This window comes from Massilia sp. TWR1-2-2 (genome assembly GCF_049897565.1).
Lineage (GTDB): Bacteria > Pseudomonadota > Gammaproteobacteria > Burkholderiales > Burkholderiaceae_D > JAFCUW01.
Map to the genome: position 1 here is coordinate 1 of NZ_JAFCWM010000019.1, position 56,849 is coordinate 56,849.

General features: G+C 61.6%; 54 protein-coding genes and 4 pseudogenes (1 of these 58 running past the window's edge). 22 read left to right on the forward strand and 36 right to left on the reverse strand.

Annotated elements, in window-relative coordinates:
* Positions 1–97 precede the first annotated feature (97 nt).
* Positions 98–556 (forward strand): response regulator, encoded by a 459-nt coding sequence (locus ACP7DD_RS17870; protein WP_426176147.1) that lies wholly within the window; start codon positions 98–100, stop codon positions 554–556.
* Between the two features lie 3 nt (positions 557–559).
* On the opposite strand, the gene ACP7DD_RS17875 is transcribed toward ACP7DD_RS17870, so the two are convergent.
* Positions 560–2,446, reverse strand: coding sequence for an MFS transporter (locus ACP7DD_RS17875; RefSeq protein WP_426176148.1), 1,887 nt, complete (start codon positions 2,444–2,446; stop codon positions 560–562).
* Positions 2,447–2,647: 201 nt separating this feature from the next.
* Here ACP7DD_RS17875 and ACP7DD_RS17880 point away from each other — a divergent pair, with 201 nt between their 5' ends.
* Positions 2,648–3,067 (forward strand): hypothetical protein, encoded by a 420-nt coding sequence (locus tag ACP7DD_RS17880; protein ID WP_426176149.1) that lies wholly within the window; start codon positions 2,648–2,650, stop codon positions 3,065–3,067.
* Between the two features lie 2 nt (positions 3,068–3,069).
* Positions 3,070–3,861: a DUF2145 domain-containing protein gene (locus ACP7DD_RS17885; protein ID WP_426176151.1), complete on the forward strand. Its 792-nt coding sequence runs from the start codon at positions 3,070–3,072 to the stop codon at positions 3,859–3,861.
* 344 nt (positions 3,862–4,205) lie between these two features.
* Here ACP7DD_RS17885 and ACP7DD_RS17890 read toward each other — a convergent pair whose 3' ends face one another.
* From ACP7DD_RS17890 to ACP7DD_RS17920, 7 genes are all read right to left on the reverse strand, one after another.
* The gene (locus tag ACP7DD_RS17890; protein WP_426176152.1) at positions 4,206–5,051 is read right to left on the reverse strand and encodes an REP-associated tyrosine transposase; all 846 of its coding nucleotides are present in this window, start codon (positions 5,049–5,051) and stop codon (positions 4,206–4,208) included.
* A 237-nt stretch (positions 5,052–5,288) separates the two neighbouring features.
* Positions 5,289–6,350, reverse strand: coding sequence for an AbrB family transcriptional regulator (locus ACP7DD_RS17895; protein WP_426176153.1), 1,062 nt, complete (start codon positions 6,348–6,350; stop codon positions 5,289–5,291).
* Positions 6,347–7,411, reverse strand: a complete 1,065-nt coding sequence (locus ACP7DD_RS17900) for an ABC transporter ATP-binding protein (RefSeq protein ID WP_426176154.1) — start codon at positions 7,409–7,411, stop codon at positions 6,347–6,349. The genes ACP7DD_RS17895 and ACP7DD_RS17900 overlap by 4 nt, the downstream gene beginning before the upstream one ends.
* Before the next feature lie 19 nt (positions 7,412–7,430).
* Positions 7,431–9,200 (reverse strand): ABC transporter permease, encoded by a 1,770-nt coding sequence (locus ACP7DD_RS17905; protein ID WP_426176155.1) that lies wholly within the window; start codon positions 9,198–9,200, stop codon positions 7,431–7,433.
* Positions 9,201–9,278: 78 nt separating this feature from the next.
* On the reverse strand, positions 9,279–10,358 hold the full coding sequence (locus ACP7DD_RS17910) for an ABC transporter substrate-binding protein (RefSeq protein ID WP_426176227.1): 1,080 nt from the start codon (positions 10,356–10,358) through the stop codon (positions 9,279–9,281).
* 69 nt (positions 10,359–10,427) lie between these two features.
* Complete coding sequence (locus ACP7DD_RS17915; RefSeq protein WP_426176156.1) at positions 10,428–11,393, reverse strand: tripartite tricarboxylate transporter substrate binding protein; 966 nt, start codon at positions 11,391–11,393, stop codon at positions 10,428–10,430.
* A 37-nt stretch (positions 11,394–11,430) separates the two neighbouring features.
* Positions 11,431–12,495 (reverse strand): porin, encoded by a 1,065-nt coding sequence (locus ACP7DD_RS17920; RefSeq protein WP_426176157.1) that lies wholly within the window; start codon positions 12,493–12,495, stop codon positions 11,431–11,433.
* 143 nt (positions 12,496–12,638) lie between these two features.
* Between ACP7DD_RS17920 and ACP7DD_RS17925 the strand changes: the two genes are divergently transcribed.
* From ACP7DD_RS17925 to ACP7DD_RS17935, 3 genes are all read left to right on the forward strand, one after another.
* A complete protein-coding gene (locus tag ACP7DD_RS17925; protein WP_426176158.1) occupies positions 12,639–13,331 on the forward strand; it encodes a response regulator in 693 nt (230 codons plus the stop codon).
* 1 nt (position 13,332) lies between these two features.
* Positions 13,333–14,796: a sensor histidine kinase gene (locus ACP7DD_RS17930; RefSeq protein WP_426176159.1), complete on the forward strand. Its 1,464-nt coding sequence runs from the start codon at positions 13,333–13,335 to the stop codon at positions 14,794–14,796.
* Positions 14,797–14,889: 93 nt separating this feature from the next.
* Positions 14,890–15,078, forward strand: a complete 189-nt coding sequence (locus tag ACP7DD_RS17935) for a hypothetical protein (protein WP_426176160.1) — start codon at positions 14,890–14,892, stop codon at positions 15,076–15,078.
* 84 nt (positions 15,079–15,162) lie between these two features.
* Here ACP7DD_RS17935 and ACP7DD_RS17940 read toward each other — a convergent pair whose 3' ends face one another.
* Together ACP7DD_RS17940 and ACP7DD_RS17945 are read right to left on the reverse strand one after the other, a co-directional pair.
* On the reverse strand, positions 15,163–16,485 hold the full coding sequence (locus ACP7DD_RS17940; protein WP_426176161.1) for a homoserine dehydrogenase: 1,323 nt from the start codon (positions 16,483–16,485) through the stop codon (positions 15,163–15,165).
* Positions 16,486–16,507: 22 nt separating this feature from the next.
* The gene (locus ACP7DD_RS17945) at positions 16,508–17,737 is read right to left on the reverse strand and encodes a pyridoxal phosphate-dependent aminotransferase (RefSeq protein ID WP_426176162.1); all 1,230 of its coding nucleotides are present in this window, start codon (positions 17,735–17,737) and stop codon (positions 16,508–16,510) included.
* A gap of 252 nt (positions 17,738–17,989) precedes the next feature.
* Between ACP7DD_RS17945 and ACP7DD_RS17950 the strand changes: the two genes are divergently transcribed.
* From ACP7DD_RS17950 to ACP7DD_RS17995, 10 genes are all read left to right on the forward strand, one after another.
* Positions 17,990–18,373, forward strand: coding sequence for an Mth938-like domain-containing protein (locus ACP7DD_RS17950; protein ID WP_426176164.1), 384 nt, complete (start codon positions 17,990–17,992; stop codon positions 18,371–18,373).
* Positions 18,373–20,034 carry a glycosyltransferase family 39 protein gene (locus ACP7DD_RS17955; protein ID WP_426176165.1) on the forward strand — a complete coding sequence of 554 codons (1,662 nt, stop codon included), beginning with the start codon at positions 18,373–18,375 and terminating at the stop codon, positions 20,032–20,034. Before ACP7DD_RS17950 ends, ACP7DD_RS17955 begins: the two co-directional genes overlap by 1 nt.
* On the forward strand, positions 20,031–20,405 hold the full coding sequence (locus ACP7DD_RS17960) for an EamA family transporter (RefSeq protein ID WP_426176166.1): 375 nt from the start codon (positions 20,031–20,033) through the stop codon (positions 20,403–20,405). Before ACP7DD_RS17955 ends, ACP7DD_RS17960 begins: the two co-directional genes overlap by 4 nt.
* An 88-nt stretch (positions 20,406–20,493) precedes the next feature.
* On the forward strand, positions 20,494–21,636 hold the full coding sequence (locus ACP7DD_RS17965) for a DegT/DnrJ/EryC1/StrS family aminotransferase (protein WP_426176167.1): 1,143 nt from the start codon (positions 20,494–20,496) through the stop codon (positions 21,634–21,636).
* 17 nt (positions 21,637–21,653) lie between these two features.
* Complete coding sequence (locus ACP7DD_RS17970; RefSeq protein ID WP_426176228.1) at positions 21,654–22,640, forward strand: glycosyltransferase; 987 nt, start codon at positions 21,654–21,656, stop codon at positions 22,638–22,640.
* On the forward strand, positions 22,640–23,572 hold the full coding sequence (locus ACP7DD_RS17975; RefSeq protein WP_426176168.1) for a formyltransferase: 933 nt from the start codon (positions 22,640–22,642) through the stop codon (positions 23,570–23,572). The genes ACP7DD_RS17970 and ACP7DD_RS17975 overlap by 1 nt, the downstream gene beginning before the upstream one ends.
* Positions 23,573–23,584: 12 nt before the next feature.
* Complete coding sequence (locus ACP7DD_RS17980) at positions 23,585–24,571, forward strand: polysaccharide deacetylase family protein (RefSeq protein ID WP_426176170.1); 987 nt, start codon at positions 23,585–23,587, stop codon at positions 24,569–24,571.
* The gene (locus ACP7DD_RS17985) at positions 24,564–25,034 is read left to right on the forward strand and encodes a peroxiredoxin (RefSeq protein WP_426176171.1); all 471 of its coding nucleotides are present in this window, start codon (positions 24,564–24,566) and stop codon (positions 25,032–25,034) included. The genes ACP7DD_RS17980 and ACP7DD_RS17985 overlap by 8 nt, the downstream gene beginning before the upstream one ends.
* Before the next feature lie 237 nt (positions 25,035–25,271).
* Positions 25,272–27,044, forward strand: a complete 1,773-nt coding sequence (locus ACP7DD_RS17990; RefSeq protein WP_426176172.1) for a PhoH family protein — start codon at positions 25,272–25,274, stop codon at positions 27,042–27,044.
* Between the two features lie 160 nt (positions 27,045–27,204).
* Positions 27,205–28,092 carry an MBL fold metallo-hydrolase gene (locus ACP7DD_RS17995; protein WP_426176174.1) on the forward strand — a complete coding sequence of 296 codons (888 nt, stop codon included), beginning with the start codon at positions 27,205–27,207 and terminating at the stop codon, positions 28,090–28,092.
* A 123-nt stretch (positions 28,093–28,215) separates the two neighbouring features.
* Here ACP7DD_RS17995 and ACP7DD_RS18000 read toward each other — a convergent pair whose 3' ends face one another.
* Together ACP7DD_RS18000 and ACP7DD_RS18005 are read right to left on the reverse strand one after the other, a co-directional pair.
* Complete coding sequence (locus ACP7DD_RS18000) at positions 28,216–28,641, reverse strand: hypothetical protein (protein WP_426176176.1); 426 nt, start codon at positions 28,639–28,641, stop codon at positions 28,216–28,218.
* Between the two features lie 8 nt (positions 28,642–28,649).
* The gene (locus tag ACP7DD_RS18005) at positions 28,650–30,284 is read right to left on the reverse strand and encodes a hypothetical protein (RefSeq protein WP_426176177.1); all 1,635 of its coding nucleotides are present in this window, start codon (positions 30,282–30,284) and stop codon (positions 28,650–28,652) included.
* A 42-nt stretch (positions 30,285–30,326) separates the two neighbouring features.
* Here ACP7DD_RS18005 and tnpA point away from each other — a divergent pair, with 42 nt between their 5' ends.
* The 3 genes and pseudogenes from tnpA (at position 30,327) to tnpC (ending at position 32,634) form a co-directional block, all read left to right on the forward strand.
* Positions 30,327–30,626, forward strand: a complete 300-nt coding sequence (gene tnpA / locus ACP7DD_RS18010; RefSeq protein ID WP_426176178.1) for an IS66 family insertion sequence element accessory protein TnpA — start codon at positions 30,327–30,329, stop codon at positions 30,624–30,626.
* A complete protein-coding gene (gene tnpB, locus ACP7DD_RS18015; protein WP_426176180.1) occupies positions 30,626–30,982 on the forward strand; it encodes an IS66 family insertion sequence element accessory protein TnpB in 357 nt (118 codons plus the stop codon). The genes tnpA and tnpB overlap by 1 nt, the downstream gene beginning before the upstream one ends.
* 69 nt (positions 30,983–31,051) lie before the next feature.
* A pseudogene (gene tnpC, locus ACP7DD_RS18020) lies at positions 31,052–32,634 on the forward strand (IS66 family transposase).
* A 52-nt stretch (positions 32,635–32,686) separates the two neighbouring features.
* Here tnpC and ACP7DD_RS18025 read toward each other — a convergent pair.
* Positions 32,687–32,935: pseudogene (locus ACP7DD_RS18025) on the reverse strand (transposase); the annotation flags it as partial.
* A gap of 138 nt (positions 32,936–33,073) precedes the next feature.
* Here ACP7DD_RS18025 and ACP7DD_RS18030 point away from each other — a divergent pair.
* Positions 33,074–33,286 (forward strand): annotated as a pseudogene (locus ACP7DD_RS18030) (IS3 family transposase); the annotation flags it as partial.
* A gap of 14 nt (positions 33,287–33,300) precedes the next feature.
* Here ACP7DD_RS18030 and ACP7DD_RS18035 read toward each other — a convergent pair.
* From ACP7DD_RS18035 to ACP7DD_RS18060, 6 genes are all read right to left on the reverse strand, one after another.
* On the reverse strand, positions 33,301–33,726 hold the full coding sequence (locus ACP7DD_RS18035; RefSeq protein WP_426176182.1) for a hypothetical protein: 426 nt from the start codon (positions 33,724–33,726) through the stop codon (positions 33,301–33,303).
* 276 nt (positions 33,727–34,002) lie between these two features.
* A complete protein-coding gene (locus ACP7DD_RS18040; RefSeq protein ID WP_426176229.1) occupies positions 34,003–35,388 on the reverse strand; it encodes an IS4 family transposase in 1,386 nt (461 codons plus the stop codon).
* Between the two features lie 242 nt (positions 35,389–35,630).
* A complete protein-coding gene (locus ACP7DD_RS18045) occupies positions 35,631–36,056 on the reverse strand; it encodes a hypothetical protein (protein ID WP_426176184.1) in 426 nt (141 codons plus the stop codon).
* 8 nt (positions 36,057–36,064) lie between these two features.
* On the reverse strand, positions 36,065–37,927 hold the full coding sequence (locus ACP7DD_RS18050) for a hypothetical protein (RefSeq protein WP_426176185.1): 1,863 nt from the start codon (positions 37,925–37,927) through the stop codon (positions 36,065–36,067).
* The gene (locus ACP7DD_RS18055; protein ID WP_426176186.1) at positions 37,924–39,072 is read right to left on the reverse strand and encodes a DUF2169 family type VI secretion system accessory protein; all 1,149 of its coding nucleotides are present in this window, start codon (positions 39,070–39,072) and stop codon (positions 37,924–37,926) included. Before ACP7DD_RS18055 ends, ACP7DD_RS18050 begins: the two co-directional genes overlap by 4 nt.
* Before the next feature lie 48 nt (positions 39,073–39,120).
* The gene (locus ACP7DD_RS18060; RefSeq protein WP_426176187.1) at positions 39,121–41,382 is read right to left on the reverse strand and encodes a type VI secretion system Vgr family protein; all 2,262 of its coding nucleotides are present in this window, start codon (positions 41,380–41,382) and stop codon (positions 39,121–39,123) included.
* Between the two features lie 165 nt (positions 41,383–41,547).
* On the opposite strand from ACP7DD_RS18060, the gene ACP7DD_RS18065 reads away from it, so the two are divergent.
* Positions 41,548–42,339, forward strand: a complete 792-nt coding sequence (locus tag ACP7DD_RS18065) for a glutaminyl-peptide cyclotransferase (protein ID WP_426176188.1) — start codon at positions 41,548–41,550, stop codon at positions 42,337–42,339.
* 175 nt (positions 42,340–42,514) lie between these two features.
* On the opposite strand, the gene ACP7DD_RS18070 is transcribed toward ACP7DD_RS18065, so the two are convergent.
* From ACP7DD_RS18070 to ACP7DD_RS18105, 8 genes are all read right to left on the reverse strand, one after another.
* Entirely contained in the window at positions 42,515–43,525 is a 1,011-nt protein-coding gene (locus ACP7DD_RS18070; protein ID WP_426176189.1) for an anion permease, read from the reverse strand.
* Between the two features lie 14 nt (positions 43,526–43,539).
* Positions 43,540–44,166, reverse strand: coding sequence for a DUF47 domain-containing protein (locus ACP7DD_RS18075; protein WP_426176190.1), 627 nt, complete (start codon positions 44,164–44,166; stop codon positions 43,540–43,542).
* A 67-nt stretch (positions 44,167–44,233) separates the two neighbouring features.
* A complete protein-coding gene (locus ACP7DD_RS18080) occupies positions 44,234–45,619 on the reverse strand; it encodes a replicative DNA helicase (protein WP_426176191.1) in 1,386 nt (461 codons plus the stop codon).
* 163 nt (positions 45,620–45,782) lie between these two features.
* On the reverse strand, positions 45,783–46,235 hold the full coding sequence (gene rplI, locus ACP7DD_RS18085; RefSeq protein ID WP_426176192.1) for a 50S ribosomal protein L9: 453 nt from the start codon (positions 46,233–46,235) through the stop codon (positions 45,783–45,785).
* Between the two features lie 26 nt (positions 46,236–46,261).
* Positions 46,262–46,552 (reverse strand): 30S ribosomal protein S18, encoded by a 291-nt coding sequence (rpsR, locus tag ACP7DD_RS18090; RefSeq protein ID WP_008450941.1) that lies wholly within the window; start codon positions 46,550–46,552, stop codon positions 46,262–46,264.
* Between the two features lie 32 nt (positions 46,553–46,584).
* Entirely contained in the window at positions 46,585–46,878 is a 294-nt protein-coding gene (gene priB, locus ACP7DD_RS18095; protein WP_426176193.1) for a primosomal replication protein N, read from the reverse strand.
* A 42-nt stretch (positions 46,879–46,920) separates the two neighbouring features.
* A complete protein-coding gene (gene rpsF / locus ACP7DD_RS18100) occupies positions 46,921–47,325 on the reverse strand; it encodes a 30S ribosomal protein S6 (protein WP_426176194.1) in 405 nt (134 codons plus the stop codon).
* A 148-nt stretch (positions 47,326–47,473) separates the two neighbouring features.
* A complete protein-coding gene (locus ACP7DD_RS18105; protein WP_426176195.1) occupies positions 47,474–47,929 on the reverse strand; it encodes a DUF29 domain-containing protein in 456 nt (151 codons plus the stop codon).
* 189 nt (positions 47,930–48,118) lie between these two features.
* On the opposite strand from ACP7DD_RS18105, the gene lexA reads away from it, so the two are divergent.
* Complete coding sequence (gene lexA / locus ACP7DD_RS18110; RefSeq protein ID WP_426176196.1) at positions 48,119–48,754, forward strand: transcriptional repressor LexA; 636 nt, start codon at positions 48,119–48,121, stop codon at positions 48,752–48,754.
* Positions 48,755–48,775: 21 nt separating this feature from the next.
* Here lexA and ACP7DD_RS18115 read toward each other — a convergent pair whose 3' ends face one another.
* From ACP7DD_RS18115 to trpA, 9 genes and pseudogenes are all read right to left on the reverse strand, one after another.
* The gene (locus ACP7DD_RS18115; RefSeq protein ID WP_426176197.1) at positions 48,776–49,417 is read right to left on the reverse strand and encodes a tetratricopeptide repeat protein; all 642 of its coding nucleotides are present in this window, start codon (positions 49,415–49,417) and stop codon (positions 48,776–48,778) included.
* Positions 49,418–49,525: 108 nt separating this feature from the next.
* Positions 49,526–50,770: a cystathionine gamma-synthase family protein gene (locus ACP7DD_RS18120; protein WP_426176198.1), complete on the reverse strand. Its 1,245-nt coding sequence runs from the start codon at positions 50,768–50,770 to the stop codon at positions 49,526–49,528.
* A gap of 9 nt (positions 50,771–50,779) precedes the next feature.
* A complete protein-coding gene (gene purF / locus ACP7DD_RS18125) occupies positions 50,780–52,300 on the reverse strand; it encodes an amidophosphoribosyltransferase (protein ID WP_426176199.1) in 1,521 nt (506 codons plus the stop codon).
* A 41-nt stretch (positions 52,301–52,341) separates the two neighbouring features.
* On the reverse strand, positions 52,342–52,830 hold the full coding sequence (locus ACP7DD_RS18130; protein ID WP_426176200.1) for a CvpA family protein: 489 nt from the start codon (positions 52,828–52,830) through the stop codon (positions 52,342–52,344).
* Positions 52,831–52,851: 21 nt separating this feature from the next.
* Positions 52,852–53,787, reverse strand: coding sequence for an SPOR domain-containing protein (locus ACP7DD_RS18135; RefSeq protein ID WP_426176201.1), 936 nt, complete (start codon positions 53,785–53,787; stop codon positions 52,852–52,854).
* 11 nt (positions 53,788–53,798) lie between these two features.
* Entirely contained in the window at positions 53,799–55,097 is a 1,299-nt protein-coding gene (gene folC, locus ACP7DD_RS18140) for a bifunctional tetrahydrofolate synthase/dihydrofolate synthase (RefSeq protein ID WP_426176202.1), read from the reverse strand.
* Between the two features lie 77 nt (positions 55,098–55,174).
* Entirely contained in the window at positions 55,175–56,047 is an 873-nt protein-coding gene (accD, locus tag ACP7DD_RS18145) for an acetyl-CoA carboxylase, carboxyltransferase subunit beta (protein ID WP_426176203.1), read from the reverse strand.
* 170 nt (positions 56,048–56,217) lie between these two features.
* A pseudogene (locus ACP7DD_RS18150) lies at positions 56,218–56,388 on the reverse strand (hypothetical protein); the annotation flags it as partial.
* Positions 56,389–56,634: 246 nt separating this feature from the next.
* Positions 56,635–56,849 carry the end of a tryptophan synthase subunit alpha gene (gene trpA, locus ACP7DD_RS18155; RefSeq protein ID WP_426176204.1) on the reverse strand. It continues 592 nt past the right edge of the window, so 215 of the gene's 807 nt are visible here — the last part of the coding sequence; its start codon lies off the right edge, out of view; its stop codon occupies positions 56,635–56,637.

Consider the following 56,849-nt stretch of genomic DNA (forward strand, 5'->3'; position numbering starts at 1 on the left):
AGTAGAATCAAAAATTCACACTGCAGGCCGCGCTTCTAAATTGATGTCAAGTGTTTTTGTGTCTACGTTGAAAATAAACCATCTAACTGCACATTAAATGATAACTTGGGTGGATTGGGCCGCCGCCGCCCGCACCAACGGCGCCGAGATCCACATCGATTCGTCACGCCAGAAAGTGCTGGTGGTTGACGACAATCGCGACGCCTGCGAATCGCTGCAGGTGTTGTTCGAAATGGAGAACTGCCAGGTATCGACCGCTTACGATGGACAGGAAGCGGTGATCGCTGCACAGCAGGCGATGCCGGACTTGATCGTCATGGACCTGGGCATGCCGCACATGGATGGCTACGAGGCGGCGCGCCGCATCCGCTGCCAGCCCGGTTCGAAGGAAGTGTTGATGATCGCCGTGACCGGCTGGGGCCAGAGCGACGCGCGCCAGCGCACGATGGAAGCGGGCTTCGATCACCACCTGATCAAGCCGGTCGACTTCACCGAAATCAAGCAGCTCGCCAACGCCCAGCTGCTCAAGCGCCAGCAGTTGCGGAGCGCCTCGTAGGATTCACTTCCACTCGCCGCGCAGATCCTTGACCTGCTGGTGCAAGTACTCCGGCGTCGCTTGCTGTGGCGCCACCGGCGCGCCGACGGCCAGCGCCAGCCTCGAACGGGGGCCGCGCGTGAAGGAACGCTCGAACGGGTTGCCCGGATCACGCGTCAGCAGGCTGCCCCACAAGCCGCGCAGCGCCATCGGGATTACCGGCACCTTGCTGCGCTCGATGATCTTGACGATCCCGCCGCGAAACTCGTTCATCTCGCCGTCGCGGGTCAGCTTCCCCTCCGGAAAAATGCACACCAGGTCGCCCTCGTGCAGCGCCTGCGCGATATCGATGTACGCCTTCTCCATCAGCCACGGGTCTTCCTTGGCCGGCGCAATCGGGATCGCCTTCGCGGTGCGGAATATCCAGCCGAGCACGGGCATCTTGAAGATCTTATGGTCCATCACGAAGCGGATCGGCCGCGGACTGGCCGCGCCGATGACGATCGCATCGACATAGCTGACGTGGTTGCATACCAGGACGGCCGCGCCCTCGTCCGGGATGCGGTCGACGTCGACGATCTTCACGCGGTGAATCGTGTGGATCAGCAGCCAGGCCAGGAAGCGCATCAAGAATTCCGGCACCAGCGAGAAGATGTAGACCGCGACCAGCGCGTTGAGGATGGCGGTGGCGAGGAACATCTGCGGGATCGTCGCGCCCATCTTCAGCAGCACCATCGCCATCAGGGCCGACGCGACCATGAACAGCGCGTTCATGATGTTCATGCCGGCGATGGTGCGCGATACGTGGGCCGGGTCGCAGCGCGTCTGGATCAGCGCGAACAGCGGCACGATGAAAAAGCCGCCGAATACGCCGATCATGACGATGTCGGCGAGGATGCGCCAGACGCCAGGCTGCGCCAGCAGGCCGGCGACGTCGACGGCGGCGGTGTTGGTGTAACCGAGGCTGGCCAGGTAAAGGTCGATGCCGAACACCGACAGGCCGATCGAGCCGAACGGCACCAGGCCGATTTCGACCTTGCGGCCGGACAGGCGCTCGCACAGCAGCGAGCCGGTGCCGATCCCCAGCGAGAACACCGTCAGCAGCAGGACGAACACGCCATGGTCGCCGTGCAGGTAATCCTTGGCATACACCGGAAACTGCGACAGCATCAGCGCGCCGTAAAACCAGAACCACGAATTACCCAGCATCGACAGGAACACGGTGCGGTTCTGGCGCGAGAAAGACAGGTTGCGCAGCGATTCGGCAAACGGGTTGCGGCTGATCTCGAGCGAGGGCGCCGGCGCCGGCGACAGCGGAATGCGGTAGCTGGCGACGAGGCCAATCACCGCCACCAGCAGCGTGCTGGCGGCGACAAGCTGGATGCCGTAAGGCTTTTGCGAGACGAGCAGCGCGCCGACCACTTCACCAAGCAGGATGCCGACAAAGGTGCCCATCTCGATGACGCCATTGCCGCCGACGAGTTCTTCAGGCTTCAGGTTTTGCGGCAGGTAGGCGTACTTGACAGGGCCGAACAGTGTCGAATGGACGCCCATGCCGACCAGCGCGACGACCAGTACCCAAAGCGAGTGGCTCATCCAGCCGATGCCGGCCACCAGCATGATCGCCACTTCGAACCATTTGACGGCGCGCGCCAGGCGCGACTTTTCGACCTTGTCGGCGATCTGGCCGGCGGTGGCCGAAAACACCACGAACGGCAGGATGAACAGCGCCGGCAGCACGATGTTGAGGGTGGCCGGGCTGACCGAGGTCCAGCTGATCGCCTCGAACGTGAGCATCACCAGCAGCGCCGTCTTGAACAGGTTGTCGTTGAAGGCGCCAAAAAACTGGGTCCAGAAAAACGGCGCGAAGCGGCGCTGCGACAACAGGGAAAACTGGCTCGGCTGGCTCATGCTGGGGCGCTCTTGGAAGGTAAGACCGTAAAGTAACTCACATCGCCGGCATAGACAAATAAAGTTTCCCAAGGTTATGCGGGTGCGCAAGCCGATACGTCTGGTAGCGCACTTCGATACTTGGCGCTTAGCGCTTGAACAAGGAAGCGAAAGCGCGAATGATGCTTTTGCCAACCCGGCATGACTGAAGAAAGCGCGACGATGAAACAGATCCTCCTGATGCTGCTGCTGTGCCTTTCCGGCCACGCCGGCGCCGCCGGCCAGCAAGGCAGCACCGACCTGTCGAACGCCTCCGAACTGGCGGCCGAGGGGTCGGCGCTGATCGTCTACGGGTCGCTGTCGGCGGTGGCCGCTTCCGGCACGGCAGTCGTCGCAAGCGTCGAAGCGGCCGGCGACGCCAGCGTCGTGGTGCTGGTCGGCGCGTCCGACGCCTCGCAGGCGGCGCTGCGCCTGAGCGGGCAAGTCGCGCGCGGCGCGGCGCTGGCGGTGGGCGCCTCGGTGAGCGTGGTGGCCACGTCGACCGGCTACTTGCTGGTCGCCGCCGGCAAGGTAATCGCCTTTATTCCGAATGAACTGGGCAAGGCGCTGCTGCACCACTCGCGCGTCGCGACCAGGCTCTGAGCATGACGCGCCTGCTGATATTGTGGCTGCTGGCTGCCGTGCTGGCCGCCGGCGAGGCGAACGCCGGCACGCCGTGCGAACCGAAGAAGGCCGACGCCACCAACTTCATCAAGGCGATGAAGCTGGCCGAGCGCACCATGACGGCGCTCGACAAATCGGGCGCCCAAGTCGCGCTGATTGCACGCGCCGGCCAGGACCTGTCGAAGTACGGCCTGCGTTATTCGCACATGGGCTATGTGTGGCGCGACCATCCGCAAGGACGCTGGCTGGTGGTGCATGAATTGAACCAGTGCGGCAGCGCGCGCTCGGCGCTGTTCGACGAAGGCCTCGGCAATTTCTTCCTCGACGATATGCACGCCTACGAAACGCGCATCGTCGTGCCTGGTTCCGCCGCGCAGGCACGCATCGTCGCGATGCTGGCGTCGACCACGCCGCTGCGGCTGCACGATGGCCGCTACAACATGGTCGCCTTCGCGTATTCGACCGACTACCAGAACTCGAACCAGTGGCTGCTCGAGACCTACGCGGCGAGCGTGTCGGACATGCCGATCGACGGGCGCGCGCAGGCGCAGGCCTGGCTCAAGCTGGCGGCGTACGAGCCGATCACGCTCGACATCCCCGCCATGACGCGCCTGGGCGCGCGCATGTTTCGCGCCAGCGTCTCGTTCGATGACCATCCGTTCGAGCGGCGCATGGCCGGCAAGATCGATACCGTGACGGTCGACTCGGTGCTGCGCTTCGTGCACCAGCGCGACCCGCATGCCTGGGAGATTGTGGTCATGCTACCGCGCTAGGTTTGCGTCGCGCTACGCTTCTTCAACCGGGGTCAGTGCCGACATTCGGACCCGGCCTCGACCATATTGCAGCGCGATTGGTTGACGAATCGCTACTGAAACGGAAGCGCAGACTCCTCTACCGGGGTCAGTGCCGACATTCGGACACGGGCTCTTGCATGAACGGTAATTTCCGTTCATCGGAACAGGCGGGGACAGTACCGGACATCGATACGGAACGGTCGAGAGCCGCCGCCGACTTGGCGCCGGCGAGAGGGGACGATCTGCTCGCTAGAACGCAACGCGCGCAATAACGTGTCACTATGCGCGACTGAGATGCGACGAATCGATCCCGACGGGAGTGCTTACTCTCGTAGTGCGCCTTCAAATAGGCGAACAGCGCGGCTGACGGTTTTTGCGGAAACCCCGAAGTGGACACTGATCTCGGCCATCGTAAATGCTGTAGATCGGTATGCACGGGCCATTGCCGCTTCGCGGGGCGGAAACTTGGCCTCGTATTGCGCCAGCGTCAGCGCAGTGATTCTGCGCTGCGGCTTCGACACTGCTACGAGTGCAGCACGGGAGCGAGGCTCGCGATAGCGGGCAGAAAAATCATCGTCACCAAGCAACAGCTGGAACCGCGTGCGCCGCAAAGGACTCTCAATGCCCACGCCTGCAAAGACAAATTGCGCAAATGCATCCGCAGCCTCCTTGCCTTGACCAAACTGTCCGAGCAGCCATGCGGTCTCAAGCCAGATTGGTGCACAACTGCTATCAAGCATCGAATGGTAGCTGCTCCATCGCCACTCGTCGGGCCGTCCGACAATTCCTGCGCGCACGGGATTCAGCGCGATATAGCGCGCCAGTTCGAGCAGATGCGATTCCTTTTGGACCAGCACAGCGTGGTAGCGCCCCTGGAAGACATGCCCGACCTGCACGTGGCGGCGGTTAAATCGCTGGGCATATGCGCCGTTCAATTGGCGCATGCCCTGTGCGAGGTTGCCCTCTACCGTCTCGATCATCACGTGATAGTGATTCGTCATCTGGCAATATGCATGCACCACAAAATGAAATCTATCGCAAACGAGAGCAAGAACCTCGAGCCAAATTTGGCGATCGGTATCGTCACGATAGATGGGATTGAGTCGGTTGCCGCGCGCCGTAATATGGTAGAGCGCGCCGGGGATTTCGATTCTGAGCGGTCGGGTCATCAAAAGACTCTATCACCGGCGCGCGCGTACAAACATGAGCCAGCGCATGCCGGAAGATCGAACGTCGAGCAGCTGCGAGCCCCGTGTAGCTGACCCCGGTGTAGCTGACCCCGGAGTACTTAGGGATGCACCACGAATGCTCAGCTCGTGTCCGATTGTCGGCACTGACCCCGGTGGAGTTGCTCAGCTCGTGTCCGATTGTCGGCACTGACCCCGGTGGAGTTGACCCCGGTGGAGTTAAACGTGTTTTCGGGCTAGTTTTTTGTTCGACAGCCGGTACAGCGGGCCAATCAGCAGAACCACCGCGACCATGCGCGAGACGTGAAACGCGGTGACGATCGGCACGCCCAAGTGCAGCACGCGCGCCGTCAGCGACATCTCGGCGATGCCGCCAGGGGACGTGGCGAGGATCGCGGTGCCCGGGTTGATGCCGCCCAGCGCGGCCAGCGTGGCGCCGAAGCCCGCGCCCAGCGCCATCATCACCAGCGTGCAGGCGGCGCAGGCGGCCAGGAAGCGCGGCGCCGTGTGCGCGAAGCCAGGCGTGAAACGGGTGCCGAGCGAAATGCCGATGCATAGCTGGCCGCCGGCCACCATCCACTCCGGCAGGCGGCTCAGGTGCACGCCGCCGGCCGTGAGCCCGATGGCGACGAACAGCGGTCCGATCACCCAGGCATTCGGGACGTCGAGGCGCAAGCACGCCAGCCCACCCAGGCCGGTCAGGCAAATGAGCACCAGCAGCGCGCCGTAACTTACCGCCGTCGCGCCAGGGACGAACAGGTCGAGGCCCGGACCGAGCCCGTGCCCGGTCCACCAGCGCACCAGAAAGGGAATCGTCCCCACCACCATCATCAAGCGCAGGCTGTGCGAGGCGGCGACCCGGTCGACCGCGGCGCCGTGACGCTCGCCCTGGGTCGCCATTTCGGCGGCGCCGCCAACGGCCATCGCGAAGAACGCGGTGCAGCGGTCGGTGCCGGACAGGCAGTGCAGCAGCACGCCGGCGCCATATCCCAGCACGAGGGCAAATACGATCCCCAATACGATCCAGCCGGAGTACGACACCAGCGCGGCCACCACCGGGGCGGTAAAATACAGGCCGAGCGTGGTGCCGATGACCCACTGGCCGGCGGCGCGTATGCCGAGCGGCGCGCGCAGCGGCGCGCCAAACATGCAGGCGATCGCGGTGGCGAACAGCGGCCCGATCATCCACGGCAACGGCGTGTCGAGCCACACGCACAGCTGGGCGCCGGACAGCGCCAGCAGCAGCGCACCGACAAAAGCTACGCGCGGCTGCGGCTTCAAAACACCCAGAGCTTCTCGGCCGGCATCTGCAGCCAGTAGCTGCCGGCGTCAAGGCGGTATTTTGAATAGGCGCGCAAACTGAGCTCGCCGCGCACGAACAGGCACTCCCAGCGATCGCCCAGGTACATGCAGTGCAGCAGCGGCAGCTCGATCGCGTTCTCGACACGGATCGGGCTGATGCGCACCTCTTCGACCCGGATCAGCGGCTGCACGTCGCTGCCGGCGTTGGCGCCGCGCGCGCTGCCGTGCATCGTCACGCCCTCGACGTGCAACTGCACGCTGGCGCCGTTGCGGCTGACGACCTTGCCCGGCAGGCGGTTGTTACTGCCCATGAAATCGGCGGTGAACAGCGTATCGGGTGTCTCGTACATGCTTTGCGGGGTGCCCTGCTGTTCGATCTTGCCGTTATTGAGCAGCAGGATGCGGTCGGAGATGGCCATCGCCTCGGCCTGGTCGTGGGTGACCATCAGCGCCGAAAGCCCGAGCCGCACGATCAGTTCGCGCAGGAAGGCGCGCGCTTCCTCGCGCAGCTTGGCGTCAAGGTTCGACAGCGGCTCGTCGAGCAAAATCACCGGCGGGTTGTATACCAGCGCGCGCGCAATCGCCACGCGCTGCTGCTGGCCGCCGGACAGCTGGTGCGGATAGCGCTCACCGAGGTTCCCGAGGCCCAGCTGGGTCAGCACTTCCTTGACCTTGGCGGCGATGTCGGCCTTGCCCATCTTGCGCAGCTTGAGGCCATAGGCGACGTTGTCGAACACGGTCTTGTGCGGCCACAGCGCATACGACTGGAACACGAGGCCCAGGCTGCGCGCCTCGGCCGGCATTTCGTAGCCCTTGGCGCCGTCGAATACGCGGCGCTCGCCGATGTCGATGGCGCCGGCCTTTGGGGTTTCGAGGCCTGCCACCGCGCGCAGCAGCGTGGTCTTGCCGCTGCCGGAAGGGCCCAGAAGCGCGACCACTTCGCCGCGCTTGAGGTGCATCGAGACGCCCTTCAGGATCGGGTTGGCGTGCGCGCCGGTACCGTAGTCGAGGTGCAGGTCGTTGACGGATAATTCGTTCATGATTGGTCTCTATCTTATATTAGTTGTGCAGCTTGACGCCGAAGCGCAGCGCGATGCCAAGGCCGATCGCCACCAGCGTGATGTTGATGAACGAGAGCGCCGCCACCAGGTCGGTCGAGCCGCCGGCCCACAGCGACACCAGCATGGCGCCGATCACTTCGGTGCCGGGCGATAGCAGGTACACGCCGGTCGAATACTCGCGCTCGAAAATGAGGAACACCATCAGCCAGGCGCCAAGCAGGCCGTATTTGATCAGCGGCAGCGTGACATCGCGCGTGACCTGGCCGCGGCTGGCGCCAACCGCGCGCGCCGCTTCTTCGAGCTCCGGGCCGACCTGCAGCAGCGCCGTCGAAATCAGGCGCATGCCGTAGGCCAGCCACACCACCGAATACGCCAGCCACAAGGCGAAGATGGTGGAACGCACCGCGCGCAGCGCCGGGATCAGGTTTTCGCTGAGCCAGATGGCGATGCCGCTGTCGCTCATCTTGAGGAAGCCGTCGAGCCAGCTCGGCACGAACAGGAACACCCACAGGAACGCCAGGCCGGCCAACAGGCCCGGAACGGCGCGCGGCACCAGCACGCTGTAGTCGAGCAGGCGGGTGATGCCGTCCTGCTTGCGGTGCATCGCCAGCGCGATGGCGCCGTAGCACACCACCGCCAGAGCGCCGCCGATCACGCCGATCAGCACCGTATTGAAAATGCCGCGCATCAGCGATGGTTGTTCGACGATGTCGCGGAAGTGCTGCAAGGTGAGGACATCAGCAAGCTTGACGCCTTCGCCCCAGTACTGCACGAACGAGCGCAGCACGATGCCGCTGATCGGCATGACGATGGTGAAGACCAGCCAGCCGGCCAGCATGGCAAACGCCAGCCACTTCCAGCGCCCCAGCGGCATCACCTTCTGGCGCGCGCCCTTGCCCTTGATCGAGACGTACTTGTTGGCCGACTTGAGCAGCCAGCGCTGCGCCATCACCAGCGGCATCGTCACCATCACCAGGCACACGGCCACCGCCGCCATCAGGTGGTACGACGGCGTACCGAGCTTGTTGGTCAGCTTGTACAGGTAAGTGGCCAGCACCAGGTGGCCTTCCGGGTCGCCCAGCACCAGCACCAGGCCGAACACCTCGAAGCCGAGGAAGAACACCAGCACGCCGGCATACGCCAGCGCCGGCATGATCATCGGCAGCGATACGTTCATCATTACCTGCAGCGGCGAAGCGCCGGCGACGCGCGCCGCTTCCTCGACATCAGAACCGAGGCTCTTGAGCGCCGACGACGCATACAGGTAGACGTGCGGCACGTGGGTCAGGCCGGCGATGATGACGATGCTGGTAAACGAGTAGATATTCCACGGCACGAAGCCGAGCAGCTCCTTTGCCCAGGTCGAGTAGAAGCCGACCGGCCCCATCGAAACGACGTAGCCGAAGCCCATCACCATCGGCGAGACGAAGATCGGCACCAGCAGAAGCGGCGCGATCCAGCTGCGGCCTGGCAGGTCGGTGCGGATCATCAGGAACGCCAGCATGCCGCCCAGCGGCACGGCGATCGCGGCCAGGCCGGCGGCGAGAACCAGCCCGTTTTTGGCGGCCATCCAGAAGTCGGAATCGTCGAAGATGAACTGGTAGGCCTCGAACCCGAGCGTCTTGGCCGGCATGAAGAACGGCGCGGACAGGAAGCTCTGGTAAAAGATGAGGAACAGCGGCAGGAAAACGGCGATGCAGGTGAGCGTCACCACCAGGCCGCGCGGCCAGTTGAGGCGCCGCGCGACGGGCAAGGAAAAGGTAGACATGAGAGTATCCGAACAAGGATGAGTGCTGCGACTGTCAGGCGGCGGGCCGGCATGCGGCCCGCCGGTTTTGCGGACGGCTTACTTCTTGCCGGCGCTTTCTTTCCACTGTTTGAGGAAGGCCATGCGTTTGGCCGGCGCCAGGTACTGCAGCACGATCGGGTGCACCGGCACCGGCTTGACGTTCTTCTCGCCGATCAGCTTGATCAGGTCGGCCGACGTGGTTTCACCCTTGACGTCGGCACGGATCGCATACAGCTTCGATTCGTTCGAGATGATGGTCTGCCCGCGGTGCGACAGCATGTAGTCGACCCACAGCTTGGCCGCGTTGACGTTCTTGGCCGTCTTGTTGATGAACAGGACGCGCGACAGGATCAGCGTGTAGTCCTTCGGCAGCACCACGCCGAGCGACGGATCGGTCTTGGCGCGCACCAGCGCGTACGAGCCGAGCACGTTGTAGCCGATCAGGTTCTCGCCCGACGAGATCCGCTCGAGCATGGTGCCGGTCGAGGACTGTACCCGCACGCGGGCGGTGCCGAAGGCCTGCTCGAGCGCCGGGAACTGGGCGTACTCGCGCGCATCCTGGGTCATGAACATGAAGCCGACGCCTGATTTTTCGATGTCGTAAGTGGTGACCTTGTCCTTGAATTTTTCTGACGTGATCAACTTGGCGAAATCGGCGTGCGTCTGCGGCACTTCAGCGGCAGTCACCAGGCGCTTGTTGTAGACGATCGCCGCCGGCTCGAACGTGGTGCCGTAAGCCATGTCGTTCCACACCGCCCAGCCAGGAATCTTCGACGCCTCGACCGATTTGTAGGCCATCGCGTAGCCGTCCGAGGCCAGCTTGATCTGCAGGTCCATCGCCGACGACCACATGACGTCGGCGGTATTGCCGCCGGCAGCGACTTCGGAAATGAAGCGGTTGTATACTTCGGTCGAATTCATGTCGTTGTATTCGACCGTGATGCCAGGGTACAGCGCGCGGAAGTCGTTGATCAGCGGCTGCGTCGCCTTGCTGTCGGTGGCGCCGTAGATCACCAGCTTGGCTTCCTTCTTGCCGCCGTCGATGAGCTTCTGGTAGTCGGCCGGATAGCCGGCCGGGAGCTGGGCGAACGCGCCCGCTGCGGCGCCGGCCATGGTCGCTGCGACGGCAGCGTGCATCAGTGTCTTGGTAAAGTTCATGTTGTCTCCTGGGGTATCGTTATATGTTGTAGGTACTAAGCTAAATACTCAGCGAACCAGCTTGAATTGCGTCGCTTGCCGGTGGTAGTCGTCGACTGCTTTTTTTACATATGCGGTCAGGGCCGTCCCGGTCATGCTGAACGGGTACAGGCCGTAAGCGGCGCGCATCTGCGCAAATTCCGGCGTCGCTTCCATCTGCTCGAAGGCGTGTACCCAGCGCCGGTAGTCCGCCTCCGGCACTTTCGGTCCCATCCACACGCCGCGGATGATCGGCCACACCAGGTCGATGCCCTGCTCGCGCGCGGTCGGCGCATTCGCCAGCACGCCAGGCAGGCGCTTTTCCGACAGCACCGCCAGCACCCTGACCTTGCCGGCGCCCGAGTACAGCGTCGCTTCCGACGCGTCGCCCGGCACCACCTGTACAAAGTTGGCGTCCATCGCCGTGAAGGCTTCACCGCCGCCTTCGAGGGCGACGAAGCGCAGCACCTTAGGGTCGATGCCTGCCAGCTTTGCCAGCAGCGCCATCTTCAGCCAGTCCTGGCTTCCGATGGTGCCGGACACGCCGATCAGCACTTTCTGTGGATGGTGCTTGAGCGCGTCAAGCAGGTCGGCCAGCGTCTTGTATTGCGAGTCAGAGCGCACCGCGATCATGCCGTAGTCGGCGCCAAGCGCCGCCACCCAGCGCACGTCGCCAGCGGTGGCCTTGCCGAATTTACCTTGCGCCAGATTGAGCAGCGAACCGCCCGAAAACGCCACCAGCGTATTGGCTTCGCCGCTGCGCTGCGACACCAGCGAATGCCAGGCCACCGCGCCGATTCCGCCGGGCAGATACGACAGGCGCATGGTGCCGCCGCCGGGTTGCCCCTGCAGCGCCTTTTGCGCCAGCTTGCAGGTGAGGTCCATCGCGCCGCCCGGTTTGGAAGGCACGATGCACTCGGCCTCCGGGCCAGGCGCCGCGGTGGCAGCGGCGCACAGCGCAAGGCCGGCGATCAGGTGCAGGAGTTTTTTCATCATCCTGTCCATGATAGTCCCGATATGTCCGCTGCGGCTATCAGAAGCGGTGCTGGATGCCGGCGGTGACGCCGGTCTGCGAGGTGCTGAAACCAGGGTCGTCGCGCGACAGGCTGACCAGCTTGCCGTTCTTCGACTTGGCGTAGGCCGCGGCAACGTACAGGTCGGTGCGCTTCGACAGCGCGTACAGGCTGCGCAGCACATACATGGTCGGATCGGCATCCTGGCCGGAAGCGACGTTCTTGACGTTGACGTGGTAGACGGCGCCGGTCAGCGTAATGGCCGGCTTGATGAAGTAGCTCACGCCGCCCCAGTAGGTGTCGCTGCGCACGTCGGCAGTATTGGCGCGGCCGGCTTCGAGCTTGTAGCCGCGCATGCCGGCAGTCAGGCGCCAGTCGCCGGTGTTGTAGTCGGCGGCGACGTGGAAGGCGCTCGTTTCGTCGCGCCTGAAGGTGACCGCCACCGGGTTGCCGTTGATTTGCTCGTAGGCCGCCATCACGCCGAGGCCCGCGTGGGTCCACGATCCGGCCACCGAGTACTTGCGGCTGTCGGCGGCGCTGCCGGCCTGCTCGCCCAGGCCAACGGTGGCGCCGTACTTGAATTCGCCGGTGGTGCCGGAGTATTTGATCAGGTTGTCGAACGCGGTGGTCATGCCGTACTTGGACGGGCCGCTGGCGTTGGCCGACGTCGCCCACGAGTAGTTCGGCGCGTAGCCGAGCGGGTCGAACAGGATGACGAAATCGTACGTGGTGGTGAACGAGCGGCCGACGACGATGCGGCCGAAGCTGCCGTCGAGGCCAACAAAGGCCTGGCGCTTGAACAGCGGGCCGTCGGCGGCGCCGGTGTCGAGGAAGATGCCGCCTTCAAGGCCGAAGACCGCTTTCAGGCCGCCGCCCAGGTCTTCAGTGCCGCGAAAGCCCCAGCGCGACGTGTTCTTCGCGCCCGAGACGACCTTCGTCACGCTGTTCTGGTTGGCGTTGGCGTGGTTCAGGGTCTCGACGCCGGCGTCGATCAGTCCATACACCTGGACGTTGGACTGAGCGTGGGCGGCGCCGCCAAGGGCGAAGGCCGCGCAGAGGGCGAGCGAAAGCACTGATTTGTTCATACATGTCTCCTGGTTTATGATTTTATAGTTTGTCGTACGGTGGTTCGATACGCACTATATGAGACCGATCCTTTCAATTCGCTTTCAGCTCAACCTGAAGATCGCAGTTGGCCGGACAGCGCGCTTGGGCTTACACTCTCGCCATGCGCATACTTTTAGTTGAAGACCATCTCGAACTGTCCCACTGGCTCGCCAAGGCCCTGCGCGACGCCAGCCTGACGGTCGAAACCGCCCGCAACGGCGCCGACGCCGACGCCCTGCTCCACACCCAGGATTACGGACTGGTGATCCTCGACCTGACCTTGCCGAAGATGGATGGCCTCGAGGTGCTCAAGCGCCTGCGCGCCCGCGGCGGGCTGCGCGCCAAGACGCCGGTGATGATCCTGACCGCGCGCGGCGGCCTGGAAGAACGGGTGCAGGGCCTGAACCTGGGCGCCGACGACTACCTGGCAAAGCCGTTCGAGCTGGCCGAACTGGAAGCGCGCGTCAAGGCGCTGCTGCGCCGCAGCCAGGGCAACGAGGCACTGGTGCACCAGTGTGGCTCGCTCAGCTTCGATACCGTCACGCGGATGTTTGCCTACGACGGCGCGCCGCTAGCGCTGACCCCGCGCGAACACGCGGTGCTCGAAGCGCTCATCACCAAGCCGGGACGCGCGGTCTCGAAGGAAAAGCTGTTCGATGAAGTGTTCGCGCTGGCCGACGACGCCAACCTCGACGCGATCGAACTGTACATCCACAGGGTACGCAAAAAACTCGAGCGCGCCGGCAGCAACGGCGCCGCCATCACCACCTTGCGCGGCATCGGCTACCTGCTGCAGCCGCGCGACGCCGCCTGACATGGGGCCGCTGCTCACGCGCTTGCAGCAGCGCTTCGGCGCCGCCGCGCCGCTGGGCAGCCTGCGCAACCAGCTGCTGCGCTGGCTGCTGATCCCGCTGGTGCTGCTGGTGGCGGCCAACTCGGTGTCGGTGTACCGCAACGCGCTCGAGGCGGCCGACCTGGCTTACGACCGCTCGCTGCTGGCGTCGACGCGGGCGCTGGCCGAGCGCGTCTCCATCCGCGAAGGCAAGGTGGTCGCCGACGTGCCCTACGTCGCGCTCGACAGCTTCGAGACCGACACGCTGGGCCGCATCTACTACAAGGTCACCGGTATCCGCGGCGAGACGGTGTCCGGCTTCGACGACCTGCCGCCGGTGCCGGCCAACGTGGCGCGCTCGGAGGCGTATCCGGCGCTGGTGCGCTTCTACCACGCCGACTACAACGGCGACCAGGTGCGCATCGCCGCACTGCTGCAGCCGGTGTACGACGACTCGATGCGCGGCATCGCCCTGATCCAGGTCGGCGAGACGCTCGACGCGCGGCGCGGCCTGACGCGCAAGATTCTGTTCGACACCTGGCTGCGCCAGGCGCTGATGCTGCTGGCGGTCGGCACGCTGGTGTGGTTCGCCGTGCGGCTGGTACTGCGACCGCTGATGCGGCTGAAAAACGAAGTCGAAAACCGCGCGCTGGGCGACCTGTCGGACGTCGACCAGGCGCTGGTGCACAAGGAAGTGCGCCCGCTGGTGGTGGCGATGAACACCAGCATGGCGCGCATGCAGAACCTGATCGCCAGCCAACGCCGTTTCATCGCCGACGCCTCGCACCAGCTGCGCACCCCGCTGACCGTGCTCAAGACGCAGGCCGAACTGGCGCTGCGCGAAAACGACGCCGGCGCCATGCGCGCGATCGTCGAGTCGATCGCCGTCACCACCGACTCGACCGTCCACCTGGCCAACCGCCTGCTGACCTTGGCGCGGATCGAGCATGGCGGCGAGGCGGCCAACCTGGCGCCGGTAGCGCTGCCGGAGGTGGTACGCCAGGTCGGCCTGGCGCTGGCGCTGCCGGCGGTGCAAAAGCGCATCGACCTGTCGCTGGAGGCGGCGCAGGATGCCGTCATCGACGGCCAGGCGCCGCTGCTCCATGAGCTGGTCACGAACCTGGTCGACAATGCGATCCGCTACACGCGGGCCGGCGGTCAGGTCACGCTGCGCGTGCTGGCGCTCGAGACGGCCGTCGTGCTGGAGGTCGAAGACAGCGGGGTCGGCATCGCCGCGGCCGAGCGCGACAAGGTGTTCAAGCCATTTTACCGCTCGACCTCGTCGATGGAGATGAACCAGGGCGGCACCGGACTCGGGCTGGCGATCGTGCACGACATCGCCGTGCTGCACCGGGCGACCGTTGCTCTGTCGGAAAGCGCGGGCGGCGGCTTGAAGGTGAGCATCACGTTTCCCACTGCGCAGCAACAAAATGCCAGGGCGCTATAAACGAGGTGTGCAAATCGGAGCGCGATTGAGCGCTCGCAAACGAGGCGTCGGGCGAAGCGTTTTGCGGCGCGCTGGCGCGCGTAAAATCTACGGATGAAAACGCCAAATACCAAGACAATTGCGCTCGATACGCTCGGGCCGGATGACGAAGACCATGAACTTCGCGCACTCATTACCGTTGATCTCGACGAGGAAGACGCGCCGCCGCGGCAGCGAACAGTGGACGAATTTTCGGATGAGTTTTTGATGCAGGCGCCGAAAGGGCCGAAGCCGGCGGGGTGATGGCGCGGCAACGCCAAAACGCATGCAGCGCCGGCCGAAAAAAAATGCCGCCATCCACGCGCAGCGGGGATGGCGGTCTATCGGTCAGCTCAGGCTCTCAAGGCGGATCCGCGTCACGTTGCCCACCACCGTGTCGAGCGCCTCGATCTTGGCGATCGCCGCGTCGATGTTCTTCTCGCGCGTCTGGTGCGTCAGCATGATGATGTCGAGGCGCGTGGCGCCTTCGGCCGGCTCCTTCTGCAGCACCGCGTCGATCGAGATGCGGGCGTCGGCCAGGATGCGCGTCAGGTCCGCCATCACGCCGAGCCGGTTCTTCACATAGACCCGCAGGTAATAGCTGGTGTTGATCTCGGACATCGGCCAGATCGCCACGTCGGTCATCTGGTTCGGCTGGAACGCCAGGTGCGGCACGCGGTATTCCGGGTCGGCCGTGGCCAGGCGTGTGATGTCGACCAGGTCGGCGATCACCGACGACGCGGTCGGCTCGGCGCCGGCGCCCTTGCCGTAGTAAAGCGTGGCGCCGACCGCGTCGGCCTGCACCAGCACCGCGTTCATCGCCCCTTCCACGTTGGCGATCAGGCGCTTGGTCGGAATCAGCGTCGGGTGCACGCGCAGTTCGATCCCTTCGACGCCGTCGATCACGGTGCGGCGCGTGATGCCGAGCAGCTTGATGCGGTAGCCGAGCTGCTCGGCGTAGCGGATGTCGACCGCCTGCAAGGTGCTGATGCCCTCGACGTGGGCTTTGTCGAACTGCACCGGGATGCCGAACGCGATCGCCGACATGATGGTGAGCTTGTGGGCGGCGTCGACGCCTTCGATGTCGAAGGTCGGATCGGCTTCGGCGTAGCCTAGTCCCTGCGCCTGCGCCAGCGCGGTGGAGAAGTCGAGCCCTTTGTCGCGCATCTCCGAGAGGATGAAGTTGGTGGTGCCGTTGATGATGCCGGCCACCGACTCGATCCGGTTCGCGGTCAAGCCCTCGCGCAGCGCCTTGATGATCGGGATGCCGCCGGCGACCGCCGCCTCGAAGGCGACCATGACGCCCTTCTCCTGGGCGGCGGCGAAAATCTCGTTGCCATGCAGCGCCAGCAGCGCCTTGTTGGCCGTGACGACGTGCTTGCCGTTGGCGATGGCGCGCATCACCAGCTCGCGCGGCAGCTCGTAGCCGCCGATCAGTTCGATGACGATGTCGATGTCGGGATGGTCGACGACGGCGAACGGATCGCTGACGATCTCGCACTCGCCGCCCACCAGGCGCGCGGCGCGCTCGGTATTACGGGCCGCGACCATGGTGATCTCGATGCCGCGGCCGGCGCGGCGGCGGATCTCTTCCTGGTTGCGTTTGAGGACGTTGAACGTCCCTTCACCGACAGTGCCGATGCCTAACAAGCCTACTTTGATGGGTTTCATATTTCTTTTACTGTGAGGGTTTTCAGCCGCGTCCGTGGCGTCGACGGTAGCCGTCGAGGAAGCGGGCGATGCGGCCGCATGCGTCGGTGAGGTCGTCCGAATTGGGCAGAAACACCAGGCGGAAGTGATCCGGCGCGATCCAGTTGAATCCGGTGCCTTGCACGATCAGGACTTTTTCCTCGGACAGCAGGTCATAGGCGAACTGCTGGTCGTCCGCGATGGGGTACATCACGGGGTCGAGGCGGGGGAACATGTACAGCGCCGCTTTTGGCTTGACGCAGGTAACGCCCGGTATATCGGTCAGTAATTGGTGCGCCAGGTCGCGCTGCTTGAGCAATCGCCCGCCGGGACCGACCAGGTCGGCGATGCTCTGGTAGCCGCCCAGCGCGGTCTGGATCGCGAACTGGCCCGGCGCATTGGCGCACAGGCGCATCGAGGCGAGCATGTTGAGGCCATCGATGTAATCCTTGGCGTGGCGCTTCTCGCCCGACACCACCATCCAGCCGGCGCGGTAGCCGCACGAGCGGTAGTTCTTCGACAGGCCGTTGAGCGTGACGAACAAGACGTCGTCGGCCAGCGCGGCGATCGACTCGTGCTCGTTGGCGTCGTACAGCGTCTTGTCGTAGATCTCGTCGGCGTAGATGATCAGCTGGTGCTGGCGCGCCAGCTCGACGATTTCGAGCAGGACGTCGCGCGGATACAGCGCGCCGGTCGGATTGTTCGGGTTGATGACGACGATCGCCTTGGTGTTGGGCGTGATCTTGCGGCGCATGTCGTCGATGTCGGGGAACCAGCCGGCCTGCTCGTCGCAGACGTAATGGACCGGGTTACCACCCGACAGGCTGACCGCCGCAGTCCACAGCGGGTAGTCCGGCGCCGGCACCAGCACTTCGTCGCCGGTGTTGAGCAGGCCGTTCATCGCCATCACGATCAGTTCGGAGGCGCCGTTGCCGAGGTAGATGTCGTCGATCGACACGCCGCTGATTTTTTTGCCCTGGGTGTAGTGCATCACCGCCTTGCGCGGCGCGAACATGCCCTTCGAGTCGGTGTAGCCGGCGGCGCCATGCATGTTCATGATCATGTCGCGCACGATCTCGTCGGGCGGATCGAAACCGAATACGGCCAGGTTGCCGATATTGAGCTTGATGATCTTGTGGCCGTCCTCTTCCATCTGGCGGGCCTTTTCCATCGCCGGGCCGCGGATCTCGTAGCACACGTCATCGAGCTTGTTCGATTTCAGAATCGGTCGCAAAATAATTTCCTGTCCAGGTGGCGCACTATGTTGCAGTGCGAAAAATACCCATTCTGCCGAAAGCGCCCGATTTAATCAACCGCCAACGGCCGTCAATTGATGGCAAAAACACTATGAACGGGCCGAATTGACGGCAGGATCGCGGAAATTCGCGCTTTTATGTAGTTTGTGGCATGCTAACGCCCGCACGCGGCGAACAGCCGCCCGACAATGCCGCGAAATCCACGCGCCTGCACACGAGACGCCAACGCCATGAAGCTCCATTCCAGCTCAACCCAGCAATACCAGACGGTCACCGGCTACTTCGACGGCGGTGTCGAAATCAACGCCACGCCCTACCAGCACAGCTTGACGGTGATGCCGGAAACGCCGCCGCAGCCTTGGCCGGTGGCCGCCTTCGAAGAGCTCACCGAGGCCCATTTCGAGGCCATCGCCGCCACCTCGCCCGACGTCGTCATCCTCGGCACGGGCGAGCGCCAGCGCTTCATCCATCCGCGCCTGATCGCCACCCTGTCGGGCCGGCGCATCGGCGTCGAATGCATGGACAACCAGGCCGCCTGCCGCACCTACAACATCCTGATGGGCGAGGGCCGCAAGGTCACCCTGGCGCTGATTCTGCAAGCGCCGGCTGCCTGATGAACGAACTGCACAAGTCGCGCACCGTCATCTGGACCCTGTTTGCCGTGTTCGCCGTCGCCACGCTGTACCTGCTGGGCGTGCGCACCCTGGTGCCGCCCGACGAAGGGCGCTACGCCGAAATGGCGCGCGAGATGTTCGTCAGCGGCGACTGGGTCACCACCCGCTTAAACGGCATCAAGTACTTCGAAAAGCCGCCGCTGCAGACCTGGATGAACGCGCTGTCGTTCACCGTGTTCGGCCTGGGCGACTGGCAGGCGCGCCTGTGGACTGGCGCCTGCGGCATCCTCGGCGTCGTGATGACCGGCTACGCCGGCAGCAAGGTATTCGGCCAGCGCACCGGCTTTTACGCCGCGCTGGTGCTCGGCTCGTGCTTCTACTGGGTCGCCTGCAGCCAGATCGATTCGCTCGACATGGGATTGTCCGGCATGATGACGATCGCCCTGTGCGCCCTGCTGCTGGCGCAGCGCGACGACGCCAGCGCCGCAGAACAACGCAACTGGATGCTGGTGTGCTGGGCCGGCATGGCGCTGGCGGTGCTGTCGAAAGGTCTGATCGGCCTGGTGCTGCCGGGCGCCGTGCTGGTGCTCTACACGCTGTTCACGCGCGACTGGAACTTATGGGGCCGGCTGCACCTGGGCAAGGGGCTGCTGGTGTTTTTCGCCGTCGCAGCGCCGTGGTTCGTGCTGGTCGCGATGCGCAACCCCGAGCAGCCCTACTTCTTTTTCGTGCACGAACACTGGAACCGCTTCTTCCTCAAGGAGCACCACCGCGAGCAGGTCTGGTACATCTTCTTCATGCTGACCGCGGCCGGCATGGTGCCGTGGGTCGGCGTGCTGCTGCAAAGCCTGCGCCTGGGCGTGCAGAAGGAGGCGGGCCGCTTCCGACCGCGCCTGATGCTGCTGATCTGGGCCGTCTTCATCGTGCTGTTCTTCACCAAGTCGAACTCCAAGCTGCCCGGTTACATCCTGCCGATCTTCCCGGCGCTGGCGCTGCTGGTGGCGAACTACCTTGAAGTGGGCACGCGCCGCAGCCGCATCCTGACGGCCGGCTCGATGTCGCTGGTCGGCGTGGCGCTGATGGCGATGGTGCCGTTCATGGCGAAGATGTCCAAGCACGGCGAGGAGCATCTGTACCAGGCGTTCCAGCCGTACGTGCTGGCGGCCGGCTTCGTCGCGCTGGCCGGCGCCGCGCTGGCGATCGTGTACGCGCGCCAGATGCAGCGCGACCTGATGGTGGTGGTGCTGGCGGTGACCGGCTTTGCCACCACCGGCCTGATACTGGCCGGGTTCGAACCGATCGGCCACGCGCGCGCCGGCGCCGGGATGCTGCCGGCCATCCGCGCCGAGCTGCGGCCCGACAGCACCATCTTCTCGGTCGGCACCTACGAGCAGTCGATGACGTTCTACCTGCAGCGCACCACGGTGCTGGTGAACTACACCGATGAATTCGCGTTTGGCCTCAAGCAGCAGCCGGAACTTGGCATGCCGACGGTAGACGCGTTTGTCGAAAAATGGACCCGCGACGCCGCCGCCGGCGTGCGCGACATCGCCTTCATCCGCGCCGACATTTATACAGACCTCCAACAGAAAGGCGTGCCGATGCGCGTAGTGGCGCGCGACGAGCGCCGCACCGTGATCGCCAACGATATCCGCAAATGACCTGGTCCACTTTCGCTTTCATTATCACCGGCGTGCTGCTTAACGCCGCCGCCCAGATCTTCCTCAAGGCCGGCACCAACGCGCTGGGAGGCGCCATCCACCTGACGGCGCAGAACTGGTTCGTCACCGGCATCAAGGTCGTCACCCAGCTGCCGATCCTGGCGGGCCTGGCCTGCTATGCGATCTCGCTGGTGGTGTGGATCATCGGCCTGTCGCGCGCCGACGTGACGATCGCCTATCCGATGCTCTCGCTCGGCTACGTCGTCGCCGCCGCAGCCGCCTGGTTTTTCCTTGGCGAAACGGTGTCGATGCAGCGCCTGATGGCGATCGGCGTGATCATGGTCGGCGTGGCCCTGCTGGCCAGGACGTGACGGCTGGCGCGGCCTCGAACGCTGCTAGAATGCCCCATTTGGCGGCGCCCGGCGCCGCGCCAAAAGCCTACTTAAACAAGAGAATTCAATGACTGCCCAGTTGCCCTTCCTGCCCTTCTCCCGCCCGACCATCGACGAAGACACCATCGCCGCCGTCGGCGACGTGCTGCGCTCCGGATGGCTCACCAACGGCGGCCCGCAGGTGGCGGCGTTCGAGGCGCAGCTGTCGGCCTACTTCGGCGGGCGCCCGGTACGCACCTTCAACTCCGGCACCTGCACGATGGAGATCGCGCTGCGCATCGCCGGCGTGGGTCCCGGCGACGAAGTGATCACCACGCCGGTGTCGTGGGTGGCCACCGCCAACGTCATCCTCGAAGTGGGCGCGACGCCGGTGTTCGCCGACATCGACCCGGTCACCCGCAACATCGACCTGGACAAGCTGGAAGAGGCGATCACGCCGCGCACCCGCGCCATCATCCCGGTCTACCTGGCCGGCCTGCCGGTCGACATGGACCGCCTGTACGCGATCGCCGACAAGCACAAGCTGCGCGTGGTGGAAGACGCCGCCCAGGCCTTCGGCTCGACCTGGAAGGGCCGCCGCATCGGCGCCTTCGGCGACTTCGCCTCGTTCAGCTTCCAGGTCAACAAGAACCTGACCACCGGCGAAGGCGGCTGCCTGGTGATGAACACGGCCGAGGAAGCGGCGCTGGCCGACAAGTTCAGGCTGCAGGGCGTGACGCGCAGCGGCGTCGACGGCATCGATGTCGACGTACTGGGCGGCAAGTACAACATGACCGACATCGCCGCGGCCATCGGCATCGGCCAGATGAAAACGATCGACGTGGTCAACGCGCACCGCCGCACGCTGGCCGCGCATTATTTCAAGAGCTTCGGCCTTGACTTCGAGGCGCAGACCGGCGCCCAGCTGCCGCAGCAGGCGTTCGACACGTCGAACTGGCACCTGTTCCAGATCATCCTGCCGGACCGCGGCCCGACCACGCGCGCCGATTTCATGACGCACATGAAAAGCGACTTCAACGTCGGCACCGGCTTTCACTACGCGCCGATCCACCTGTTCACCTTGTACCGCGAGATGGGCTTCAAGGAAGGCATGTTCCCCGAGTCGGAGCGGATCGGCCGGCTGACGGTGACGTTGCCGATGTTCTACGCGATGACCGAAGCGGACGTCGAGCGCGCGGTGGCCGCGGTCAAATCGGTGCTGGCCAAATGAGCGCCAGCATCACCGCCATGAAGCCCGAACTGTCGGTCGTCATTCCTATCTATAACGAGGAAGCGGGCCTGGCCGCGCTGTTCGAGCGCCTGTATCCGGCGCTCGACAAGATCGGCATCCCGTACGAGATCGTGTTCGTCAACGACGGCAGCCACGACAACTCGGTGTCGATCCTGGCCGAGCAGTTCCGCACGCGCCCGGACGTCACCCGCGTGGTGCTGTTTAACGGCAACTACGGCCAGCACATGGCGATCCTGGCCGGCTTTGAAGCGATCCGCGGCGAAATCGTCGTCACGCTCGACGCCGACCTGCAAAACCCGCCGGAGGAAATCCACAAGCTGGTCGAGAAGATTCGCGAAGGCTACGATTACGTCGGCTCGATCCGCCGCAAGCGCCAGGATTCGGCGTGGCGCACGATCGCCTCGAAGATGATGAACCGGCTGCGCTACCGCATTACCAACATCAAGATCACCGACCAGGGCAACATGCTGCGTGCCTACGGGCGCAACGTCATCGACCTGGTCAACCAGTGCGGCGAGGTCAACACGTTCGTGCCGGCGCTGGCGTACAAGTTTTCGCGCAAGCCGACCGAGATCAACGTCGAGCACGAGGAACGCTCGGCCGGCGAATCGAAGTATTCGCTCTACAGCCTGATCCGGCTGAACTTCGACCTGGTGACCGGGTTCTCGCTGGTGCCGCTGCAAATCTTCTCGATGCTGGGCATGATCATGTCGCTGCTGTCGGCGCTGCTGGTGGTGATGCTGCTGATCCGCCGCTTCATCCTCGGCGCCGAAGCCGAAGGCGTGTTCACGCTGTTCGCGATCGCCTTCTTCTTCATGGGCGTGATCCTGTTCGGCATCGGGTTGCTGGGCGAATACATCGGCCGCATCTTCCAGCAGGTGCGCGCGCGGCCGCGCTACGTCGTGCAGACCATCTTGCAGCACGTGCCCGGCAAGGACGAGCAGATCGACCTGGCGGTGGAAAAACGCCAGGTGTCGCGCTGATGGCAGCGCGCCGCGCGGTTGTCTTCGCGTATCACAATGTCGGGGTACGCTGCCTGAAAGTGTTGCTGGCCGGCGGCGTCGACGTCGCGCTGGTGGTCACGCACGAGGACAGCGCCGGCGAAAATATCTGGTTCGAGTCGGTCATCTCGCTGTGCCAGGCCGAAGGCATCGCGTTCGTCACGCCGGCCGACGCCGGCTCGCCCGAGCTGCTGGCGCAGGTGCGGGCGGCGCAACCGGATCTGATGTTCAGCTTTTACTACCGCAACATGCTGCCGGCGTTGCTGCTGGCGGTGGCGCCCGCGTTCAACATGCACGGCTCGCTGCTGCCGCAGTTTCGCGGCCGCGCGCCGGTCAACTGGGCGGTGCTGCACGGCGCGCGCGCGACCGGCGCCACGCTGCACGAAATGACCGTCAAGCCGGACGCCGGCGCCATCGTCGCGCAGAGCGCGGTGCCGATTTTGCCGGACGACACCGCCTACGAAGTGTTCGGCAAGGTCACCGTTGCGGCCGAGCAGGCGCTGTGGCAAGTGCTGCCCGGTCTGCTCGACGGCAGCGCACCGCGCCGCGTCAACGACCTGTCGCAGGGCGGCTATTTTGGCGGACGCAAGCCGGAAGACGGCCGCATCGACTGGTCGCAGCCCGCCAGCGAAGTCTACAACTTGCACCGCGCGGTGGCGCCGCCCTACCCCGGCGCGTTCACGGATGCCGGCGGCCAGCGTTTCATTATCGAAAAGGCAAGGTTGTTGCCGCTCTTGCGCAGCGAGTTGCCTGCCGGACTAGCTGTGGTGGATAATTGCATCGTTGGCGTGTGCGGCGACGGCCGCGCGCTCGCCATTTCCAGCCTGCTGGCCGACGGCGAACCTGTCTCGCCGGCCCAGCTCCGGGACATTTTAGACGCCTGCCGCGGCCAGGCAGGCGAAGCCAAAGCCTGATGGATTGATGATTTGACTGAACAATTTCGCACCAAAGGCCCGCTGCTGACGCTGAAGATCGACGTTGACACCTATCGCGGCACGCGTGAAGGCGTGCCGAATCTGGTACGCCTGCTCAAGGCGCATGACGCCCATGCCACCTTCTTGTTCTCGCTCGGACCGGATCACACCGGCTGGGCATTGAAGCGCGCATTTCGCCCTGGATTTTTCACCAAGGTGTCGCGCACGTCGGTACTCGAACATTACGGCCTGAAAACGCTGATGTACGGTGTGCTGCTGCCGGCGCCGGACATCGGACGCCACTGCGCCGACCAGATGATGCAGGCGCAGTACGCCGGCTTCGAATGTGGCATCCACACCTGGGACCACGTGCGCTGGCAAGACGGTGTGCGCAAGCACGGCGCCAGCTGGACGTCGCACATCATGCGCCGCGCCGAGGACCGCTTCAGGTTCGTATTCGGTCAGCCGGCGTCGACCCATGGCGCGGCCGGCTGGCAGATGAATGAGCATGCATTCAAGGAACACGACGCCGCCGGTTTCCCGTACGCGTCGGACGGACGGGCCATGTTGCGCGACGACGGTTCGCTATTGGATGCGCGTTGCGGCCCGCACCGGATCGCCGGCACCAACTGCGTGCAATTGCCGACAACGCTGCCGACGCTCGATGAGCTGCTGGGCCGTACCATCGACGGCGTCACCATCACGACAAGCAATATCGCCGGGCACTTGCTGAAGCTGACGGCCGGCGCCGAACGCGATCATGTATATACCTTGCACGCGGAGCTTGAAGGACAAAAACTCAGCCCCATATTCGAACAGCTATTATCAGGTTGGAAAGCCCAAGGCTACCAACTCGCGTCGATGGCCGACTATTACCAGAAAGTGAAAGACTTGCCCTTGCCCGACTATCCGGTAAGCTGGGGCGAATTGCCCGGCCGTTCAGGTGAACTGATCGTGGCCGACCCGACCGGAGCGCGTCCAGGAGAGCCTCGTGGCTGATAGCCAAACCCCAGCATCCGTAACCGATTTTTCCGCACCCATGACTGGTGACAAGACATTCCAGCTTGGCGGCCGTCCGGCACGCTATACCGTGCTGTACTTCTACCCGAAGGACAACACGCCCGGCTGCACGACCGAGAGCATCGCGTTTCGCGAACTGCACGAGCAGTTCGTTGCCGCCGGCACCGAAATTTACGGCATCAGCCGCGATTCGCTGCGCTCGCACGAAGGCTTCAAGTCGAAGCTGGGGCTGCCGTTTGAACTGATCTCCGATCCGGAAGAAGCCGTCTGCCTGCAGTTCAACGTCATGAAGATGAAGAATATGTATGGCAAGCAAGTCCGCGGGGTCGAACGTAGCACGTTTGTAATTGACGCTGAGGGCCGAATGGTGAAAGAATGGCGTGGCGTGAAGGTTGCAGATCACGCCGATGAAGTGCTGGAGTTCGTGAAAAGCCAGCCCTAGCAAGGATGGCTTCCCGTTGATCAACCTGCTGTAGAACATCGATTGCATCCGCCCATTTTGAGTCACCGTTTTCTCTTCCTGCATCATCCCAATCTGGCGGCCTGCCGGCGCGGCCACTATGCCGTGCCTGACCAGCGCCTCCCCCTTGCTATACGACCAGGCCCTGAACGCGATGTGCCAGGTGCTGCGTGCGCCTCGCCTCGCGGCCCTTCGGAACTTTTTTAGATTGAGACCCTGATGCCACTGCCAAAACTTCCTACCAAGCCGGCTGCGCTGCTGCTGGCAAAAGACTATCCAAAAGCCGAACGCGGCGCCAAGGGCGCGGTACGCGCGGTGGCAGCCGCGGCGCCGCTCGATCCGGTCGAAGACCTGATCAGCGGCAAGGCCGTGCCGGCGCCGAAAGCGATCCGCGCCGTCAAGACCGCCAAGGCCGCGGCTCACGCGCCTGCCGCGCCGACGCCGTTGCCAGTGGCTGCTGCGCGCCCTGCCGCGCGCGCCAAGGAGCAGAACGACGACGAACGCGACGTGCCGCATCCGGCCAAGCACAAGCCGGTCGAGGCGATCATCAAGTCGTCCACCAGCCGCCAGGCCGACAAGACCGGCGCCACCAAGATGTTCGTGCTCGACACGAACGTGCTGATGCATGACCCGTCATCGCTGTTCCGCTTCGAGGAGCACGACGTCTACCTGCCGATGATGACGCTCGAAGAGCTGGACGACCACAAGAAGGGCATGTCGGAAGTGGCGCGCAATGCACGCCAGGTTTCGCGCACGCTCGACGCGCTGATCGCCAACATCGACGACGACGCCATCGAGGCGGGCATCCCGCTCGCCAAGCTGGGCAACAAGGACGCCAAGGGCCGCCTGTTCTTCCAGACGCGCCTGCAAAACGGCCCGACCCTGCCGGAAGGCCTGCCAGTCGGCAAGGCCGACAACCAGATCCTTGGCGTGGTGCGCAACCTGGAGAGCGAGCTGCCGGGCCGCGCCATCGTGCTGGTGTCGAAAGACATCAACATGCGCATCAAGGCGCGCGCGCTGGGCCTGCCGGCTGAAGATTACTTCAACGACCACGTGCTGGAAGACACCGACCTGCTGTATTCCGGCATCGTCCAGCTGCCGGATGATTTCTGGAACAAGAACGGCAAGGACATGGAGTCCTGGCAGGAGAACAAGAACGGTTCCTCCGCCACCTTCTACCGCGTGACCGGCCCGACCATTCCGACCTTGCTGATGAACCAGTTCGTGTTCCTTGAGCCGAAGAATGGCGAGGCGCCTTTCTACGGCCAGGTCAAGCAGCTCAACGGCAAAACCGCCGTGCTGCAGACCTTGCGCGACTTTAGCCACACCAAGAACAACGTGTGGGGCGTGACCGCGCGCAACCGCGAGCAGAACTTCGCGCTGAACCTGCTGATGAACCCGGACTGCGATTTCGTCACCCTGCTCGGCCAGGCCGGCACCGGCAAGACCTTGCTGGCGCTCGCCGCCGGCCTGGCGCAGGTGCTCGAGACGAAGCTGTACAACGAGATCATCGTCACCCGCGTGACGGTGCCGGTGGGCGAAGACATCGGCTTTCTGCCAGGTACCGAGGAAGAGAAGATGTCGCCATGGATGGGCGCGTTCGACGACAACCTCGAGGTGCTCAACAAGTCCGATTCGGACGGCGGCGAATGGGGCCGCGCGGCGACGCAGGACCTGATTCGTTCGCGCATCAAGATCAAGTCGCTCAACTTCATGCGCGGCCGAACCTTCGTCAACAAGTTCCTGATCATCGACGAAGCGCAGAACCTGACGCCGAAGCAACTCAAGACGCTCGTCACGCGCGCCGGTCCCGGCACCAAGATCCTGTGCCTGGGCAACATCGCGCAGATCGACACGCCATACCTGACCGAAGGTTCGAGCGGCCTGACCTATGTGGTGGATCGCTTCAAGGGCTGGTCGCACAGCGGCCATGTGACACTGGCCCGCGGCGAGCGTTCGCGCCTGGCTGATCACGCCAGCGAAGTGCTTTAAGCAACATTCCTCCCTACGAAACCCTGCGCGCCACACGGTGCGCGGGGTTTTTTTATTGTCGAGCCATTGGGGGTAAAACCGGATATCATCCAGTCAATTGCAACGCGAAAATACGCGCAGCTGTTACTAAAAAGCCAATTGGTCGACGGGAAATGACATCATGAAATTCCGATTTTGGGGGGTGCGCGGATCGATCCCGTCGCCTGGGCCTCGCACCGCGCGTTACGGCGGCAACACCACGTGCATCGAGGTATGCACCGATGACGGCACGCTGATCATCCTTGACGCCGGCACCGGCATCTTCGCGCTGGCGCAGCAGCTGGTTGCGCGCCTGCCCGTGCGCGCCCACATCTTCATCACCCATAGCCACTGGGACCACATTCACGGTTTGCCGTTTTTTACGCCGCTGTTCAACCGTGGCAGCATGGTGCGGCTGCACGGCGCCGTCGATCCGGCCACCGGCAAGGGCATCGAACACGTGCTCGGCGTGCAACTGCAGAACAGCTACTTCCCGGTCGGCGAAGCGCAGATGGACGCTACCATCGAATACCAGACGCTGACCTTTGGCGAGCAGGTCGCCGTCGGCGACGCCGTTGTCGACAATGTGCTGATGAATCACCCGTGTACCAATCTTGGCTACCGCATCACCTGCAACGGCAAGTCGATGTTTTTCACCGGGGACCATGAGCCGTTTTATAACCGGTATCCGCAGGAGGACGATCGGCATGCAGCTTATCAGGCGCACATGGAGCAGCGCCAACGCGAAATCGATGAGGCGATGCGGGGCGTAGATGCGTTGATTGTCGACTGTTCGTACACGCACCTGGAGTATCCGGCCAAGCAGGGATGGGGACACGGCACGCTCGATTCGGCGCTGGAGATGGCGGTACGGGTTGGCGCGAAGGTGCTGTACGTTACGCATCATGAGCCAACGCGGTCCGACGATGATCTGGAGGCGGTGTTTGCGGATTTGCTGGCGCGGCATCGGCTGCCGGCGTCGCTGAAGGTGGTGCTGGCTTACGAGGGATTGGAAGTCGCGTTGGCCTGAAGGCATTTTCCGCAAACATTACCAAAGGTATCTGCCATACAAGAGCTCGCGCTTCGATTCGACAAAGCTCGTCTGTTCACGGCGTCATCGGAGAGTGTTCTAAGCTCAAAGCGAACTAATTCTTCACCAATAACGCACATCGTCGGGGCCATCACCATCGCTTTCGAAATCCGCCCAACGGTAGGAAACTCCATCCACCACAACTTCATCCGACGGATCAAGCATGAGCCCTTGAACCGTTACCAAAAAACCAGCCACTGCATCGAGGAATTCCTCATCATACTCAGGCGGCAAGTCACCCTCTTGCTTGGCCCGCTGGAAATTGCCGCTGATGAATTTGGATTTCTCCATGTCCAATGATTCTAATATTTCCCCTCGGACGGCAGCATCAATGATTGGCAGCGTTACTTTGCGAAAGCCATATTGATCATTTGCGGGTGGCACCTTTTGCTCTATCTGCTTACGCAGTTCAATAGCCTTACGCTTTAACCGAACAGGATCTACTTCCAAAAAATGCCAGTCGTCATGTCTAACAAGCTTCTTAAACATTTATTCACCTAAGGTAATGTTATGGCCGTCGTAATGGGAGAGGAAAAGGCGCTGCGATCTATCAACAGCGATTGTACTCCACCCGCCTTCTGAGACCACAGGGTACCGTTAGCGCCTACTTCTGTGGTTCGTGCGATAACCGAGGTGAAACTAGTACTGTTTCTTAGGGCTGTCACCTCAACCACTTGGAACGCCTTCCCCTGCTGGGAAATTAGCGGCATTCCAAATTTATTTGCAATTTGATCATAACTCATCCCTTTTAACGCGAGGACTTCCTCTTTCGTAGCCCAGAAGGCACTCTTGTCGCCAACAGCAGCACCCTCTGTGACTACCTTGTAAAATTTATCGCCGATATCAACTGCTTTCGCAACCGGCAGGGACGAACCACTCTTAATAAGTTGGCTAGCTTCCGCAACAGCGCGCTCATGCCCCAACCCTTGCTTTTCGAATTCCACTACCATTCGCCGCCCTTCCGGTGAAAGCATGGGATTTTTGTTGAGTCCGTGAGTCACGTAGTTTTCCCAATCACCGCTAAAGGCTGGCTTAGTGGCCCGCACGACGTGAACCCCATCGTCCGGGCGAACAACCATTTCACGCGCAATCGAAGTTTCTGATTTAATTGCGTCTGCGCTTGCCGATTTTGCTCCGGCCCTTTCTGCATTGGCCGCTTTAGCGGCACGCGCCGCCTTGCCTCCCTTCAGCCAGCCTAACGACGCAGCGAATACTTCTGTGCCAGCGCGGGTAACCGATTCAGCATATTGCCCCTTTTCCCAAGGGTCTTTAACTGGCGCAACGATAGCCTTGCCGATGTTGAGCGCACCCTTGCCCACGGAGCCGGCAGTGACGTTATCGAGCCGGATGTTTTCGGCTAGGATCTGGGCATCAAAGTGGGCGTGCAGTTTCCCGCTGTCCGTTTGAGTGAGACGCTCGAACTTGGGCACGGCTTTAATGCCTTCATACGCCAGCTCACCCGCACCTAATACGAAATCCTTGGCAAAACCGAGTACACCTCGCGCGACTTGAGCGGCGTAGTCGGCACCCGTCCCTTGATCGGCTCTAATGTTTTTGATCAGCCCGTCGAGTACTTCGTTTGTCTGCTGAAAATTCAGGTACTCGTCGAGCGCATCAAAGTTGAGCATCCCTGCCGCGACTTCCTCCCTCGCTTTTTTAAGTGCCTCAAGTTTTGCGCTGGTGCGCTGCCCTGGCGGAAGCGTGGACTCCACCCGCGGAGGAGCCGAGCCTGCTGCTTTCTGTTCTGTTACTAGCTTTCCCTGCGCGCCGCCAACTCCGGACGCGTCGCAATTGATCAAACACCGACTATCGTGACGGGCGACAGGAACACCGTTGACTTTGACGTTGGCATGGCCATCCAAGATCTTGACGTGGCCGCTACCGAGGGACGTTCCGGACACAACGTGCTTGCCTGCGTCCGCCTGCACATTTTGCAGAACGTCGCCTTGGCGATAAATCGCTGTGCCGCGTGCCTTTACATTGGGTGAGGCTGAACGCTTCTGATCAAGTGTCGCAAAGCTGTTAAACGCAACTACATCTTTGCCGACCTTGCAAAAATCAGGGGCGGTGCAAACGGCTTGCCACCCTTCAGCGTGAGCGGGATTTTTACCCCACCTTCCATTCCTGATCACAGGTAAACAAACTGGCGGCTCCCAAAACAGAACGGAGTCGCAATGATGCAAACAGAATCGAAGCAGCAGGTATGGTCGGCACGGATGCACGAGCAGGCAGTGTCGGGCCTTGGCATAAAGGCGTGGTGCGTCCGCGAAGGGCTTACCGAGACGACATTTCATTACTGGCGCAAACGCTTGTCGGTGCCAGCGCAGCCGGCAACCAGCCTGATCGCCTTGCCCTTTGTCGGCCAGCCGGGGAAGCATGCTCTGCAACTTGAGACCCCGCATGGCTATGTGATCCGGATCGCCAGCCTGGAACAGCTTGGCTGGGTTAAGGGTCTGCTTGAGGTGCTGCGCTGATGTGGGGCACGCCGCAAGGGCTGGTATATCTGGCGACGGGTCACCACGACATGCGCAAGTCGATCAACGGGCTTGCCCTGGTGGTCGCCGAAACGCTCGGGCATGACCCGGTCGGCGCGCACTGGTTTGTATTCTGTAACCGCGGACGCGATCGGCTCAAAATCCTTCATTGGGACACCAACGGATTCTGGCTGCATTGCCGGCGCCTCGAACAGGGCCGGTTCCACTGGCCGAAGATTGGCGACGATGCGCAGTCGCTGGCCGTGACGGCGCGGCAGCTACGCTGGCTGATCGATGGTCTGAACTGGCAAAACGCGGTTGCCCACCAGACGTTCGAGCGGCGCGCCATGTGCTGAAAAATATTTTTGGTAAACATCAAAAATACGTAAACCCAAAACGAAATTTGTTTTGGTACAGTCTCGGGCATGCACTTACCCGACCTCATCGCCACCATCCATCCCGAGCTTCGCGACTACATCCGCGACCTTGAGGAGCGGGCTGCGGCGTCGTCCAACTACCAGGGCCAGGTCGCCAAATTGGAGCAGCGGGTCGCGTTCCTGGAGGATCAGTTCCGGCTGGCCCAGCTCAAGCGCTTCGCGCCATCGTCCGAGAAGGCGAGCGGCCAGGGCAGCCTCTTCAACGAAGCCGAACAGGATGCAGCCGCGTTTCCCGAGGAAGACGAATTCGACGACATGCCAGACAGGCAGCCAACGACGCCGGCCAAGAAACGCGGCCGCAAGAGCCTGCCTGCGCACCTGCCGCGCAAGCGCGTCGAGCACGACCTGCCCGAGTCGGAGAAGGTCTGCGCCTGCTGCCAGGGCGCGCTTCACCGCATGGCGAGGAAACGAGCGAGCAACTCGACATCATTCCGGCCACGGTGCAGGTCTTGCAGCACGTGCGCTTCAAATACGCCTGCCGCCACTGCGACCGCCATGGCGAGTCGAGCACGATCGTCACCAGCCCGATGCCGACCCAGCCGATCCCGGGCAGCAATGCCAGCCCCGGCACCCTGGCCACGGTCTTGACCGCCAAATATGCCGACGGTATGCCTCTGTACCGCCAGCATGCAGCGCTGCTGCGCGGCGAGGTGGACATCGCACGCGGGACCTTGGCGAGCTGGTGCATCAAGGCCGGCGTACTGATGACACCGCTCTACGAGGCAATGCAACAGATACTACTGACCGAGCCTCTCATCCATGGCGATGAGACCACGGTCCAGGTGCTCAAGGAGGATGGCCGCAAGGCCCAGAGCAAATCTTATATGTGGGTCTACCGCAGCGGCGAAAGAAGCGCTCGGCCGGTCGTGCTGTTCGAGTATCAGCCCGGGCGCGGGCATGAATATCCGGAACGCTTCCTCAAGGGCTATGCGGGCGCCATCATGACCGATGGCTACTCTGCCTGGCGTATGTTCACCGGCCTCAAGCACCTTGGGTGCATGGCCCACCTGAGGCGTAAGTTCGACGAGGCGCTCAAGGCGCAGAAGCATCCGACCGGCCGGGCCAAGGAAGCGCTCGACATGATCGGCAAGCTTTACCATATCGAGGCGATGGCGCGCAAAAAGGCGTTGCCCGACGACTTGACCGAGATCGAGCGCATCCACCAATGGCGGCAGGAAAAGAGTCGCCCGATCCTGGACGCCCTCCATGCCTGGCTGGTGAAAAACCAGAAAGAGGTCATGCCACAATCGTTGATCGGCAAGGCGATCGCCTATGCGATCGGGCAGTGGCTGTACATCTATCGCTATATCGATGACGGCCGCTACTGTATCGACAACAATTTGATCGAACGGGAAATCCGCCCCTTCGCAACAGCTCGAAAGGCATGGCTCTTCTCGGACTCCGTGCCCGGTGCCGACGCCAGTGCCGTCATCTACAGCCTCATGCTCACGTGCCGGGCCTGCAACGTCGAACCCTACGCCTGGCTGCGTCATGTCCTGACCGAACTGCCGAAACGCCAAGCCGGTGACGACGTGACCGACCTGCTGCCATTCAACTACGCCAACCGATAGCCGATTCGCTGCGCGACGGCGGCCGCATGGCTGCCGGTGCGGTTTAAATCCCGCTTACGTAGATCGCGTCTTCGATGCCTTCATCAGACAGGCCAAAGCACTGCTGGGCCACGTACATGCGCAGCATGCGCGCCAGACCGATCGGCGGGCGGCCAGCGCCTTCTACCTTCGGATAGTGCGGCTCGATCAGTTCATGCAATTTCGACCAAGGCGTCACACTGTCGATCTTCGCGAGGAAGCGGTCGCGCCGCGTCAACTTCTTTTTGGCGGCGTATTCGAGGTCGGAAAAACTCTTCTGCATGATCAACTGGACGGTGGTCGCGATGCCATTATTGTCGCAGGTCTTGCCAGCGACCGGAACGGGTTCCGGAAGAATAAATCAGTGCTTCCCTAGGTCCAATGATTCTAATTTTTCCCTTCGGACGGCAGCATCAATGATTGGCAGCGTTACTTTGCGAAAGCCATATTGATCGTTTGCGGGTGGCACCTTTTGCTCTATCTGCTCACGAAGTTCGATGAGGAATACACCAGCAGGCCGTTCTAAGGTAGCCGGCGCATGGTGGTGTTCCTGCGAGCCTGCGGCCATGTGGTGAACCGCAAGCGGGTCCAGCGCTTCATGCGCGAGATGGGCTTGGCGGGCATGGATACCGGGAATAGCTTTTGACGTCAGCAGTATTTTACGTTATCTGGCCAGTCACCCTCCTCCTCAAACTCCAACCATCCATACGTTACGCCATCGATGATGACGTCCTCGGTTTCCTCTAGGGACAAGGCTTCAGCCGTGACCGTGAATTCCGATACAGCCGACTGAAACTCGGCGTCGTACTCAGGCGGCAAAGTGCCCTCTTGTTTATCATGGTAATAATTTCCACTCACAAAATGTAATTCATCTAAGTCCAGGGAATTGACTATGTCGCCTCGGATGGCCGCGTCCAAAACTGGTAATGTAACTGAATAGAAGGAATAAATATCCGCAGTCTCGCTAACCTTTCGAACAATTTCGTCACGCAATTTAGCTGCCGTACGGCGTAGGGCAACAGGATCTACCTCTGCGAAGTTCCATTTGTCGTACCTAACAAGTTTCTTATACATTTTACGATTCCTAAGGAAACGTCATCGCGGTAAGTTTGGGGGATGTAAAGATACTTCGGTCTATTAGCAGAGTCTGTATACCCTTCCCCGATTGTGACCAAACTGTGCCATTTGCGCCGAGCTCCGTTGTAGGAGCAATAATCGAAGTAAACGTCATATCAGGGCGCAACGCTGTAATTTCCACTACCTCAAACTTCACCCCTTGCTGCGAGACTAGCGGAATTCCGAGGCGATCCGCAATCTGATCGTACCTTAAGCCATATCGTTATACACAACTCAGCCATGCCCCTCGCGCATAGACTGTAGAGCAGTGGCCACGTCCATCACACGCTGCAATCCCTGCCAGATCGTCTTGACGCCGGGCTCCCCATCGCTCTTGCGAGCAAGGAAGCCGCCAAGTTGGGCGATCAATCGCAACACCTCATTAAGACGGGGCGGCGCCGTTGGCTGAGGCTTTTTCGAGAGCAGATATGCGCCCCGAATTTTGTCGGGGTCGAAGAACAAAGCGGCATCCAGATCCGGACAAGTCCGGCCCATGCGCATCAGATAGGCCACCCGCCAGGCTACGATCATGAACAGCGCTAGCGCCCGCTCGATGCGATCGATGGCCGACAGTTGGAGCGCTTCGACCTTGCAACCGTTCTTGAGGACGTTGAAGTAAATCTCGATTTCCCAGCGCGCGCGATACCAGTCGATCAATTCGATGGCGTCTTCCAGTGTCGGCGCCACCCGATTCGTCAACAGGCGCCATTCGACTGGCTTGACCCCCTTCGGCACGCCGATTTCGCGCGCCACGATACAGGTGGCCGATACCGTCCCGGCCTTGCCGTTCGATATGCTCACTTCGCGTGCCCAGAGCTGCTGGCGCACCTTGCGTGACTTCTGATCGTCTCGGCCCGGCATGGTGAAGGTGATCTCGCCCAGCGCGGTGCCTGCGGTCGTGTATGCCCACAGTTTCTCGCCGTCGCCATCGGGCAGACAGCGATTGTGCTTGGCGCGCACCAACCAATCGGCCGGTGTGCCCAGTACCTGCGCGCGTGCCATCATGGCCAGGAGATCGGCTTCGCGGTCGGCGATGTACACCAGCCGCGTCGCCGGCATCTCGGCCGCCATTTCCGCCACGCGTTCATAGCCTTCGATCCAGCGCGTGCTTTCCTTCTGCCCGTGCCGCACGCCATCTTTGTCGCGCTCTTCGCGCGCCCACATCCACGCGTCGAGCACGCCCAACGGCTCGCGATCTGGCGTGACCGCGTAGGTCGGGTGCACATACATGCCGCGGCGCGCCTCGTAGTTCAACGGACCGAGGCCGGCCGCCTCCTGGCCATTGAAATCGAGCTCGGTCGTGTCCTGCAAACACAGCACGATCGGGTACGCGCTCATTCGTTTCTGAGTCTGCTCCCAGTGCGGCGCCATAATGTCCTGCCACTCGACATCCGGATTGGCGAGGAAACGGTAAGCTGCGCACGTTTCACTCCAGCTCTCGCACGCCATCGGGATGCTGGCCGTCGGGTTGGCCGAAAGTCGCTCCATAAGTATCTTCGCTCTCTTGTCGAGGCGACCGTCTCCCAAGTCGAGACCCGCGAATTCTTGCTCTGTCCAGCGGCTCGATCCTGTTGCCAAAGCATCACCTAAAAGGCGAGAGTAAACCTGAAACCAGCCCAGTTTACAAGTGCCTTCGCAAGTGCTTGAATGTAAACAGATTTTTCAAGCCCAGGCTGATCCGTTCAGAGTTGTGTATAACGATATGACCTTAAGCCCTTCAGACCTGCCAAGTCCTTTTCGGTGGCCCAGAAGGCACTATTCGGGACTACCGTTCCATGTGCCGGCACGACCTTAAAGAACTTGTCACCGATTTCAACGGGATTAGCGAGATGCATTGACGTACCGACATCGGCTGGCTGTACTCAAGGGTGCTTTACTCTATCTGGCCAATCCCCTTCCTCTTCAAATTCCAGTCTACCGTAGACCTCGCCGTTTATAACAATATCTTCGGTCTCCCCAAGCGAAAGCCCCTGGACAGTAACATCAAACCCCGCCAGAGCGCGCGTGAATCCCCTGTCGTACTGTGGTGGTAATGTACCCTCGCTTTCATCGTGATTGAAATTTCCGCTGATGTACCGATTTTTCCTGCCATTTACCGACACCGATATTTCACCCCGAATCGCCGCCTCGACAAGCGGCATTGTACGAGCATAGAAGCCATATGGATCATTATCAATTTTTATTTTCGATTCAATCTGCTCCTTAAGTCTCATGGCCTGTCTTTTAAGTCGAACAGGATCAACCTCGGAAAAGTGCCATCCGTCATATTTCACTAATTTTAAATACATGATATGCCCTAAGGAAGCTTAATGAGGGTTAGTTTCGGAGGAGTGAATTTACTTCGGTCAGTTACCAACGTTTGAATCCCTTTACCGCTTTGCGACCAGAATGCGCCATTTGCACCAATTTCAGATGTCGGCGCAACCACGGACGTGAAGGTCGTTCCAGAACGCCACGCAGTGATTTCCACCACTTGATATCTTGTCCGTTGCTGCGATGCTAAGGGCAGTCCAAGTCGATCAGCTATTTCATCATATTTCAATCCCTTAAAGCTAGAAAATTGGTCTTGAGTCATCCAATATTCGCTATGTGGGCCAACGGTAGCGCCCTCCGAAACAACCTTGTAAAGTTTGTCCCCAACTTCGAACGGATTCGCTTGGGGTAAAGAAGTACCTGTCTCCATGAGCTTGCTAGTTGCCCGTATTGCTTCCGATTGATCCAATCCCTGCTTTCTAAATTCCAGGACCATTCTCCGTCCTTCTGCCGATTTCATCGGGTCACTGGCGAGTCCATGGGTCCGGTAATTGTCCCAGTTTCCGCTAAAGGCGGGCTTTCGGACTCGCTTGATGTGAACACCGGCGCCCACATGTCCAAGGCCTCGACCCGCGACTTTTGGTGCGCTTGCAGCGGCAGGCGCAGCAGATGTTGCGCTTGACGCACTCGTCAACGCGGTAGATTTTGCACCGTGGACCGCGCTTGATGCCTTGCGCCCCTTCAGCCAGCCCAGCGTTAACGAGAATACTTCTGCGGCGCCGCGAGTAACAGATTCTACGTGCTGCCCCTTCTTCCAAGGATCTGTCACAGGCGCCACGATCGCCTTACCTATGTTGATCGCACTTTGGCCTACGGAGCTAGCCGTGATGTTATCGAGCCTAACGTTTTCCGCGAGGATCTGTGCGTCGAGCTCGGCATGCAGCCGTCCACTTTGCGTTCGCGTGAGTCGGATGAACTTCGGGACAGCTTGTATACCTTCGTATGCTAATTCTCCTATACCTAGCGCAGCATCCTTCGCAAAGCCGATTAACCCTCGCCGAACTTGAGCGTCCAGATCAGCGCCAGTGCCCGGCTCGGCACTGATCCTCTGAATCAGCCCGTCGAGCACCTTGTGCAAGTGCTCAAAATTAACGTACTCGTCGAGCGCATCAAAGTTAAGCATCTCTGCCGCGACTGCCTCCCGCACTTTCTTGAGTGCCTCCAGTTTTGCGCTAGTGCGCTGCCCTGGGGGAAGCGTTGCATCCACCCGAGGGCGAGCCGCACCCGCTCCCTTCTGTTCAGTGACTAGCTTTCCCTGTGCGCCGCCAACTCCGGACGCGTCGCAATTGATCAAGCACCGACTGTCATGCCGCGCGACAGGAACACCGTTGACTTTGACGTTGGCATGGCCGTCCAAGATCTTGACGTGGCCGCTACCGAGGGAAGTTCCGGACACAACGTGCTTGCCAGCGTCCGCCTGCACATTTTGCAGAACGTCGCCTTGGCGATAAATCGCTGTGCCGCGTGCCTTTACATTGGGTGAGGCTGAACGCTTCTGATCAAGTGTCGCAAAGCTGTTAAACGCAACTACATCTTTGCCGACCTTGCAAAAATCAGGGGCGGTGCAAACGGCTTGCCACCCTTCAGCGTGAGCGATATGTCGCGCTTTTCCTTGGCGTCCCGACTTAGGTTGCGGTTCCTTTTTCTCGCCCTCTGCAAGATGCTTCTTGAGTTTGGCGATGTTTTGTTCAAGGTGCTGGATCCGCTTCTCGTATTCCGCAAGTTGCTTTGAACGCGCAATCTGATCCTCAACTGCATATGGTTCAAAGGCAAGGCTGCCATTCGCATCCGAGCCACTGGGATTGGATAGCTTCAGCTTGCTAACACCATCATTTCCGCCGCTCACGTATTCTCCCCAGGCGCCGAGAGCTCGATCGATAACGATTGGTCGCATTCGATCGCGGCAGTAGTAGCCGCCACCATGAGTTCGATGACGGGGTCGCCAGCCTCCGCGTAATGCGCACGCCAGACAAGCGATGCCTGGCATCGGTCCAGGTCGAATCGAACGGTGTCCAGCACCGGAAGACTGACCATGCTGTCGCCGCTCGCCCGCGTGACCACCGCGACCAGGCGCCAACCCGGCAGGCGCATGTCCCGCTTCTGCGGCAGAAGGCCCGACAGAGTCACGCTTTCGTCGCCCGTCAAATGGGGAACGGCCACGAGATCAGGGTGCGCACTCTGGTAGAAACGCGAGTCGAAATCCTCCGGCACCATCGGGTAACGATCGTTGCGCCACTTCTCGTCATAGGTGCCTTGCAAGGCCTGCCGTGGTGTCCACCACCTCGCGATCGGCCCGAGACCATCTGTCGCCGCGGTCTGACAGGGGTGCACTACCGGTTCTAGCGCATCTTCGATTTGTGGCGCGGCGATTACCTTTTGGTCACGCACCCATTTGGCGACATGCTTTCGGGCTGCCTTGTCGAGCTTGCCGTATGCGGCCGGTTTGGGCAGCCATCCACAGCCAGCAGGGTTACCGGAATGTTTAACAGTGTCCTGCTCGCCGTCCGAGGTAAGCGCTGCCGGAATATCGATACACCCACCGAAGGCTAAGCGGTAGTCGAGTGCAACATGGGTCGTGGGTTCAGTCAGTCCCAACCGCCATCCAAAAAACTGCTTACGAAATTGCCGCGGACCGTGCAAGCGGAGAATTTTTTGTACTTTTCCCACCCGAATGCCAGCGACCCAATTTATATGCGCTCGCCCCTCTGGTGCGTTAGCGTGACCGGTCACCAGGATGTCTGTCCCTGGCTTGTACGGCAGCAAGTCGCCGTCCTCTTTGACTACAGCACGAAGAGGATCCGTCGCCACCGGACCCGAGAAAGTGTCTCCCAGCACGACCGGGTGCTGCTCGCGCGCCAAGGTCATCAATTCGCCGCCGGCAGCGAAATCGAAGGTGGCACGGACCACCAACACGTCTAGCCGCTCGCCCTCCGGACCGGTCTGCTCAAACCAGAAATGAGGGACGCCCGTGTGGTTTTCGATATTCGCCATTCTCTCCCGCCTTGACGAGTCACTTCGACGCCGACAAACACTTGGCGCTTAGCCCAATTCGGTTCCGTCATCGGCGACTTCGGAATCCGCTGGAAAGCTGATGGTTGGCGCCTCGCTGGCTGTGCCGGTGTTGAGGTAAATATCCGCCGGCGCGTCAGCGTGAATGTTCTGGTGACCTTTGATGTGGACGTTATTGGCCTCGATATAGATCGCGTCAGGCGTTATGCTTATCCGCGAGCTACCGACTGACAGCGTGATTTGCTCTTTCGCGTCGAGCCCATACTTGCTGCCAACTTGTACCGATTTGTATTGGCCAACCTGCTCGGAGCTCGACATCACCACACTGGTGTTCATCGCGCCGCCGACAGTTGTCTGGTAAAGGGCGCCGATAGAAAGCGCCTTGGCCAAACCGACGCTTTCGCTCTTTGCCATCAGCACGGTTTCATTTCTATTGCCGTCGATGCGCACGGCATCGTTCTTGCCGACTCTTTCGGTTCGGTTACCACCGACAGTGATTGCTTCGTTTGCACCGACCGATTCGGTCCGATTCGCGCCGATTGAAATGCGTTCGTCGTGCCCCACTGTTTCGGTCCGGTCATGCTTCACCTCGACGGATTCGTCATGCTCCACAGTCTTCTTTCTGTCGTTGCCGACCGAGTGAGATTCGTCGTGCTCGACCTCGATGCGCTGGTTCTTCTCGGCGTGCAGCCAGACTTCCTCAGCGCCCTTTTTATCCTCGAAGCGAAGCGCATTCGCGGTAGCCGGTCCGCCGCCCACCGTGGAACGCGTGAGGATGCCGCTCTGCGTCTTGCAATCCGGAAGGTCCCACGGCGGCATGTTGCGTGAGTTGTAGACGCTGCCGATGATCAACGGCCGGTCGCAGTTCCCATCGAGGAATTGCACAACCACTTCCTGCTCGATCCGGGGCACGCTGATCTGGCCGAAATTGGTGCCGGCCCAGCTCGAGACGACGCGCACCCAGGGGGAACTGGCCGCATTGAAGGTACCGTTGCGGTCCCAATGGAACTGCAGGCGAACCCGACCGAACTCGTCGGTGTGGATTTCTTCTCCAGGCGGCCCGACTACCGTTGCAGTCTGTACCCCGAAAATCCTGGTCGGCTGGCTGTTCCAGCCCCGGGATGGCCGCCACGGAATGGTCTTGCGCATGCAGCGAAAGTCGTTTTCGTAACTCGATAACGCGTCGCGGCCGTCCTGGTAATTGTTGCGAGCGCGATGGTGAACGCGCAGCACCAAATACGGCCGATCAGACCTGTCATCCGGCTGCGTTGCCGCGCCTTGCTGGCGCATGCGCGAGCCACCGCTGAAATGCCCTGCAAGCTTGAACCAGCGGCCGGGCTGTGCCGCGCGATCGTTACTTTGAGCGGCGAAGTCCAGGTCGCGCGCTTCGATCTCCTCCGCGCGCAGGCAGGCCAGGCGATTGCTTGAAGCATGGTTGAAACCGTAGGCGCCCGTGTTTTCGAAGATTTCCAGATCGTAGTCGCCGCCGTGCTTTTGCACCGTTGGAAAAAAGATGGAGGACTCGCGGTGAATATTCTTGAAGTCGAAACTGCCGAGGGTGACTCTGCCCGCGGCGATGCGCCGCATGGCGCTCCACTGATGAACGCCGTCATCTTCCAGAGAACCCGCAGCACTCTGAAATATCATTTCCGGTTCATCGCCATCGATTGGATCTGCTCGGGTGCTATCGTCGCTCAGCCACAGCGTGTGTCCATCCTGGCGATGTTCGTACCAATAAAACACCCCGCTATCCTCGAGCCTTCGATGCAGATGGTTGTGGTCCGTTTCGTTGTATTGAACAGCGAGCGTCAAGCGTTGTTGCTCCCCCGGAAGGCGATACTTGACGTCCCGCTGCAGGTAGTGCTGAAACGTCTTGTCGCACAGGTCGACAATGGATGCGTCCTGGAAGACGGCGTTATCCTGCCGTAGCCGGAGGAACGCGAGCCAGGGTTTGAGGACCATGTGGTAAAACGCGAATCCGCCATCCGTCCTGACGAATCGGAACTCGAAAACATAGCCATTGAAATAACGCAGGCTGCCGTCGTCACGAACCAGTGAAACGGTTACCATTTTGCCGATGACTGCTTTAAGCGAAATGGTGGCGTTGTTCGACAGCACTTCGACCGTGTAGGTGAAATCCCGTGATAATTCTTCAACTGCGTCGAGGGTATTGGCCAGCATGGTCGCTCTGGGACCGTCCTGGCGGGGGAATTCCATGCGCAGCAATCGCTTGCCCTGGGGATCGCTGAGCAATGCGGCGAACGCTTCGGCACCCATCCTGAATTTGTCCATAAGTCTCTTCCATTCGCAGAAGCTGGTCAGTATGGAATTCTTGCGCCTAGACAAATTGAGGTAACGCAATAAATGCTGCCGTGAATCGGCGTCACCCCGGGTAGCGACGCTGGCGCAAAATTAAGGTAGAGTCTTGCAGCAATCACCAATCACCAAAGGCGCGAATTGAAGAAGACTAAGCAAGCTGCATTCATCCGGTTCGTACTTGGCGCCCTCGCGTTACCCGTGCTCGCCCTGAGCAGCGCGCAGGCGGCAATCCCGGTCTACACCTTCATGGTCAAGCACGCCTATCCGCACGATACGCAGGCGTTCACCCAGGGGCTGTTCATCAAGGACGGCGCGCTGTTTGAAAGTACCGGCATGAAGGGCCAGTCGTCGATCCGCCGGGTTCAACTCGAGACCGGCCGCGTGCTGCAAAAGCTCGACCTGGCGCCAGAGTTTTTCGGCGAAGGCATCGCTCCGGTAGGCAATGACATCGTCAGCCTGACCTGGCAGTCAAAGGTCGGCTTCGTGCACGATGCGAAGACGCTCAAGCTCAAACGCAAGTTTTCCTACGAGGGCGAAGGGTGGGGACTGGCCAGCAACGGCACGCAACTGTTCATGAGTGACGGCACCCCGGCGATCCGCTTGCTCGATCCGAAAACGTTGAACGAAACGAAGCGCATCCAGGTCAGCGCCGGCGGCAAGCCGGTGCCGAACCTGAATGAGCTGGAATGGGTCGACGGGCAGCTGTTTGCCAATGTCTGGGGAACGAACGTGATCGCGCGCATCGATCCGGTGTCGGGCAACGTGGTTGGCTGGATCGACTTGACGGGCTTGCAGGATCCGACGTGGAAAGCTGGGCCTGATGATGTGCTCAATGGCATCGCGTGGGATGCCAGCCGGCGGCGGTTGTTTGTCACCGGGAAGCATTGGCCGAAGCTGTTCGAGATTGAGCTGGTGGAGCGGAAGCGCTGAACAGTTCACGGCGTTCGTTTCCTTGATGCGGCCTCAGCATAGATTCCCGCCTTCGCGGGAAAGACGGTTCATCAGGTAACGGAAGGATCGGAGTCCGCTCTTTCCGTCAGCCTGAACGTAAAAAGGGGGAAAGGCTGCTTGAGCCTTTCCCCCTTTTTTGCTGACCAGTACCTGACTACAGCACGTGGGTGCCGATCCACCAGGCGATCGCAGCCATGAAGGCCGATGCGGGAATCGTGAAGATCCATGCCCACACGATGTTGCCCGCAACGCCCCAGCGCACAGCCGACATCTTCTGGGCCGAGCCGACGCCGACGATGGCGCCGGTGATCGTGTGGGTGGTCGATACCGGCACGCCCATCGCGGTCGCGGCGAACAGCGTGATGGCGCCGCCGGTCTCGGCGCAGAAACCACCAACAGGCTTGAGCTTGGTGATCTTCTGGCCCATCGTCTTGACGATGCGCCAGCCGCCGAACAAGGTGCCGAAGCTAATCGCCGTGTAGCACGAGATGATGACCCACATCGGCGGCGCAGCGTCAGCCTTGGTAGAGACGCCGGCAACGATCAACAGCATCCAGATGATGCCGATGGTCTTTTGCGCGTCGTTGCCGCCGTGACCGAGGCTGTAGGCAGCTGCCGACGCCATCTGCATGCGGCGGAACCACGTGTCGACCTTGCGCGGCGTCGAGCGTACAAACAGCCACGACACGATCACCATGATGATCGAGCCTAGCAGAAAGCCCACCAGCGGCGAAATGACGATGAACAGCACGGTCTTGAGCAGGCCGCTGCCGATCAGCGCGCCGGTGCCCGACTTTGCCACCGCGGCACCAACCAGGCCGCCGATCAGTGCGTGCGACGACGACGACGGGATGCCGTAGTACCAGGTGATCAAATTCCAGATGATGGCGCCCACCAGCGCGCCAAAAATGACGTACTGATCAACCACGGCGGGGTCGATCGTGCCCTTGCCCACCGTTGCCGCCACCTTCAGGCCAACGACGAAGATGGCGATAAAGTTGAAAACCGCCGCCATCGCCACCGCGGTCTGCGGTTTCAGCACGCCCGTCGATACCACCGTCGCGATCGCATTGGCGGCATCATGGAAGCCGTTCATGAAGTCAAAAACCAGCGCAAGTCCAACCAGCAACACCAGCACCCATATGCTCATTTGAAGAGTTTGCATGTAGTGGCTTCCGCTTACGCGTTTTCGACGATGATGCCTTCGATGATGTTGGCAACATCTTCGCAGCGGTCGGTGACGGTTTCCAGGATCTCGTAAATGGCTTTCAGCTTGATCAGGTTGCGCACGTCCGGCTCGTCGCGGAACAGCTTGGACATGGCAGCGCGCATCACGTGGTCGGCGTCCGATTCGAGGCGGTCGATCTCTTCGCAGATGGCGACGATCTTGTGCGAGTTGTCCATATTGTGCAGCAGGCCAACAGCTTGCTGCACCTTCTGGCAGCAGGCCAGGCACAGCTCGGCCAGGCGCTTCGCTTCCGGCGTGACCGCCTTCAGGTCGTACAGCGACACAGTCTGGGCCGCGTCTTCCATCAAATCGAGAATGTCATCCATGCGGGTGATCAGCTTGTGGATGTCGTCGCGGTCGATCGGCGTGATGAACGTCTTGTGCAGCATGTCCACCGTGGCGTAGGTGATCTTGTCGGCCTGCTTCTCGATGCCTTCGATCGCGTGCGTGCGGTTTTCCAGGTCGTCGAAGTTGGTCATGAGGCCGACCATCTCGTGGGCGCCCTTCACGCACAACGCGGCGTGCTGATTAAACAAGTCAAAAAATTTGCCCTCGGTGGGCATCAAACGTCCAAACATTGTATTCTCCGTTAGTCGTACTGAGATTGCTCGGGCACGCCGCACGTCGCAGCGTCACCTCTTGGTTTTAGTCGCCCTGGTAGAGCGCCAGGCCGCCGCTGTAATTGCCGAACTTGGTGTATTGCCCGATCCAGGTCAGGCGCACCGCGCCGATCGGACCGTTACGCTGTTTGCCGATAATGATTTCGGCGGTGCCCTTGTCGGGCGAATCCGGGTTGTACACTTCGTCGCGGTACAGGAAGATGATGACGTCGGCATCCTGCTCGATAGCGCCCGATTCGCGCAAGTCGGACATGATCGGCCGCTTGTTCGGACGCTGCTCGAGCGAGCGGTTCAGCTGCGACAGTGCGATCACCGGGCAGTGCAGTTCCTTGGCGAGACCTTTCAGGCCGCGCGAGATTTCGGAAATCTCGGATGCCCGGTTGTCGCCGGGCTGGTTGCCGGTCATCAGCTGCAGGTAGTCGACGATGATCAGGCCGAGCTTGCCGCACTGGCGCGACAGGCGGCGCGAGCGGGCGCGCAGCTCGATCGAGTTGAGCGCCGGCGTCTCGTCGATGTAGAGCTGGGCATCGTTCATCTTCTGGATGGCGTGCGTCAGGCGCGGCCAGTCTTCGTCATTGAGCTTGCCGGTGCGCAGGCGATGCTGGTCGAGCTGGCCGACCGAGCCGAGCATACGCATCGCCAGCTGGGTGCCCCCCATCTCCATCGAGAACACGGCCACCGGCAGGCCGGAGTCGATGGCGACGTTCTCGCCGATGTTGATCGAGAACGCCGTCTTGCCCATCGACGGACGCCCGGCGACGATCACCAGGTCGCCCGGCTGCAGGCCGGAGGTCATGCGGTCGAGGTCGATGAAGCCGGTCGGCACGCCGGTGATCTCGCTCTGGTTGTCGCGGCTGTAGAGCTCGTCGATGCGCTCGACCACCTGGGTCAGCAGCGGCTGCACCGCGACCCAGCCCTGGGCGCCGCGCGAACCTTCTTCGGCAATCGCAAAAATCTTCGACTCCGCTTCGTCGAGCATCTGCTTGACTTCCTTGCCTTGCGGATTGAACGCGTTGCCTGAAATCTCGTCGGCCACGGTGATCAGCTTGCGCAGGATGCCGCGGTCGCGCACGATCTCGGCGTAGCGGCGGATGTTGGCCGCCGACGGCGTGTTCTGCGCCATCGCGTTGAGGTACTGCAGGCCACCGACGTCGTCGGCCTTGCCCATGTTGGTGAGCGCCTCGTAGACTGTGATGACGTCGGCCGGGCGCGCGGCATTGATCAGCTTGACGAGTTGCTCGAAGATGATGCGGTGATCGTAGCGGTAAAAATCGTCGGCGTGCATGAAGTCGGCGATACGGTCCCACGCAGCATTATCGCGCAGCAGGCCGCCGATAACGGACTGCTCTGCTTCGATGGAATGCGGCGGAATGCGGATGGCGTCGACTTGCGGATCGGAAGGGGCGTTCATGGCGCGAATTATACCCGCTCCGGATGGACAGGCCGCAATAATCGGCGAGAAATCGCTTTGGTACGGACGTAAAAAAGCCGGGATGTACCCGGCTTCTTGACCGGATAACCCGGCATTATGGCGTCATCTCGCGGGCCCATGGCCTGCGCGACAAGCGCGATATTTAAGCAGCTTCGCCGACGACAGCGATGGTGATGTCGACGACGACGTCGGTGTGCAGTGCGACTGCAACAGCGTGGTCGCCAGTCGTCTTCAGCGGACCGTTCGGCAGGCGAACTTGTGCTTTCTCGACAGCGAAACCTTGCTTCGTCAGCGCTTCAGCGATGTCGAAGTTGGTCACCGAACCGAACAGACGGCCATCGACGCCCGCTTTTTGCGCAATCGAGATGGTCATGCCGCTCAGCTTCTCGCCTTGGGCTTGCGATGCGGCCAGCTTGGCTGCAGCAGCTTTTTCCAGCTCAGCGCGCTTGACTTCGAACTCGGCGATTGCCGAAGTCGTTGCGCGGCGAGCCATGCGTTGCGGGATCAGGAAGTTACGTGCGTAACCGTCTTTGACTTTGACGACGTCGCCGAGGTTGCCGACGTTGACGACTTTATCTAACAGAATAACTTGCATATTTTTCTCCAGGTTCTCTGCAACGCTTAAGCGTGGTGCAGGTCGGTGTAAGGCAGCAGCGCGAGGTAGCGGGCGCGCTTGATGGCGGTGTCAACCTGGCGCTGGTAGTGCGCCTTGGTACCGGTCAGGCGTGCTGGCATGATCTTGCCGTTTTCCTGGACGAAGTCTTTCAGGGTGTCGACGTCTTTGTAGTCGACCTGCTCGACGTTTGCTGCGGTGAAGCGGCAGAATTTCTTGCGCTTGAACAGTGGGTTCTGTTGTTTGCGTTTTTCTTTGAGCTTGAGCTTGTTCTTGTCGAACTTTTTACCGAATGCCATTTGAGGCTCCTGTATCTAAAAATGTGCTCCGCTTAGGCGGCGGCACTAAAATCAATGATGTGAAACACCAACGCTTTGCTACTGCGACTCTTTTTGGCCAGAAAACCGGTGAACTGGTGTGCTGCGCCTAACTCGGCCCGGGAGAACCTGCCTGAAATCTCGCCCGCGGCGAACGCGGTGATGTCAAACTCGGTCAACCTGCTTACCCCTGCTTCCACCTGCTGCGAACTATGCGTCAGGGTGGCGGACACGATCGGCACGCCGGCCGGGGTATAACGCAAAACGTCGCGCTCCGAAATATGGGCTACAAACTGAAGTTGATTCACTGGTGTGATTCACTTCGCCAGCTGAGGGTCTCTTGCCAAAAATTAGGCAGCTGCTGGGGCTGGTGCTGCTGGAGCGGCTGCAGGAGCTGGCGCTTCCGAGCGGTGGCTCTTGGCTGCGTCTTCACGTTGTACCGACTTCATCATCGGCGACGGCGTGATTTCAGCCTTCTTCATCTTAACGGTGAGGTGACGCAGCACGGCATCATTGAATTTGAACGCGGTTTCGAGTTCCACGAGGGTCTCGTTGTCGCATTCGATGTTGATGCAGATGTAGTGCGCTTTAGGCAGCTTCTGGATCGAGTAAGCCATCTGACGACGGCCCCAGTCTTCGACGCGATGAATGTTACCGCCGCGTGCAGTGACGCTGGCTTTGTAACGTTCGATCATCGCCGGGACTTGCTCGCTTTGGTCCGGGTGGACGATAAAAACGATTTCATAATGACGCATGCATAACTCCTTAGGGACGTTTAAAACAAAAGCCCACCTCGGCGTCAAGACGAGTGTGGGAAGGGAAAGCCGGCAATTATAGCGCGGAATGGGGCGGGCAGGCAAGCATCACCGCCGCCCGCGGAGGCGGAACGTGGCTTTCCGATCTTCAGGGGACGAAGTCGAAGTCGAACAACTGATTCTGCGAATACGGATTGACCGTGGGGAAAGCTGATACGGACAACCCTGTTTCGTGCGCCGCCCGACGAACCGCGACCGGAAAAGCCTCTGCCACATCCTGCATCACGGAGGGACGCAGGCTCGGGCTATCCTTGAGCAGCGCCTCGATTGCATCGCGCTGCTCAGTTAAAGTTGCCAACCAGCTTCCACCAATCCGATGGTGCTGGAACTGACACTTCAACAGGTGCATGAGCAAGACTTTGAGGCGACTCGCTAACTCCCTGCGTTCCTTGCTCATGGCCGCTCGCAGTTCCTCGATCAGATTTTCGACGTCGAGCAAGTGTAAATGCCCTTTCCGCAACAGCTCAATCTGGCGCCCATACCAGAGCACAAGATCCTGATCATATTCCGCGCACGCCTTCTTCTTCGACTCGAGTTCCAACATGGCTGCCTCCTTCCAATTCCACATTAGCACCCAAAGAAACCGCAGTCCAGCGTCACGCAGCCGCCTTTTGATGCGTGAAATCGACCAAAAACCGGGTCTGACCCCGTTTTTGTGAACTTTCACTTGCATTGAGCGAAATACTGTACAAAAATACAGTCTGTTTATATAACCAGCCCTCGGGCAACGCCAATGATCAAGCTCACCGCACGGCAAGAAGAGATCCTGAACCTGATCCGGGAAGCAATCGAAAACACCGGCTTTCCGCCGACGCGCGCCGAAATCGCCGCCGAACTGGGTTTCAAGTCGGCCAACGCCGCCGAGGAGCATTTGCAGGCACTGGCGCGCAAGGGCGCCATCGAGATTTCACCCGGCACGTCGCGCGGCATCCGCCTGATCGGTCCGGCCGTCGAGGCGAGCCCGATGCCGCCGCCGACCTTGATGATGGCGCTGCCGCTGGTTGGACGCGTCGCCGCCGGTTCGCCGATCCTGGCGCTGGAACATGTCGAGGCGACCTACAGCGTCGACCCTGCCATGTTCGCGTCGAAGCCGGATTACCTGCTGAAGGTGCGCGGCCTGTCGATGCGCGACGCCGGCATCATGGATGGCGACCTGCTGGCTGTGAAAAAAGTCGACACCGCCAAGAATGGGCAGATCGTGGTCGCGCGGATTGGCGACGACGTCACCGTCAAGCGCTACAAGAAAACCGGATCGCTGATCGAGCTGTTCCCGGAAAATCCGGACTTCAAGGTCATCAAGGTCGATCCGGCGGTGGACGATTTCACGCTTGAAGGCCTCGCCGTCGGGCTGATGCGCTCCTGGCACTGAGCCGGGTTAACTAGCCAGCGCCTAGTTGTCGTACTTGCGCTTGGGTGTGACAGCGGGCATGCTCTTGACCAGTTCGTTGTGCTCTTTGACAAACTTATCGGTGGCGGCGCGCCAGGCGTCATAATCGGCCAGCACCAGCTTGGCGCTGATGCTGGCATCGGCGCCCATGCGCGTATGGACTTCGCCGAGGTAGGCCGTGGCGGCCTCGAGTTCCTGCTTGTTGAGCAGCTTTGAAATATCTTCCGGAATGCGCGTCGTCAGCGGCGCGCTGGCATTCAGGTTTGCCACAAAGCCATTGTTGCAATCCTGCCAGGTGGTCATCGCCGCCGCAACGCTGTTGATCTCGTCGTTCGCCTTCGATATTGCCGGTATGCGCGGCGCGGGGCACCGGAACTTGCCCGCCTTGAGGTCGGCGCCATCGTACTTCGACACCCAGTAATCAATATCTGCGCGGCGCAGTTCGCGCTTCTTCATCACTTCCAGCGAGGCTGCGGCAGTCTTGTTGCCCTTCGCCGACGACTTCTTGAACCACGCATCGGCCTTCACCAGGTCGATCGCTCCGGCTTCGCCGTACCAGTACATTTCGCCGAGATGCAATTGCGCCTCGGCGTTGCCGGCGTTGGCCAGCTTGGTGTAAAGCTGCAATGCTTGTGGGAATGCCATCTTCTCGAACAAGGCGTTGGCATCGGCCAGTTCATCGGCATGGGCAACAGTGAAGAAAGCAAGAGCGAGCCAGAAGACGATTTTTTTTCATTTTTATCGCAGCAAGAATTAAACAGGCTCCAGCGCACCCTGGAAGTCGGCCAGCAGGTCGGCCGTGTCCTCGATGCCGACCGACACGCGGATCAGCGACTCGGCGATGCCCATGCTGGCGCGGCGCTCGGCGCCCATTTCGTAAAAGATCGTGTGGGCCACCGGAATGACCAGGGTGCGCGTGTCACCCAGGTTGCTCGCGGGGATCCCGATCCGCAGGCGGTTCAGGTAGTCGAAGCAGTCGATGCCATCGTTCAGCTCGAAGCTGAACAGCGAGCCGGCAGAGCGGAACAGTTCGCTCGTAATCGCATGCTGGGGATGCGACGCCAGCCCCGGATAATGCACGGCCGCCACGCGCGGATCAGCCTCGAGCATGCGTGCCAGCGCCAGCGCATTGGCGCAGCTGCGTTCCATGCGCAGCGCCAGCGTTTCGGCGCCCACCGCGATGTGGTGCGCCGCTTCCGGTCCGAGCGATGCGCCGAAGTCGCGCAAGCCCTTGGCGCGAAGTTGCGCCATGCCCCACTGCGCCGGCGGATTGCGCTTGTAGTTGGCGGCGATGTGCGGATAGTTTGTCCAGTCGTAAGCGCCAGTGTCGGTCAGGCTGCCGCCGAGCGCAATGCCGTGGCCGCCGATCGACTTGGTCAGCGCGTTGACGACCAGGCCGGCGCCGACCGACTTCGGCCGGAACAGGTAAGGCGTCGTCATCGTGTTGTCGACAACGAACAGGATGCCGCGCTCGCGGCACAGCTGGCCAATGCGCACCAGGTCGGCGACCTGGGTGCGCGGATTGGCGATCGTTTCGACGAACACAATGCGCGTTGCCGGCGTCAACGCCGCGGCAACATTGGCAACATCGGTGGCGTCGACAAACGCGACGTCGACGCCCTGCCCGGCAACCGTCTGCCACAGGCTGTTGGTGTTACCGAACAAGAAGGCGGACGAAACCACATGGTCGCCGGCGCGCAGCAGACCCTGGAACACCGCGCCGATCGCGCCCATGCCGGTGGCAAAGCACAAGGTCGCCACGCCGTCTTCCATGCGGGTAAGCTTGTCTTCCAGCGCCGCGACCGTCGGGTTGCCCTGGCGGCCGTAGCGGAAACCCGGCTCCTTGCCCTGGAACACAGACGCCAGCTGGCGCGCATCGGTGTAGCCGAACGCGACCGAGGTATGCACCGGCTTGTGCAGCGAACCATGCTCGATCGGCTTTTGCCGGTCGTTGTGCAAGATGGTGGTGGTGAAGCCGAACTGTTTCTTGTCGCTCACGATGCCGCCCTATTCCGCCGTTGCCAAGGTCAGGTTGAGCTGCGTGCGGGCGGCGTCCTCGGCCGGCTCCTTCTTCGGATTGTGGCGCGCGAACTCGAGGCGATCGAGGTAGTCCTGGGTAACGTCGCCGGTGACGTAGATGCCGTCGAAACAGGAGGCCTCGAAGTTCTGCAGCGCCGGGTTGACGTCGCAGATCGAGCGCTTGAGCGCGTCGACGTCCTGGTACACCAGCTTGTCGGCGGTGATCTCGCGGCAGATTTCTTCGTTGCTGCGCCCGTAAGCGATCAGCTCGCCGCGAGTCGGCATGTCGATGCCGTACACGTTCGGAAACAGTACCGGCGGCGCGGCCGAGGCGAAGTAGACGTTGCGGGCGCCCGCTTCGCGCGCCATCTGGACGATTTCGCGGCTGGTGGTGCCGCGCACGATCGAATCGTCGACCAGCAGCACGTTCTTGCCCTTGAATTCGGAGCCGATGGCGTTTAGCTTCTGGCGCACCGACTTGCTGCGGATCGCCTGGCCGGGCATCAGGAAGGTGCGGCCGATGTAGCGGTTCTTGATGAAGCCTTCGCGGTATTCGATGCCGAGCTTGAGCGCGAGCTGGATTGCGGCCGGGCGCGACGAATCGGGAATCGGCATGACGACGTCGATCTCGCCGCTTGCAAATTCCTTGCGGATTTTCTCGGCCAGGTACTCGCCCATCTTCAGGCGCGTGGCGTACACCGAGGCGCCGTCGAGGATCGAGTCCGGGCGCGCCAGGTAGACGAATTCAAATGCGCACGGGTTGAGCGACGGGTTCTCGGCGCACTGACGCTGGTGCAACTTGCCGTCATTGTCGATGAACACTGCCTCGCCCGGCGCGATATCGCGCAGGAAGCGAAAGCCGATGCCTTCCAGGGCGACCGACTCGCTGGCGACGAGGTATTCATTGCCCTCGTCGGTCTCGTTGACGCCGATGCACAGCGGACGGATGCCGAACGGATCGCGAAACGCCAGCAGGCCGTGGCCGGCAATCTGCGCCACCACCGCGTAGGCGCCGCGCACCCGCTTGTGCACCATGGCGACGGCCTTGAAAATGGAGTCCGGATCGAGCGAATAGCCGGTGGTCGATTCCTGGATTTCGTGGGCCAGCACGTTAAGCAATACTTCCGAATCCGAATCGGTATTGATGTGGCGGCGATCATTCTTGAACAGCGCTTGTTTCAGTTCGTCCTGATTGGTCAGGTTGCCGTTGTGCGCCAGCGTGATGCCGAACGGCGCATTGACGTAGAACGGCTGCGCTTCCTCTTCGCTGGACGAGCCGGCGGTCGGATAGCGGCAATGGCCGATGCCGGAATTGCCCTGCAGTGAACGCATGTTGCGGGTGCGGAAAACGTCGCGCACGAGGCCATTGGCCTTGTGCATCGAAAACATGCTGCTGTGATTGGTTGCAATGCCCGCCGCATCCTGGCCGCGGTGCTGCAGCAGCAGCAATGCGTCGTACAGGACCTGGTTGACGGGATTATGCGAGACGACGCCGACGATGCCACACATGGTGTGCTCCTAAGACTGAACAGCCGATATTGAAAATTGGTTCAAAAACGCACGTGCTGCGTCAAGGCAGCAGGCAAGAAAGGTTTGACGGTGCGCGCGCCGGTTTCCGCCAGTGGCGAGAGCAGCGCGTTTTGCCAGAAATCCTGTTGCGGGATCGACGTCATGCCACACAATATGACGCCGAACAGCACAATTACAATGCCGCGCGCCAAGCCGAACAGACCGCCGAGGCCGCGGTCGGCCAGGCCCAGTCCGCTCGCCTTGATGAGCGCGTCAACGGCCAGCATCAGCAGGCCCATCAGAATGCGTACGCCGATAAACAGCGCCACGAAAGCGACCATCAGCCGCACGGCCTCGCCGGGTATCATCACCGGCAACATCGGCGCCAGGGTCGCGCCGTACATATTGGCCACGACGAAGGCGACAACCCAGCTGACCAGCGAAAGGATTTCCTTGACCAGGCCGCGCATGGTGCTGATCACGACCGAGGCCAACAGGACGAACAATACCAAGTAATCGAAAATGGTCACGCCCGGCATGCCCTGGTTTGTCTATTTTCCATCAGGCTTGACAATGCTGCCGGACATGCCGACCTTGTCGAGCCTGGCGCGCATGCGGTCCGCCTCTTCCCTGCTGAACGGACCAACTTTAACCTGGATGCGCTCGCCGCCGGCGGTCGTTACCTTATGGGTGAAGGAGCGGATGCCGGCGTCCTTCAGCTTGCCCTGCAATTCGGCCACCTTCTCGGCCGTGCCGAGCGCTGCCACCTGGACGACGAACTTGCCGCCGCCGGCTGCCGGCGGCTTGCCTTCAAGGATGTCAAGCGCGCGGGCGGCGTCTTCGGTTTTGGCGGCCGGCTTTTCTTCCTTGACGGCGACCTTCGCCGGCTTCGGCTCAGCCACCTTCGGCTCGACCGGCTTCGGCTCGGCTTTGGCCGCTTTCGGCTCAGGCTTTGGCTCTGGCTTGACGTCGGCCTTGGGCTCCGTCTTCGGCGCGGCCTTTGGAAGCGCCGGCTTCGCTTCGACTTTCGGCTCAGCCACGGCAACCGTCTTGATCCCGCTTGGTTCCGGCTTCGGCGGATCGATGAACTCTTCGCGCTTGTCGAGCGAATCGGCGGCTGTGGCAGCGCCAGGCAGTGCCGGCACGGGCAGCGGCGGCGCCTTGTCGCGCGATGGAATCTGGAACGCGATGTCGCCGGCCAGCGGTTTCGGCTCGGCGTCGAGCACCATCGGCAAGCCGACGGCAACGGCCAGCGCCAGCGCGATGGCGCCTACCAGCCGGCGGCGGGCGCGCTTCTTTTCGGGCAGTACGGGATCGTCGACGCCGCGCGATTTGCGATCGCGCCGCGGTGCGGCCGGTTCACCGGCGCTGGAAGCGCGCTTGGCGCGGGCGCGGGTGGCGACCGAATCTTCATCGCGGGAATAATAGCCACTGTCATCGGCAGTGGTGTCTTGCTTGTTTTTATTGAGGAACGAGAACAAGCCCATGCGGTATTTTTTCAGTGAGAGGAGGATTTTCGGGCTGCCATCACGCCTGCTACCGTGTAGAACGAGCCAAAGACCACAATTCTATCATTCTCCCCAGCCCGGCTCATCGCATTCGCAAAAGCCGATGCCGGATCGGGAAATTCGGTGATCGAGCGCTCGCCCGGTTTGCCATCGTCCGGGGCCAGGCCGGCAATGGTGGCGGCCAGGTCGCCGGTGTGGGCCGAGCGCGGCGACGGCAGTCCGGCGACGCACCAGTGATCGACATACTGCGCCATCGGCGCGACGACGCCGGCGATGTCCTTGTCTTGCATCACGCCAAATACGGCGTACGTGTACGGGTGAAAACCCATGTTGCCCAGGTTCAGCGCCAGCGCCGATGCCGCGTGCGGATTGTGGGCGACGTCGAGGATGACGGTCGGCCGCCCAGGCAGCACCTGGAAGCGGCCCGGCAACTCCACCGTCACAAGGCCGGTGCGAATTTCCTGGGCGCCGACCGGCAATTCGAGGCGCAGCACTTCCAGCGCGGCCAGCGCGGCCGACGCGTTGAGCAACTGGTTGGCGCCGCGCAGGCTCGGATACGCCAGCGAGTTGCGGCGCTGGCTGCGCCCGCCAAAGTTCCACTGCTGCTTGTCGCCGGAATAATTGAAGTCGCGCCCGAGCAGCCACAGGTCGGCGCCGATCGCTTCGGCATGCGCCACCAGCGACGCCGGCGGCACCGGGTCGCTGCAGATCGCCGCTTTGCCGGGCCGGAAGATGCCGGCTTTTTCGAAACCGATTTCTTCGCGCGTGGTGCCGAGGAAATCGGTGTGGTCGATGTCGACGCTGGTGACGATGGCCACATCGGCGTCGATGACGTTGACGGCGTCGAGCCGGCCACCGAGGCCAACTTCGAGGATCGCCACGTCGAGGCCGGCGCCGGCCAGCAGATGCATGATGGCCAGCGTGGTGAATTCGAAATACGTCAGCGGCACGTCGCCGCGGGCAGCTTCGACGTCGTTGAAGGCGCCGATCAGCTCGGCGTCGGTGGCCAGGTCGCCCTTGATACGGGCGCGCTCGTTAAATTCGAGAAAGTGCGGCTTGATGTACAAGCCGACCTTGTAGCCGGCCCGCAGCAAAATCGACTCGAGCATCGAGCACGTCGAGCCCTTGCCGTTGGTGCCGGCAACCATGATGACCGGGCAATCGAACTTCAGTCCCATTGCCTGCTTGACCGTGCGCACGCGGTCGAGACCCATGTTGATGTGGGCTTCGGCATGGCGCGACTCGAGCAGCGTCAGCCAGGCGGGCAAGGTGGTGGGGAGCGTTTGCATGGGATCGACTTCGGGTGGAAAAAGCGTGCGCAAGAGGCTTGCGCACGCAGCTGGAACAATGCAACTAGGCTGCCGTATTACGCGATGACTTCGGCCGGCTGGTCTTGCAGCAAGGCCAGCAGGCGGGCGATTTCCTCGCGCATCTTGCGCCGGTCGACGATCATGTCGACGGCGCCCTTGGTGACGAGGAACTCGGCACGCTGGAAGCCTTCCGGCAGCTTTTCGCGGACGGTGTTTTCGATCACGCGCGGGCCGGCAAAGCCGATCAGCGCTTTTGGCTCGGCGATGACGACGTCGCCCATGAAGGCGAACGAGGCGGACACGCCGCCCATCGTCGGATCGGTCAGCACGCTAATGAACGGCAGTTTTTTTTCCGACAGCTTGGTCAGCATCGCCGTCGTCTTGGCCATTTGCATCAGCGACAGCAAGCCTTCCTGCATGCGCGCGCCGCCGGTGGCGGTGATGCAGATGAACGGAACCTTTTGCTCGAGCGCTGCCTTGGCGCCGCGCACAAAGCGCTCGCCAACGACAGAACCCATCGAGCCGCCCATGAATTCGAATTCGAAGCAGGCCACGACCACCGGCAGGCTCATGATGGAGCCGCCCTGCACGATCAGCGCATCGGTCTCGCCGGTCGCTTCCATGGCCGCCTTCAGGCGATCCGGATACTTCTTGCTGTCCTTGAACTTGAGCGTATCAACGGGCAATGTTTCCTGGCCGATTTCGTAGCGGCCGCCCTCGTCGAGCAGGCTGTCGAGGCGTTGGCGGGCGCGGATGCGCATGTGGTGGCTGCATTTTGGGCACACATGCAAATTCGATTCGAGGTCGGTACGGTACAGGACCGCTTCACACGACGGGCATTTGACCCAAAGGCCTTCCGGCATGGTCTTGCGGGAAGCGGCATCCGAGCGCTGGATCCGGGGTGGCAGCAGTTTTTCCAACCAACTCATATATTCTCCTTCTGCGGCGATTCTTGGGTTGGCGGTAGTTTAGCCGCTAGACACCATCTTGTCGAACTTAAACACACCGAAATTGACAATAAGACAGCGTTGCCACCGATGCAGCAATGACGAGCAGCTTAACACCGGTCGGCGCAGCGTGGCGGGAGATTGCCGCGCGTTCACGGCATGATGCGCGCAGTTATCGCCGGCAGCTCTATTCGCGCAACTGGAAGCACCGCGTTGCAGGCCTTGGCGCGCCGTGCCTCGGCCTCGCGGTCGCGTGAATCGGCGTTCGTCACCAGCGTGCCGATCAGTGCGGTGGCCGCCTTCGTCACTTCCTCGACGGCATGCTCGAACGCGCTGTTCTATCAGTTTGGCGGGTCTAGTAGTAAGGGCCCGCTGATAGCCGGTGCCGACGAAAACTGGCGGTGTATTACGATCGCCGGCTTGGCAGACGTTACCTCTAGCGCAGGTGTGTGGCATTCCGCAGACAATCACTCAACTGCTTAAACGTGTGTCGGCGAGATTGACGTGCAAATCGAAATTTAGTTCAAGTTTAGTGAAGAAAAAGGCGGGAAACTGCGCCTTTTTCAATACTAGCGCTCTTTCGCATCGAGCGCGCTGCGGATGCCGGCCACAAATGCCTGCACCGCGGCGACGGCGCCCTCCTTCGGCGTATTCTCCAGCTCCTGGATGATGCGGCTGCCGATCACCACGGCGTCGGCCACCTGGGCAACCGCCTTTGCGGTGGCGCCGTCGCGGATGCCGAAGCCGACGCCGATCGGCAGCTTGACGTGTTCGCGGATCGCCG

Coding starts and splice junctions, on each gene's coding strand:
- ACP7DD_RS17870 (WP_426176147.1), top strand. CDS start 98: ATGATAACTTGGGTGGATTGGGCCGCCGCCGCCCGCACCAACGGCGCC.
- ACP7DD_RS17875 (WP_426176148.1), bottom strand. CDS start 2,446: ATGAGCCAGCCGAGCCAGTTTTCCCTGTTGTCGCAGCGCCGCTTCGCG.
- ACP7DD_RS17880 (WP_426176149.1), top strand. CDS start 2,648: ATGAAACAGATCCTCCTGATGCTGCTGCTGTGCCTTTCCGGCCACGCC.
- ACP7DD_RS17885 (WP_426176151.1), top strand. CDS start 3,070: ATGACGCGCCTGCTGATATTGTGGCTGCTGGCTGCCGTGCTGGCCGCC.
- ACP7DD_RS17890 (WP_426176152.1), bottom strand. CDS start 5,051: ATGACCCGACCGCTCAGAATCGAAATCCCCGGCGCGCTCTACCATATT.
- ACP7DD_RS17900 (WP_426176154.1), bottom strand. CDS start 7,411: ATGAACGAATTATCCGTCAACGACCTGCACCTCGACTACGGTACCGGC.
- ACP7DD_RS17905 (WP_426176155.1), bottom strand. CDS start 9,200: ATGTCTACCTTTTCCTTGCCCGTCGCGCGGCGCCTCAACTGGCCGCGC.
- ACP7DD_RS17910 (WP_426176227.1), bottom strand. CDS start 10,358: ATGCACGCTGCCGTCGCAGCGACCATGGCCGGCGCCGCAGCGGGCGCG.
- ACP7DD_RS17915 (WP_426176156.1), bottom strand. CDS start 11,393: ATGATGAAAAAACTCCTGCACCTGATCGCCGGCCTTGCGCTGTGCGCC.
- ACP7DD_RS17920 (WP_426176157.1), bottom strand. CDS start 12,495: ATGAACAAATCAGTGCTTTCGCTCGCCCTCTGCGCGGCCTTCGCCCTT.
- ACP7DD_RS17925 (WP_426176158.1), top strand. CDS start 12,639: ATGCGCATACTTTTAGTTGAAGACCATCTCGAACTGTCCCACTGGCTC.
- ACP7DD_RS17930 (WP_426176159.1), top strand. CDS start 13,333: ATGGGGCCGCTGCTCACGCGCTTGCAGCAGCGCTTCGGCGCCGCCGCG.
- ACP7DD_RS17935 (WP_426176160.1), top strand. CDS start 14,890: ATGAAAACGCCAAATACCAAGACAATTGCGCTCGATACGCTCGGGCCG.
- ACP7DD_RS17940 (WP_426176161.1), bottom strand. CDS start 16,485: ATGAAACCCATCAAAGTAGGCTTGTTAGGCATCGGCACTGTCGGTGAA.
- ACP7DD_RS17950 (WP_426176164.1), top strand. CDS start 17,990: ATGAAGCTCCATTCCAGCTCAACCCAGCAATACCAGACGGTCACCGGC.
- ACP7DD_RS17955 (WP_426176165.1), top strand. CDS start 18,373: ATGAACGAACTGCACAAGTCGCGCACCGTCATCTGGACCCTGTTTGCC.
- ACP7DD_RS17960 (WP_426176166.1), top strand. CDS start 20,031: ATGACCTGGTCCACTTTCGCTTTCATTATCACCGGCGTGCTGCTTAAC.
- ACP7DD_RS17965 (WP_426176167.1), top strand. CDS start 20,494: ATGACTGCCCAGTTGCCCTTCCTGCCCTTCTCCCGCCCGACCATCGAC.
- ACP7DD_RS17970 (WP_426176228.1), top strand. CDS start 21,654: ATGAAGCCCGAACTGTCGGTCGTCATTCCTATCTATAACGAGGAAGCG.
- ACP7DD_RS17975 (WP_426176168.1), top strand. CDS start 22,640: ATGGCAGCGCGCCGCGCGGTTGTCTTCGCGTATCACAATGTCGGGGTA.
- ACP7DD_RS17990 (WP_426176172.1), top strand. CDS start 25,272: ATGCCACTGCCAAAACTTCCTACCAAGCCGGCTGCGCTGCTGCTGGCA.
- ACP7DD_RS17995 (WP_426176174.1), top strand. CDS start 27,205: ATGAAATTCCGATTTTGGGGGGTGCGCGGATCGATCCCGTCGCCTGGG.
- ACP7DD_RS18000 (WP_426176176.1), bottom strand. CDS start 28,641: ATGTTTAAGAAGCTTGTTAGACATGACGACTGGCATTTTTTGGAAGTA.
- tnpA (WP_426176178.1), top strand. CDS start 30,327: ATGATGCAAACAGAATCGAAGCAGCAGGTATGGTCGGCACGGATGCAC.
- tnpB (WP_426176180.1), top strand. CDS start 30,626: ATGTGGGGCACGCCGCAAGGGCTGGTATATCTGGCGACGGGTCACCAC.
- ACP7DD_RS18035 (WP_426176182.1), bottom strand. CDS start 33,726: ATGTATAAGAAACTTGTTAGGTACGACAAATGGAACTTCGCAGAGGTA.
- ACP7DD_RS18045 (WP_426176184.1), bottom strand. CDS start 36,056: ATGTATTTAAAATTAGTGAAATATGACGGATGGCACTTTTCCGAGGTT.
- ACP7DD_RS18055 (WP_426176186.1), bottom strand. CDS start 39,072: ATGGCGAATATCGAAAACCACACGGGCGTCCCTCATTTCTGGTTTGAG.
- ACP7DD_RS18060 (WP_426176187.1), bottom strand. CDS start 41,382: ATGGACAAATTCAGGATGGGTGCCGAAGCGTTCGCCGCATTGCTCAGC.
- ACP7DD_RS18070 (WP_426176189.1), bottom strand. CDS start 43,525: ATGCAAACTCTTCAAATGAGCATATGGGTGCTGGTGTTGCTGGTTGGA.
- ACP7DD_RS18075 (WP_426176190.1), bottom strand. CDS start 44,166: ATGTTTGGACGTTTGATGCCCACCGAGGGCAAATTTTTTGACTTGTTT.
- ACP7DD_RS18080 (WP_426176191.1), bottom strand. CDS start 45,619: ATGAACGCCCCTTCCGATCCGCAAGTCGACGCCATCCGCATTCCGCCG.
- rplI (WP_426176192.1), bottom strand. CDS start 46,235: ATGCAAGTTATTCTGTTAGATAAAGTCGTCAACGTCGGCAACCTCGGC.
- rpsR (WP_008450941.1), bottom strand. CDS start 46,552: ATGGCATTCGGTAAAAAGTTCGACAAGAACAAGCTCAAGCTCAAAGAA.
- rpsF (WP_426176194.1), bottom strand. CDS start 47,325: ATGCGTCATTATGAAATCGTTTTTATCGTCCACCCGGACCAAAGCGAG.
- ACP7DD_RS18105 (WP_426176195.1), bottom strand. CDS start 47,929: ATGTTGGAACTCGAGTCGAAGAAGAAGGCGTGCGCGGAATATGATCAG.
- lexA (WP_426176196.1), top strand. CDS start 48,119: ATGATCAAGCTCACCGCACGGCAAGAAGAGATCCTGAACCTGATCCGG.
- ACP7DD_RS18115 (WP_426176197.1), bottom strand. CDS start 49,417: ATGGCATTCCCACAAGCATTGCAGCTTTACACCAAGCTGGCCAACGCC.
- purF (WP_426176199.1), bottom strand. CDS start 52,300: ATGTGTGGCATCGTCGGCGTCGTCTCGCATAATCCCGTCAACCAGGTC.
- ACP7DD_RS18135 (WP_426176201.1), bottom strand. CDS start 53,787: ATGGGCTTGTTCTCGTTCCTCAATAAAAACAAGCAAGACACCACTGCC.
- folC (WP_426176202.1), bottom strand. CDS start 55,097: ATGCAAACGCTCCCCACCACCTTGCCCGCCTGGCTGACGCTGCTCGAG.
- accD (WP_426176203.1), bottom strand. CDS start 56,047: ATGAGTTGGTTGGAAAAACTGCTGCCACCCCGGATCCAGCGCTCGGAT.